At 71.6% G+C, this 56,107-nt stretch carries 54 protein-coding genes (1 of these 54 cut by a window edge); 26 read left to right on the top strand and 28 right to left on the bottom strand.

The features are described from left to right. Positions 1–270, bottom strand: a 270-nt coding sequence (locus AWQ71_RS43205) for a hypothetical protein (RefSeq protein WP_218001701.1), incomplete at its 3' end; no start/stop codon positions are given. Between the two features lie 31 nt (positions 271–301). Beyond that, a complete protein-coding gene (locus AWQ71_RS07875; protein WP_157570243.1) occupies positions 302–715 on the bottom strand; it encodes a hypothetical protein in 414 nt (137 codons plus the stop codon). A 201-nt stretch (positions 716–916) separates the two neighbouring features. On the opposite strand from AWQ71_RS07875, the gene AWQ71_RS41445 reads away from it, so the two are divergent. Further along, entirely contained in the window at positions 917–1,231 is a 315-nt protein-coding gene (locus tag AWQ71_RS41445; RefSeq protein WP_067129100.1) for an HNH endonuclease signature motif containing protein, read from the top strand. Positions 1,232–1,564: 333 nt separating this feature from the next. Here the strand turns inward: AWQ71_RS41445 and AWQ71_RS07885 are convergent, their stop codons facing one another. The 6 genes from AWQ71_RS07885 to AWQ71_RS07910 all read right to left on the bottom strand — a co-directional run bounded on the left by AWQ71_RS07885 (position 1,565) and on the right by AWQ71_RS07910 (position 9,899). Beyond that, a complete protein-coding gene (locus tag AWQ71_RS07885; RefSeq protein ID WP_067129103.1) occupies positions 1,565–2,773 on the bottom strand; it encodes a hypothetical protein in 1,209 nt (402 codons plus the stop codon). A gap of 1 nt (position 2,774) precedes the next feature. Next, complete coding sequence (locus tag AWQ71_RS07890; RefSeq protein WP_067129105.1) at positions 2,775–3,155, bottom strand: RidA family protein; 381 nt, start codon at positions 3,153–3,155, stop codon at positions 2,775–2,777. A 22-nt stretch (positions 3,156–3,177) separates the two neighbouring features. Continuing rightward, the gene (locus tag AWQ71_RS07895) at positions 3,178–4,476 is read right to left on the bottom strand and encodes an alanine racemase (RefSeq protein ID WP_067130275.1); all 1,299 of its coding nucleotides are present in this window, start codon (positions 4,474–4,476) and stop codon (positions 3,178–3,180) included. Between the two features lie 186 nt (positions 4,477–4,662). Then, a complete protein-coding gene (locus AWQ71_RS07900) occupies positions 4,663–6,258 on the bottom strand; it encodes an N-acyl-D-amino-acid deacylase family protein (protein WP_067129108.1) in 1,596 nt (531 codons plus the stop codon). Between the two features lie 48 nt (positions 6,259–6,306). Further along, positions 6,307–9,213, bottom strand: a complete 2,907-nt coding sequence (locus tag AWQ71_RS07905; protein WP_067129111.1) for a DUF4153 domain-containing protein — start codon at positions 9,211–9,213, stop codon at positions 6,307–6,309. Further along, entirely contained in the window at positions 9,210–9,899 is a 690-nt protein-coding gene (locus AWQ71_RS07910; RefSeq protein WP_067129114.1) for a response regulator transcription factor, read from the bottom strand. Before AWQ71_RS07910 ends, AWQ71_RS07905 begins: the two co-directional genes overlap by 4 nt. A 232-nt stretch (positions 9,900–10,131) precedes the next feature. Between AWQ71_RS07910 and AWQ71_RS07915 the strand changes: the two genes are divergently transcribed. The 3 genes from AWQ71_RS07915 (at position 10,132) to AWQ71_RS07925 (ending at position 11,900) form a co-directional block, all read left to right on the top strand. Then, positions 10,132–10,983: an arylamine N-acetyltransferase family protein gene (locus AWQ71_RS07915; protein WP_067129117.1), complete on the top strand. Its 852-nt coding sequence runs from the start codon at positions 10,132–10,134 to the stop codon at positions 10,981–10,983. A gap of 56 nt (positions 10,984–11,039) precedes the next feature. Next, positions 11,040–11,639, top strand: coding sequence for a hemerythrin domain-containing protein (locus AWQ71_RS07920; RefSeq protein WP_067129119.1), 600 nt, complete (start codon positions 11,040–11,042; stop codon positions 11,637–11,639). Positions 11,640–11,708: 69 nt separating this feature from the next. Further along, positions 11,709–11,900 carry a tail-anchor membrane protein gene (locus tag AWQ71_RS07925; protein WP_067130278.1) on the top strand — a complete coding sequence of 64 codons (192 nt, stop codon included), beginning with the start codon at positions 11,709–11,711 and terminating at the stop codon, positions 11,898–11,900. A 96-nt stretch (positions 11,901–11,996) separates the two neighbouring features. Here the strand turns inward: AWQ71_RS07925 and AWQ71_RS07930 are convergent, their stop codons facing one another. Further along, the gene (locus AWQ71_RS07930; RefSeq protein ID WP_067129122.1) at positions 11,997–12,323 is read right to left on the bottom strand and encodes a DUF3817 domain-containing protein; all 327 of its coding nucleotides are present in this window, start codon (positions 12,321–12,323) and stop codon (positions 11,997–11,999) included. A gap of 23 nt (positions 12,324–12,346) precedes the next feature. Further along, complete coding sequence (locus tag AWQ71_RS07935; RefSeq protein ID WP_067129125.1) at positions 12,347–13,168, bottom strand: SURF1 family protein; 822 nt, start codon at positions 13,166–13,168, stop codon at positions 12,347–12,349. Between the two features lie 271 nt (positions 13,169–13,439). On the opposite strand from AWQ71_RS07935, the gene AWQ71_RS42570 reads away from it, so the two are divergent. Both AWQ71_RS42570 and AWQ71_RS07940 read left to right on the top strand, forming a co-directional pair. After that, on the top strand, positions 13,440–13,613 hold the full coding sequence (locus AWQ71_RS42570; RefSeq protein ID WP_169806527.1) for a hypothetical protein: 174 nt from the start codon (positions 13,440–13,442) through the stop codon (positions 13,611–13,613). 179 nt (positions 13,614–13,792) lie between these two features. Next, positions 13,793–15,232 (top strand): flavin-containing monooxygenase, encoded by a 1,440-nt coding sequence (locus tag AWQ71_RS07940; RefSeq protein WP_067129127.1) that lies wholly within the window; start codon positions 13,793–13,795, stop codon positions 15,230–15,232. Positions 15,233–15,238: 6 nt separating this feature from the next. On the opposite strand, the gene AWQ71_RS07945 is transcribed toward AWQ71_RS07940, so the two are convergent. Both AWQ71_RS07945 and AWQ71_RS07950 read right to left on the bottom strand, forming a co-directional pair. Further along, entirely contained in the window at positions 15,239–17,122 is a 1,884-nt protein-coding gene (locus AWQ71_RS07945; RefSeq protein WP_067129130.1) for a gamma-glutamyltransferase family protein, read from the bottom strand. 142 nt (positions 17,123–17,264) lie between these two features. Continuing rightward, entirely contained in the window at positions 17,265–17,846 is a 582-nt protein-coding gene (locus tag AWQ71_RS07950) for an NADPH-dependent FMN reductase (RefSeq protein WP_067129132.1), read from the bottom strand. 210 nt (positions 17,847–18,056) lie between these two features. Between AWQ71_RS07950 and AWQ71_RS07955 the strand changes: the two genes are divergently transcribed. From AWQ71_RS07955 to AWQ71_RS07970, 4 genes are all read left to right on the top strand, one after another. After that, positions 18,057–18,395 carry a winged helix-turn-helix transcriptional regulator gene (locus AWQ71_RS07955; protein WP_067129136.1) on the top strand — a complete coding sequence of 113 codons (339 nt, stop codon included), beginning with the start codon at positions 18,057–18,059 and terminating at the stop codon, positions 18,393–18,395. 93 nt (positions 18,396–18,488) lie between these two features. Continuing rightward, positions 18,489–19,616 carry a sensor histidine kinase gene (locus AWQ71_RS07960; RefSeq protein WP_067130281.1) on the top strand — a complete coding sequence of 376 codons (1,128 nt, stop codon included), beginning with the start codon at positions 18,489–18,491 and terminating at the stop codon, positions 19,614–19,616. Further along, positions 19,613–20,275 (top strand): response regulator, encoded by a 663-nt coding sequence (locus tag AWQ71_RS07965; protein WP_067129138.1) that lies wholly within the window; start codon positions 19,613–19,615, stop codon positions 20,273–20,275. The genes AWQ71_RS07960 and AWQ71_RS07965 overlap by 4 nt, the downstream gene beginning before the upstream one ends. A 157-nt stretch (positions 20,276–20,432) precedes the next feature. After that, positions 20,433–21,080, top strand: coding sequence for a phosphatase PAP2 family protein (locus AWQ71_RS07970; RefSeq protein ID WP_084258692.1), 648 nt, complete (start codon positions 20,433–20,435; stop codon positions 21,078–21,080). 143 nt (positions 21,081–21,223) lie between these two features. On the opposite strand, the gene AWQ71_RS07975 is transcribed toward AWQ71_RS07970, so the two are convergent. Beyond that, positions 21,224–21,850: a hypothetical protein gene (locus tag AWQ71_RS07975; RefSeq protein WP_067129142.1), complete on the bottom strand. Its 627-nt coding sequence runs from the start codon at positions 21,848–21,850 to the stop codon at positions 21,224–21,226. 373 nt (positions 21,851–22,223) lie between these two features. Between AWQ71_RS07975 and AWQ71_RS07980 the strand changes: the two genes are divergently transcribed. Continuing rightward, positions 22,224–22,424, top strand: a complete 201-nt coding sequence (locus AWQ71_RS07980) for a hypothetical protein (protein ID WP_067129145.1) — start codon at positions 22,224–22,226, stop codon at positions 22,422–22,424. Between the two features lie 2 nt (positions 22,425–22,426). After that, positions 22,427–22,717 carry a hypothetical protein gene (locus AWQ71_RS07985; RefSeq protein ID WP_067129148.1) on the top strand — a complete coding sequence of 97 codons (291 nt, stop codon included), beginning with the start codon at positions 22,427–22,429 and terminating at the stop codon, positions 22,715–22,717. Positions 22,718–22,768: 51 nt separating this feature from the next. Here the strand turns inward: AWQ71_RS07985 and ald are convergent, their stop codons facing one another. Continuing rightward, complete coding sequence (ald, locus tag AWQ71_RS07990) at positions 22,769–23,884, bottom strand: alanine dehydrogenase (RefSeq protein ID WP_067129151.1); 1,116 nt, start codon at positions 23,882–23,884, stop codon at positions 22,769–22,771. A 29-nt stretch (positions 23,885–23,913) separates the two neighbouring features. Further along, the gene (locus AWQ71_RS07995) at positions 23,914–25,296 is read right to left on the bottom strand and encodes an aspartate aminotransferase family protein (RefSeq protein WP_067129154.1); all 1,383 of its coding nucleotides are present in this window, start codon (positions 25,294–25,296) and stop codon (positions 23,914–23,916) included. Positions 25,297–25,542: 246 nt separating this feature from the next. Between AWQ71_RS07995 and AWQ71_RS08000 the strand changes: the two genes are divergently transcribed. From AWQ71_RS08000 to AWQ71_RS08025, 6 genes are all read left to right on the top strand, one after another. Beyond that, the gene (locus AWQ71_RS08000) at positions 25,543–26,883 is read left to right on the top strand and encodes a M20/M25/M40 family metallo-hydrolase (RefSeq protein ID WP_067129157.1); all 1,341 of its coding nucleotides are present in this window, start codon (positions 25,543–25,545) and stop codon (positions 26,881–26,883) included. A gap of 139 nt (positions 26,884–27,022) precedes the next feature. Beyond that, positions 27,023–27,676: an ATP-binding cassette domain-containing protein gene (locus AWQ71_RS08005; RefSeq protein WP_067129159.1), complete on the top strand. Its 654-nt coding sequence runs from the start codon at positions 27,023–27,025 to the stop codon at positions 27,674–27,676. A gap of 11 nt (positions 27,677–27,687) precedes the next feature. Beyond that, a complete protein-coding gene (locus tag AWQ71_RS08010; RefSeq protein WP_245658173.1) occupies positions 27,688–30,024 on the top strand; it encodes a YhgE/Pip domain-containing protein in 2,337 nt (778 codons plus the stop codon). Beyond that, positions 30,021–30,605 carry a TetR/AcrR family transcriptional regulator gene (locus tag AWQ71_RS08015; RefSeq protein WP_218001702.1) on the top strand — a complete coding sequence of 195 codons (585 nt, stop codon included), beginning with the start codon at positions 30,021–30,023 and terminating at the stop codon, positions 30,603–30,605. Before AWQ71_RS08010 ends, AWQ71_RS08015 begins: the two co-directional genes overlap by 4 nt. A gap of 155 nt (positions 30,606–30,760) precedes the next feature. Then, positions 30,761–32,593, top strand: a complete 1,833-nt coding sequence (locus tag AWQ71_RS08020) for a substrate-binding and VWA domain-containing protein (RefSeq protein WP_067129165.1) — start codon at positions 30,761–30,763, stop codon at positions 32,591–32,593. Between the two features lie 15 nt (positions 32,594–32,608). Continuing rightward, the gene (locus tag AWQ71_RS08025; protein ID WP_067129167.1) at positions 32,609–33,358 is read left to right on the top strand and encodes an HlyD family secretion protein; all 750 of its coding nucleotides are present in this window, start codon (positions 32,609–32,611) and stop codon (positions 33,356–33,358) included. Here AWQ71_RS08025 and AWQ71_RS08030 read toward each other — a convergent pair. Next, positions 33,355–34,329 (bottom strand): threonine ammonia-lyase, encoded by a 975-nt coding sequence (locus AWQ71_RS08030; protein ID WP_067130290.1) that lies wholly within the window; start codon positions 34,327–34,329, stop codon positions 33,355–33,357. The genes AWQ71_RS08025 and AWQ71_RS08030 overlap by 4 nt on opposite strands. Before the next feature lie 103 nt (positions 34,330–34,432). On the opposite strand from AWQ71_RS08030, the gene AWQ71_RS08035 reads away from it, so the two are divergent. The 4 genes from AWQ71_RS08035 to AWQ71_RS08050 all read left to right on the top strand — a co-directional run bounded on the left by AWQ71_RS08035 (position 34,433) and on the right by AWQ71_RS08050 (position 36,752). Beyond that, positions 34,433–35,377: a LysR family transcriptional regulator gene (locus AWQ71_RS08035; RefSeq protein ID WP_067129170.1), complete on the top strand. Its 945-nt coding sequence runs from the start codon at positions 34,433–34,435 to the stop codon at positions 35,375–35,377. Then, on the top strand, positions 35,374–35,634 hold the full coding sequence (locus AWQ71_RS08040) for a type II toxin-antitoxin system Phd/YefM family antitoxin (protein ID WP_067129173.1): 261 nt from the start codon (positions 35,374–35,376) through the stop codon (positions 35,632–35,634). Before AWQ71_RS08035 ends, AWQ71_RS08040 begins: the two co-directional genes overlap by 4 nt. Further along, entirely contained in the window at positions 35,619–36,026 is a 408-nt protein-coding gene (locus AWQ71_RS08045) for a PIN domain-containing protein (RefSeq protein ID WP_218001703.1), read from the top strand. Before AWQ71_RS08040 ends, AWQ71_RS08045 begins: the two co-directional genes overlap by 16 nt. A gap of 84 nt (positions 36,027–36,110) precedes the next feature. Then, positions 36,111–36,752 (top strand): LysE family translocator, encoded by a 642-nt coding sequence (locus AWQ71_RS08050; protein ID WP_067130296.1) that lies wholly within the window; start codon positions 36,111–36,113, stop codon positions 36,750–36,752. Positions 36,753–36,774: 22 nt separating this feature from the next. On the opposite strand, the gene AWQ71_RS08055 is transcribed toward AWQ71_RS08050, so the two are convergent. The 5 genes from AWQ71_RS08055 to AWQ71_RS08075 are packed head-to-tail and all read right to left on the bottom strand — an operon-like array spanning position 36,775 to position 43,090. Continuing rightward, entirely contained in the window at positions 36,775–38,367 is a 1,593-nt protein-coding gene (locus AWQ71_RS08055; RefSeq protein WP_067129177.1) for an acyl-CoA synthetase, read from the bottom strand. 21 nt (positions 38,368–38,388) lie between these two features. Then, the gene (locus AWQ71_RS08060; protein WP_067129180.1) at positions 38,389–39,537 is read right to left on the bottom strand and encodes a thiolase family protein; all 1,149 of its coding nucleotides are present in this window, start codon (positions 39,535–39,537) and stop codon (positions 38,389–38,391) included. Continuing rightward, a complete protein-coding gene (locus AWQ71_RS08065; protein ID WP_067130298.1) occupies positions 39,530–40,582 on the bottom strand; it encodes a thiolase family protein in 1,053 nt (350 codons plus the stop codon). The genes AWQ71_RS08060 and AWQ71_RS08065 overlap by 8 nt, the downstream gene beginning before the upstream one ends. Beyond that, the gene (locus AWQ71_RS08070; protein ID WP_439650363.1) at positions 40,582–41,550 is read right to left on the bottom strand and encodes a Zn-ribbon domain-containing OB-fold protein; all 969 of its coding nucleotides are present in this window, start codon (positions 41,548–41,550) and stop codon (positions 40,582–40,584) included. Before AWQ71_RS08070 ends, AWQ71_RS08065 begins: the two co-directional genes overlap by 1 nt. Then, positions 41,540–43,090 carry an acyl-CoA synthetase gene (locus AWQ71_RS08075; protein ID WP_067129183.1) on the bottom strand — a complete coding sequence of 517 codons (1,551 nt, stop codon included), beginning with the start codon at positions 43,088–43,090 and terminating at the stop codon, positions 41,540–41,542. The genes AWQ71_RS08070 and AWQ71_RS08075 overlap by 11 nt, the downstream gene beginning before the upstream one ends. A gap of 294 nt (positions 43,091–43,384) precedes the next feature. Here AWQ71_RS08075 and AWQ71_RS08080 point away from each other — a divergent pair, with 294 nt between their 5' ends. Beyond that, positions 43,385–44,200: a crotonase/enoyl-CoA hydratase family protein gene (locus AWQ71_RS08080; RefSeq protein WP_067130304.1), complete on the top strand. Its 816-nt coding sequence runs from the start codon at positions 43,385–43,387 to the stop codon at positions 44,198–44,200. A 115-nt stretch (positions 44,201–44,315) separates the two neighbouring features. After that, positions 44,316–45,158, top strand: a complete 843-nt coding sequence (locus AWQ71_RS08085; RefSeq protein ID WP_067129186.1) for an SGNH/GDSL hydrolase family protein — start codon at positions 44,316–44,318, stop codon at positions 45,156–45,158. Between the two features lie 23 nt (positions 45,159–45,181). Here the strand turns inward: AWQ71_RS08085 and AWQ71_RS08090 are convergent, their stop codons facing one another. The 6 genes from AWQ71_RS08090 to pgfA form a co-directional block, all read right to left on the bottom strand. Further along, positions 45,182–47,041, bottom strand: a complete 1,860-nt coding sequence (locus AWQ71_RS08090) for a hypothetical protein (protein WP_157570244.1) — start codon at positions 47,039–47,041, stop codon at positions 45,182–45,184. A 176-nt stretch (positions 47,042–47,217) separates the two neighbouring features. Beyond that, positions 47,218–48,330 (bottom strand): NAD(P)H-dependent flavin oxidoreductase, encoded by a 1,113-nt coding sequence (locus AWQ71_RS08095; RefSeq protein ID WP_067129191.1) that lies wholly within the window; start codon positions 48,328–48,330, stop codon positions 47,218–47,220. 206 nt (positions 48,331–48,536) lie between these two features. Then, positions 48,537–49,295 carry a decaprenylphospho-beta-D-erythro-pentofuranosid-2-ulose 2-reductase gene (gene dprE2, locus AWQ71_RS08100; RefSeq protein WP_067130307.1) on the bottom strand — a complete coding sequence of 253 codons (759 nt, stop codon included), beginning with the start codon at positions 49,293–49,295 and terminating at the stop codon, positions 48,537–48,539. 28 nt (positions 49,296–49,323) lie between these two features. Then, positions 49,324–50,664, bottom strand: a complete 1,341-nt coding sequence (dprE1, locus tag AWQ71_RS08105) for an FAD-binding oxidoreductase (RefSeq protein WP_067129194.1) — start codon at positions 50,662–50,664, stop codon at positions 49,324–49,326. Next, the gene (locus AWQ71_RS08110) at positions 50,661–51,641 is read right to left on the bottom strand and encodes a decaprenyl-phosphate phosphoribosyltransferase (protein WP_084258694.1); all 981 of its coding nucleotides are present in this window, start codon (positions 51,639–51,641) and stop codon (positions 50,661–50,663) included. Before AWQ71_RS08110 ends, dprE1 begins: the two co-directional genes overlap by 4 nt. Beyond that, positions 51,641–52,561 carry a cell envelope lipid trafficking protein PgfA gene (pgfA, locus tag AWQ71_RS08115; protein ID WP_067129197.1) on the bottom strand — a complete coding sequence of 307 codons (921 nt, stop codon included), beginning with the start codon at positions 52,559–52,561 and terminating at the stop codon, positions 51,641–51,643. Before pgfA ends, AWQ71_RS08110 begins: the two co-directional genes overlap by 1 nt. A 111-nt stretch (positions 52,562–52,672) precedes the next feature. Here pgfA and AWQ71_RS08120 point away from each other — a divergent pair, with 111 nt between their 5' ends. Beyond that, entirely contained in the window at positions 52,673–54,001 is a 1,329-nt protein-coding gene (locus AWQ71_RS08120; protein ID WP_245658174.1) for an acyltransferase family protein, read from the top strand. 11 nt (positions 54,002–54,012) lie between these two features. On the opposite strand, the gene AWQ71_RS08125 is transcribed toward AWQ71_RS08120, so the two are convergent. Next, a complete protein-coding gene (locus tag AWQ71_RS08125) occupies positions 54,013–55,947 on the bottom strand; it encodes a hypothetical protein (RefSeq protein ID WP_067129200.1) in 1,935 nt (644 codons plus the stop codon). Positions 55,948–56,027: 80 nt separating this feature from the next. Here AWQ71_RS08125 and AWQ71_RS08130 point away from each other — a divergent pair, with 80 nt between their 5' ends. Further along, on the top strand, positions 56,028–56,107 hold the start of the coding sequence (locus AWQ71_RS08130) for a class I SAM-dependent methyltransferase (protein ID WP_067129203.1). 673 nt of this gene lie beyond the right edge of the window; 80 of the gene's 753 nt are visible here — the first part of the coding sequence; the start codon lies at positions 56,028–56,030; its stop codon lies off the right edge, out of view.

Here is a 56,107-nt window from a genome sequence, read left to right on the forward strand (position 1 = left end):
GGATGCGTATGCGAAGCCGCGGGTGGTGGGGGATGAGCGGCCGCTTCGGGTGCGGAACGCGGATGTGTTGATCGCGTTGTTGGAGCAGCAGATCGGTACCGAGTTGCTGGTGTTGATCAACGCCGAGTCCCTTCCCGATGACCCTCCCGCTTCTTCACCGGGCGAGACGTCCGGCTTCTCATCAGCGGGAACGCCCACGGCTTCGCGGCCGAAGGCGTCCGACCCTTCGCGCAGCGAGGTGTCCGACTCCACACCGGCCGGAACGTCCACCTTCTCGGGCGGGCAGGCGTCTGCCTCTTCGTCAGCCGACGCGTCCGGCTCGCCGGAAGGCAGCGCTCACGATGGCGTGCGGCGTGATCGCCCTGCCCGGGACAATGAGCGGCTCGGCCACAGCGATCAAGACGACACGAGCCGCGAGCAGGGCGCCCGCAGCAACGGGCGACCCGACCAGAGCACTGGTCGCGACGCAGGGCATCGCCGGGAAACTCACGACGACGGGCGGCGAGATGAAGGCGCTCGGCGCGACGCGGACGGACGTGGCCAGGAAGCACCTGGCCAGGGCACTCGCGACGGCGGGCAGCATGGTCGGAGCGCTGGGCGCGACGCGGACGGACGCGGTCAGAGAGCGGAGCGCGGTCAGGGAACGGGCGGCCAGGGCACCCGGGCCGATAGGCCGAACGATCGGCCTGCCCGCGATGGCGAACAGCGCAAACAAGCACCGGGACACGCACGCGGCCAGGAACAGGCACAGAGCCAGGGACGGGGACGGGGGCGGGGGCGGGGTGCGGACTGGGCGACGCCCGGCGGGCTCATCTCAGGACGCACGCTGCCCGGGCTGCTGCTGGCCACCGGACAGCTTCTGCCCGTCACCGACATTCACCGTCTCGCCCAGACCTCCGGCCTCACCCGCCTGGTCATGGACGCCGACGGCTGCGTCCTCGACGTCGGACGCACCGCCCGCCGCGCCACCCGACGACAACGCCGCGCCATCCTCACCCGCTACACCCGATGCATGGTCGACCACTGCCCCATGCCCGCCCACCTCTGCCAGATCGACCACATCACCAACTGGTCCGACGGCGGCACCACCGACTTGGACAACCTCGGACCCACCTGCCAGTTCCACAACCGCGACCGCTACCGCAACCCCGCCCACTACCAACTCCACCCCGCCGGCAAGAACCGCTGGGGCTTCACCTACATCAGCCCCCGAACCAGGACCCGCCAATGATGATCAGAGGCTGGCCAATCACCGAGCAGATGCCTGGCAGATCACTGCCCGGGCTGCGAGCCTTGCTGCCCGGCATCGGGGCGGACCCGGTAGCGGCACCCACGGCGACACCAGCCCACGCGTGCCGCCACCGCAGGCTGCCAAGTAGCCCACTCCGTCGCCAGCCGTACCCCGGGCCACCGACCGGTCACGGCGCCAGGAAGCTCACGACCGGGCGACCTGGCCCTACCAGCGGACTGGGTGACCGGGCGCTCTACCCAGCTCACGACCGAGCGGCCGAGCTCTACCCGCGGACTGGGCGACCGGCGAAGGCACCGGGAGGGACGCGTGATGTCAGCCGAGTGCTCCCGGGATGCGACCGAGGACGTCGAAGGGGGCCAGGCCGTAGGCGTAGAAGTCCACCGCCTCGGCGCCGGCCGCCTTGGCCGCGCGGACCTTGGCGGCGAGCCGGTCCTCGGAGTCGGTGTCGGGCGACCCCGGCCGCAGGACGGCGCGCAGTTCCCGGTCTTTGCCCACCGACCGCTGGTAGGCGGCGATGTCGTCGGCCACGCGGGCGGCGTCCCTGGCGTAGGCGAGCACGGCGAAGGACGGCACGATGTCTCCGAGGGCGACCAGGTCCACGCCGAGCTGCCAGGCGTCGTGGGCCGCGAGGCCGGCGGAGGGCAGGCCGTCGGCGTAGCCCTTGCAGGCGCCGGTCGCGTCCATGAAGGTCAGCCGCGCGCCTTCCGCGGTCACGGCCGCGGACACCTCGGCGACCAGCGACGTCACCGTCTCGGAGCGCGCCCTGGCGTACGCGACGACCTCGGGGCCGGCGTAGGCGGTCAGCGCGGCACGGGTCACCTCGCCCTGGGCGGGCGGGTCGCCGTCCAGGACGCCGCCGACGATGCGTGAGCACTCCTCGCGGGCGACCTCGGCGTTCACTCCGAGGTCCGTGGCCCGGCGCATGCAGTGGTCGCAGAAGCACAGCCCGAAGAGGAACGCGTCCATCGGCCCGAGTGCCACGAAGCACCGCTCGTGGTGGTAGCCGTGGCCGAAGGTGCCGAAGTGCAGGGCCTCCGCGACCACGCTGTCCACACCCTGCCGGGCCGCCGCGCGGCCCAGCGCCACCGCGTACGCGCGGACGTCCGGGTGGGCCGGGCAGAGGTCGGCGGGGGATCCCCGGTCGCCGAAGCAGTTCTGGACGGTGACGTCCGGGGAGGCCAGCCCCAGCGTGGTGTTGTGCAGGAAGATCGTCCAGGCGTGCATCTTGAGGCCGCGCTCGGCGCAGGCGCGGCGCAGATCGGCGAGGGGTTCCTCGTCGGCGCCCTCCTGCACGGGGGGAGTCAGGCGCAGCCCGGCGAAGAGGTCGTCGGGCGGGGGGAAGTGGACGCCGTCCCGTCGGAGCGTCACGCGGGAGGCGCCATGCGGGGTGACATCCCGCGCCCGGTGATAGGCGGCGGCGATCGTCACTCCCTGGGCGCCGTATCCGGCCACCCGGTCGAGGACCTCGTCCACTCCCTCGCCGCGCAGGTCCTCGACGAAGACGTAAAGCGAGCTGTCCACGTCAACGGCCCTTGTAGGCCACGAAGTCGATCTCGACCAGGATGTCCATCAGGTCGGAGCCGACGGTCGTACGCACCGGATAGGGCGGGGTGAAGTACGACTTGTAGACCTCGTTGTAGGCGGCGAAGTCCTCTTTCACGTTCTGCAGATGAACGGTGGCCTTGACGACGTCGTCGAAGGTCAGCCCCTCGGCGGCGAGCACCGCGCCGAGGTTCTGCATGGTGCGGTGCGTCTGCGCCGCCACGTCGTCACCCACGACCTCTCCGGTCTCCGGGTCGAGCGGCCCCATGCCAGAGGTGTAGAGGAAGTCGCCGACGACGAGCCCCTGCGAGTACGCGCCGACGGGCGCGGCACCCTCAGCCGTACGGATCTCCCGCTTCATGTCACCCAACTCCTGGACGTCGCTAGAAATACGTTTTGATCACATCAATGACGACATAATCGTCGTCAACTACCGGGATGATCCGCCACTTGTCGAACGCGGTGCAGGGGTGCGACAGGCCGAACGACACCAGGTCTCCCGGCCGGATCCGCTCCTCCCCCGGCGGGAACCGAAGGTAGGTGTGCTGGTCCTGGACCTTGACGACCCGCGCCTGCTCCAGCCACCCGGCCGTCTCGCCGTTCACGGTCCGTACCGCCGGCAGGTCGATGTCGTACGGAACGTCCCTCTTGCCCATCCCGAGCAGCGCGAGACCGGGCTCGGGCACGGACAGCACCTGCGCCCAGGCCTCCAGGGCGGGCAGCAGCCGGCCCTCGATCCGGTTGTACGGCGTGACCTCGCGGTAGAAGCCGTCGTCGTGGGCGACGTAGGCTCCGCTCCGCAGCAGCACCAGCGCGTCGAGCCCGCCCTCCTCCCGGGGCCGCGCCAAAGGGGCCAGCTCCTCGGCGACCAGGTCGAACCACGCGCTCCCTCCCGCGGAGACGACCAGCCGCCCGGCCGTGACCGGGGAGGCGCCCGGCCGCCCGGTGGCACCCGAGGAGACGCCCGGCGAGACATCCGAAGGCGAGACGCCCGAAAGGACGCCCGAAAGAACGTGCGGTGCGACGGCCTCGGCGGCGGCGCGCAGCTCGCGGAGGATCTGCCGCACCTCGTCCGGCCCGGAGCGGGTGCCCTCGTAGCTGGCCACGCCGGCCAGCTCCACACCGGGAGACGTCCGTACGGCGTCGGCGACGGCCAGCAGCTCGGCGAGGCTGCGGCAGCCGGTCCGCCCGCCGGTGTGGCCCAGCTCGACCAGAACCCGGAACGGCACCGCCCCGGCGGACTCGGAGAGGATCCGCACCCCCTCGACGGAATCGGCGTAGCAGAGGAACTCCAGCCCCCGCTCCACTTCGCCGGCCAGCAGGCGCAGCGCGGCCCGGTCGACGATCTCGTTGGCCAGCAGCACGCGCGGCACGCCGAGGCGGCGATAGACGAGCGCCTGTCCGGGCGTCGCGGCGCTGATCCCCCAGGCGCCGGCGTCAAGCTGCGCCCGGAAGATCGCCGGAGCCATCGTGGTCTTGCCGTGCGGCGCGAACGCGATCCCGTGGGCGCGGGTGAAGGCGGCGAGCGTGGCGATGTTGTGGTCGAGCGCCGACCGCTTCACGGCCATCACCGGCCAGGTGAAGGATCCGTCGAACAGGGAGTGCCGCGCCGCGACGAACTCACGCGCGGTGACCGGCTCGCCGGTGTGCAGGAAGCCGCGCGTGCTCCAGTCGATCACCACATCGGCCGCGTCGTCGCGGACAGAACCGGGTACGGGGCCGGAGCCCGCCGGTTGACCGGCGGCGTCGGCCTGATCGGTGATCGGGTCCGGACCGAGGCCGCCGACGTCACCATCCGCGATGCGCACGTCGTCCCCCTTGTCCCGGTATAGACCACCTGGGTGGATCGTACTGGACCGGCGGCTTCATCAGGCGGGTCGCAGCGCGCGGCCAGGTGTGGCGCCGGTCAGCCGTCCCCCCGCCAGCACCGGTACGCCGGAAACCAGCACGTCGTCGACGCCGACCGCCAGGGAGCGCGGGTTCTCGTACGTCGCGGTGTCGGCGACGCGCAGCGGATCGACCACGATCACGTCGGCGACCTGGCCGCGTCGCAGGAGTCCGCGGTCCGGCAGGCGGAAACGACGGGCGGGGTGCGACGCGAGGTGGACGGTGGCCTGCTCCCACGTGAGATCGCCGAGCTCGCGGACATGCCTGCCGAGATAGCGGGCGAACGCTCCGAACCCCCGCGGATGCGGATGACCGCCCACATAGATGCCGTCGGAACCGCCGGTGTGTCCGGGGTCGCGCAGGATCGCGCGGATCGACGCCTCACCCTCGGGGCCCTCGTCCGGCCGGGCCGCCACGCAGCCCGCTTCGAGCCGGGTCTCGATCAGGAGTGTCCGGGCGAACTCGGCCGGCTCCATGCCGTGCCGTCCGGCGGCGTCGGGCAGAGTCAAGCCTTCCGCCCACTCGAAACCGGGCGCGTGGGACAGCGTGATCCGCCCCCACACATCGGCGAACCCGGCCCAGTCCCGCGCCAGCCGTTCCGGCTCGGCGCGCAGGGCGGCCACGGCGCGGTCGGGGTCGGCCGCGGGCACCCAGGGCGGCAGCAACACCATCGCGAGGATGGTGCTGCTCCGCAGGTACGGATAGGTGTCGAAGCTCAGGTCCACGTCCCGTCGCCGCGCCTCGTCGAGCAGCGGGAGAAGGGTGCCCGCCGGGCCGTGGTAGTGCGAGATGTGCACCGGCGCGCCGGCGCGGGTGCCGATCTCGGCCGCTTCCGCCATGCCCGTCGCCGCCGACGCGCCGTAGCCCCTCATGTGGGTCACGTACGGCAGGCCGCCCAGCGGCTCGCACAGGTGCGCCAGCTCGGCCGCGTCCGCGTACCGGCCGGGGGCGTACTCCAGGCCGGACGACAGACCGGCGGCGCCCTCGGACAGCCCCCGCTCGACGCGTTCCCGCATGGCCCGCAGCTCGGCCGCGTCGGGGGCTCGCTCCGCCGCACCCATGACGTCGAACCGGATGGTGCCGTGCGGCAGCAGGTACGCGGTGTTCACGGCGGTCGCGCGATCGTAGCCGTCGAGCAGCTCGGCGACGGTGACCGGCCCGTCCACACCCGGATGGCCCCCGTTGACGGCGGCGAAGTAGCGGCTCGCGTAGTCGAACCCGGCCTTGGTCGTGGTCGGTGCGTACGACAGCCCGTCCTGCCCGAGGACGAACGTGGTCACCCCCTGCCGCAGCGCCGCGAGCTGGATCTCCGGGTCGAGGACGACGGCGTCGCCGTGGGCGTGGCAGTCGACCAGCCCGGGCAGCACGTACCGGCCGGTCGCGTCGATGACGGCGGCGGCGCGGGTCTCGCCCGCCGGGTCGGCTCCCGGCTCTCCGGGCGGGCTCTGGGTGACCGGGGGACGCGACGGGCCCACGACGGCGATCCGCCCGTCCGCGATGCCGACATCGGCCCGGAAGGGAGGCGCTCCCGTCCCGTCGACCACCCAGCCGCCGATGATCAGCACATCAAGATTCACAATGCCCGATTCAATCACTTTCCCGGCGAATCGGCCCTTAGCTGCTCCCTAGGAGGCGGGGCGTCCGGAAGCGAACCCGTCGGCAGGATCCGGGCACTCGGCGTCCGCGCGGACCGGGTGCCGGCGCAGCACGTCGCGCGCCCGTTCTCTGGCGAGGTTCCAGCCGTTCCACGGGTCGGGCCGGTCGAGGCGGTTCGCCGCGACCACGTCCCGCAGCACGCAGCTCCTGACCGGCTCGGGCAGTCGGTCCAGTGCGGGTACGGCCTCCGCACCGAGACCGGCCAGATAGTCGTGGTCCAGCCGGTGCACCCCGCGTACGGAGAGCTGGGTCTCGGCCACCCGCGCCTCGGGGTTCCACCCGGCGAAGGCCAGCAGTGACAAGCCGGTGACGAGCACGAACGTGCGGGAGAACCATGCCGTCCCGTGCCGCGCGAGCCGTACCGCGCCCGCCGCCAGGACGAGCACGAACACCGCGGCCAGCCACCACAGCGTCGCCTCGACGATGGCCCGCAGCCGGGTCACGCCGTACGCGCTGATGTAGAGGTCCAGGCGATGCAGCGCCGACGCCAGGACGACCAGCGTGAACACGCACAGCGGCCCGAGCAGCCCGGCGAGCAGCCACCGGTCGGCGGCGCCCCTGAGGTGGAGGAAGACGACCGCGGCGGCGACGACGCCCAGGACGAAGACACTCACCGTCACCAGCTCGAAGAACCCCGACCGTGCATACTCGGCGTAGGTGAGACCGGCCGTGGAGAGGACCCGCCGGTTCCCGCCGAACAGGACGGTGACCTGTACCGCGACGAACGACGCGAACAGCAGGTTGAGCCCGACCAGCGGCACCACCCAGACCATGCGGCTGACCGGGGCCCGCAGGTTCGGGGGTTCCGGCTCGACGACGGGCCGCAGGCCGACCAGGACCGCCGCCACCACGAGCAGCCCGAACACCACGAACAGGACGGTCCGGTACGGCAGGTCCGCCGCCCAGTCGGGGGCCCGCAGCAATTCCCGCGCGAAGGTGGAGAACACCGCGTCGGCCGAGCTGAACAGCAGCCCGAACACCCCGAGGAGCACGACCGTGAGGCCGGCGCTCGCCAGCCCGGAGAGCAGCCATCGGCCCTTGAACAGCCGTTTCATCGGCGCGGAGAGGAACCACGGCAGCGGCGGCAGCGTGAGGAGCACCGACAGCCCGCCCCGGATCACCCCCAGCCAGCCCGTCCCGGCGCCGGACACCGCGAGCGAGGCGGCGCCGAAGCCCGCGAGCAGCGACGGCGTCACCAGCCAGTCGGCGTCCCGGAACATCGCCACGGACACCAGCGCGTAGGCGAGCAGGCCGAACCCCACCGTCCATGGGGTCAACCGCCGCCGCACCACGGGGAGCAGCGCGAGCAGCGTGGCCACCCCGAGGCTCACCGCCCCCGCCACGACCCCCGCCCCCAGCGGCGCGTACGGCATGGCCACGGCCGCGATCAGACCGCCCGCCGCCGCCGCGGGGAGCATCCATCGCGGCGCCTCCGGCAGCTCGGGCCTGGGGAACAGCGACGGCGGCACGTACGCGGGCGGCTGGGGAGGCGGCGAGCCTGCGGGATCAGGCACCTCCTCCGAGCCCACATCCTCGGACGTGGTCGCGCCGGGTGATGTCGTGCCCAGGATGGTCTCCAGATCCGCCGCGTGGTCCCGGGTGCCTGCCGCCTCATGCCCAGTCGGCCCGGCGTCGGCCGCGTCGGATCCCGGCACCCGAGCCCCCGGAACCGCGGCCCGGACCGCCTCGGATCCAGCGGCGTCCGATCCCGTCATGTCCGGTCCCGGCGACTCAGCTTCCGGCGACTCAGCTTCCGGCGACTCAGCCCCCGGAGATTCAGCTCCCGGCGGCTCGACCTCGGCCGTCCCGAGCACGGGCGACTCGGTGATGGGCGCCCTGGACATCGGCGACGTCTCCAACGCCGCCTGCAGCGAGCACTCCATCGGAGAAGCCAGACCGGACAGTCCGACGATCATGCGGCATCCGGGGCCGTCCCCGATCCGGATCCGGCCGCCGTGCAGTTCGACGATCTCCTTGGCTATCGCGAGGCCGAGCCCGGCGCCTCCCGCGTCGGCGGCCCGGCCCGCGTCCAGACGCGAGAACCGTTCGAAGACCCGGGCGCGTTCCGAGGCGGGGATCCCGGGCCCCTCGTCTACGACCGCGATCTCGACGTCCGCGCCGGACGGGTGCGCTGACAGCCGGACCGTCCCGCCGGGCGGGCTGTGCCGTACGGCGTTGTCGAGCAGGTTGGCGAGCACCTGGGCGAGGAGGCCGGGGTCGGCGACCAGCCGGGTGCCGGACGGGACATCGCTCTCCACGGTGACGTCGTCGCGGGCGAGCGCCGCCTCGCCGACCGCCTGGCGGCACAGCGACACCAGGTCGAGCGTCTCCGGCTCGATCAGCCGAGCGCCGGAGTCGAGGCGCGACAGGTCGAGAAGCTGGGCGACCAGGCGGCCGAGCCGCTGCGTCTGGGCGAGCGCGGTGCCCAGGGTGTCGACGTCGGGGGCCGAGACGCCGTCAACGACGTTCTCCAGCACGGCCTGCAGCCCGGTGATGGGGGTGCGCAGCTCATGGCTGACGTTGGCGACGAGCTCGCGCCGCTGCCGGTCGACCTCGCCCAGATCGGCGGCCATCGCGTTGAAGGCCCGGGCCAGCTCGCCGACCTCGTCCCTGGACGTGGCCGAGACGCGCATGCCGTACCGGCCTTTGGCGATCGTCTGGGCGGCCGCGGCCATTTCACGGAGCGGCTTGGTCATCCCCCGGGCGAGGAGCTGGACCATGATCAACGCGAGGACGACCGCGATGGCGATCCTGACGTTCCGCGACAGTCCGGAGTTGATGCCGACCTCGTTGACCACGAACGCGGCGACCACCGCGAGCACGATCACGATGCCGAGCTTGACCTTGATCCGGCCGAGGAAGTCGAGTGGCCTCATGGCCGGACCAGCGCGTATCCGACGCCGTGGACCGTACGGACGACCTGGGGGCCGAGCTTGCGGCGCAGGGCGCGGACGTGGCTGTCCACGGTCCGGGTGGCCGCGGCCTCGGAGAACCCCCAGATGTCCGACAGGAGCCGCTCCCGCTCGAAGACCTGGCCGGGACGCTCGGCGAGCCTTCTGAGCAGGTCGAACTCGGTCCGGGTGAGCTGTGCCTCGGCCCCGCGCACGAACACCCGCCGCTCGGCCGTGTTGATCTCCACCTCGCCGACCCGGATGACCGCGTCCTCGTGGGCGAGAACGGCCGCCCGCGCCACCCGGCGGAGTAGCGCGTGGATCCGCGCGACGAGCTCGCGCATGCTGAACGGCTTGGTGAGGTAGTCGTCCGCGCCCACGCCGAGTCCCACCAGGACGTCGGTCTCCTCGCCCAGCGCGGTCAGCATGAGGACGGGGACCGGCCGGGCCGCCTGGATGCGGCGGCACACCTCCAGACCGTCCAGACCGGGCAGCAGGCGGTCCAGCACCACCACATCGGGCTCCGCCCGGCCGTACGCCGCCAGCGCGGCCTCACCGTCGTGTACGACGCGCACGTCGAAGCCCTCGGCGGTGAGCCGGTTCCGTACGGCTGTCGCGATCGTCTCGTCGTCCTCCACCACGAGGACGCGCCGATGCTGTGAGGGACCCATGGCGGCAGCCTAGGACCGCCGTGTGCAGAGAGATCAGAGTCGAATGTGCAGATCCGGTGCACAGATGAGATGGGCCGGGGTTCCCCGGCGCCGGACCGATGACCGCGTCTCGCTTTCCGCGGCGTACTCCAGCCACCCCGCGTGGTACTTCTGATCTCCTCTGGTGTGATCCCGTTCGGTGGCCGCCGTGGTCTGCGGAACGGCCCGCGGTGCCCCCATATACCGTGAGCCGGTGATTGAGCGATATCTCCGGCGGCTGGGGCTGAACGACACGCCGCCCAGCGTGGAGGGCCTCTTCCGGCTGCAGCGCGCTCACGTCGAGCGCGTGCCGTACGAGAACCTGGAGATCTGGCTGGGCCGCCCGACGACGGTGGATCCGATGGAGTCGGCCCTGCGGATCATCTCGAGGAGGGGCGGCTACTGCTTCCACCTCAACGGCGCCCTCTCCCTGCTGCTCGAACGGCTGGGGTACCAGGCCACCCGGCACTACGGCGGGGTGCAGAACACGCCCGACAAGGCGCCGGGCGCCAACGGCAACCATCTCGTCCTCGTGGTCTCCGGCCTGCCGTCGGAGGACAACCCGGACGGCCGGTGGTTCGTGGACGCCGGGCTCGGCGACGGGATCCACGAGCCGATCCCTCTGGTGGAGGGCACCTACGGGCAGGGCCCCTTCCAGTACGGTCTGCGCCCGTCGGAGAGCGACCCGGGCGGCTGGCGGTTCGAGCACGACCATCGGTGCAGCTTCACCGGCATGGACTTCCGGGCCGAGCCGACCGGGATGGACGCCTTCGCCGCGTCACACGAGCATCTGTCGACGTCTCCGGAGTCGGGGTTCGTCCGGGCGGCCGCGATCGCCCGGCGCGACGCCACCGGGGTCGACTCCCTGACCGGGCTCGTCCTCAAGCGGATCGGCTCGGAGACCGGCTCCCCCACGACGCTCGACCGGCCGGAGGACTATTTCGCGGCGCTGGCCGACGTCTTCGGAATGACCCTCGACGACGTGTCCGCCGCCGAGCGGGACAAACTCTGGCAGCGCCTGTACACCGCGCACGAGCGCCGGCTGCACCGCGACGACCCCTCCTGAGAGGTTTCGGCTGGTAGGGAAGGGTAGGCCCAGACAGGACCCGGAAGGAGGAGCACATGGACCGCCAGACGACGCCGGAAACGATGCGTGAACACGACGTCATCGACCTGCTACTGCGGCAGCACAGCCTCATCAGGGACCTGTTCGACGAGGTCGACAGGAGCCAGGGAGACGCCCGCACGGAGTCCTTCGCGCGACTGCTTCGCCTGCTGGCCGTACACGAGACGGCGGAGGAGGAGATCGTGCACCCGTTCGCCCGGCGCAAGCTGGTCGACGGCGAATCGATCATCGACAGCCGACTGAAGGAGGAGCGCGAGGCCAAGGAGATGCTGTCCCGCATGGACGGCATGGACACCTCTACTTCCGAGTTCTCCCGGCAGTTGCAGATCCTGCGGGCCGCGGTGTTCGCGCACGCGGCCGCCGAGGAACGCTACGAGTTCGCCGAGCTGAGGGCCACGACGAGCCAGGCCGAGCGCCGGGCGCTGGCCGTCGGGGTCAAGGCGGCGGAGGCGCTCGCGCCCACCCACCCGCACGCCGGGGTCGAGTCCGCCGCGGCGAACCTGCTGCTCGGGCCGCCGGTAGCGATCATGGACAGGGCGCGGGACGTGATCCGCAAGGCGATGAGCAAGAAGACCACAGGCGAGAGCACCAAGTAGGCCACCAGGAACTCGGCCGTGTCCGCGGACGTTGTCACTGGCGACGCTCTGGACGGAAAGGCCCGGACAATGTCTCCACTCGGGAAGTACTACATCGGCGCGGCGGCGGTTTCCGTGCTCTCGCTCTGGTTGCTGCCGAGCCTGATCGCCTGGCTCGTCGTGATCGGCGTTCTTGGCGGGCCGGTCGTCGCCTACTTCATGCTCGACGAGTCCCAGCGGGCTCGGCTGCGCCGGATCAGACGCCGCCAGATCGGGCGTTGACCCACGCCCGCCGAGCCGGCGGCCGCACCTGGTGAGAACACAGCGGCGCCCGTGACCCATCGAAGGTCACGGGCGCCGTCGCCGTTTCGGACGAGGTCAGGCGGCGGACGCCGCCGCCTCCATCTCGCGGCTCACCCGCAGGGTGGCCTTCTTCTCCACGACGAACGACAGGAACGGGATGGTGCCCGAGATCAGCACCAGCAGCAGGTATCCGACCGGCCAGCGCGCCTTGAGCCCCAGGTTGAGCGCGGTCAGCAGGTAGACCATGTACAGGAAGCCGTGGACCGGCCCGACGACCGCGACGAAAGTGCCGTTGTCGAACACGTACTTCGCCACCATGGCGGCGCAGAGCAGGAGGAGCATCACACCGACGATGTAGGCCATGACGCGGTACGGCTTGAGCGCTGATTGCACGACGATCATTACCTCTGCTGGGAAAACTGTCCTCACACGATATCCGCGACCGGCGCCGGTCCGTCCGCCGGTCCGGCCGCCCCGGACCCGTCGGGCGACCGCTCCCCCGTCCGCGCCTCGCGTACGGCGTCGCGGACGAGGTGGTACCACATGAACACGGCGAAGATCGCGAAGATCCACCACTGCGCGGCGTAGGCCAGGTTGCGCCAGGTGAGTCCGCCGCCGACGGTGGGAGGAGGCACCGCGACCGGCTTGGCGGTGGAGGACGGGGCCGGGTCGGTCGCCACGACGAACCCGCTGCGCAGCCTGCCGTCCGGCCACAGGTTGATCAGCTCGCTGGTGGAGACGGTGGCGACCTGGCCCGTGGGCAGGTTTCCGCTCCGCTGTACGGCGTCGGTCTGCTCGGCCGGGCGGAGCCGTCCGGTGACCGTCACCGTCCCCTCGGGCACGGCGGTCGCCGGATCCGTCGCCGTGGGGATCCAGCCCCGCACGATCGGGACGGCCGTCCCGTCGGCCAGCCGCAACGGTGTGAGGAGCCAGAAGCCGCGCCCGCTCGCGACCCGCCCGCCCGGCGCCGAGACATCGGGCTCCCGGTCGGCGACCAGGAGTTGCCCCTTGGCGTCGTAGGTTCCCTGGGCGGTCACCAGGCGCCCGGCCACGTCCGACCCGGTGTGGCCGTCCAGCCGGGCGAGTTCGGCGACGGCGACGGGCGCGGGGTCGGAGGCCGACACGGGCCTCCCGGACGCCTCGAATTCGCCGAGCTGCCAGCGTCCCAGAAAGAAGAAGGAGACCAGCACTCCGATCAGCAGCAGGTGAAGGCCCACCAGCCGGAGCGAGAACAGGGTGCGGAGCATGGTTAACACGCTATCCGGCGCCCACGGCGGTCCGGCACGCGTGGTCCGGCAGGCACAACCGAGCAGCGCAACCGAGCAGCCCAACCGAGCCGCACGGGCAGGAAGCGCGGACCGAAAGCGGGCAGAAACACGGACCGAAAGCGGGCAGAAAACACGGCCGGGAGGGCGGTCGGGAGGGGTGCGTTCACTGCGTTCGATCAGCGTCCACGCCGATCGCGAAAAGCGACAAAAGGGTGCCCTGGACGCGAAGGATCTCGGTAAGGTGCCTCTCATGTCCGAACCGCAGATTGACCCGGCCCAGAACACGCAGGCGTTCCGCGCCTTCGCCCGGGAGCAGGAAGTCGAAGCCGCCAAAGAGCAGCCCTCCCGGCTGCCGATCTGGATCGTCGTGGGGGTCGTCGCCGTCGCCGCGATCGCCGTCGGGGCGTACCTGCTGCTTTCCTGATCCCGCGTCGCCGGCCGTTTCCGCCCGGTGGACATCCGCGTACCCGCCGCCGACGACCGCGCCCGTCGGCGGCTTTCGCATGCCCGCGGCCGTACGCTCCCTGGACCGGATGCTCCCTTCGCGTTAAATTGGACAATTGTTCCAATAGGAGCGCTTTGCCGGCACGCCGAGGGGGCCGCATGGGGATCGCGATCATCGGGGCGGGCTTCGCGGGGCTGTGCATGGCGATCAAGCTCAAGGAAGCGGGCTACCACGACTTCGTGATCCTGGAGAAGGCCGCCGACCTCGGCGGGACCTGGCGGGACAACACCTATCCGGGATGCGCCTGCGACGTGCCGTCGCCGATGTACTCGTTCTCGTTCGAGCTGAACCCCGGCTGGTCCCGGATGTTCTCTCCGCAGGAGGAGATCTGGGCATACCTGCGCGACTGCGCCGAGAAGTACGGCCTGACACCGCATCTGCGGCTCGGCGTCGAGGTCACCGGGCTGGAGTACGACGACGACCGCAACGTGTGGCAGGTCTCCACGAGCACGGGTGAGCCGTTCACGGCCAACGCGGTCGTCTCCGGGATCGGGGCGCTGCACGTACCGTCGTTTCCCGGCATCCCCGGAAAGTTCGCCGGTCCCGCCTTCCACTCGGCCCAGTGGGACCACTCCGTCGATCTGGCCGGGAAACGGGTGGCGGTGATCGGGACCGGCGCGTCGGCGATCCAGTTCATCCCCCGGGTCGCCGAGGTGGCGGCCGAGCTGCGGCTGTTCCAGCGCACGCCGCCATGGATCCACCCCAAACCGAACATCGTGTTCTCCGAGCGCGCGAAGCGGGTCCTCCGGCTGCCCGGAGCCGCGCGTACGGCCCGGAACGCGATCTACTGGCTGCTGGAATCGCGCGCGCTCGGCTTCACGATCGACCCCCGGCTGATGCGGGCCCACCGGCGCCTGGCCGAACGGCATCTCGCCCGCCAGGTGGCCGACCCCGCGCTCCGCGCCAAGCTGACCCCCGACTACACGATCGGCTGCAAGCGCATCCTGCTGTCCGACGACTTCTATCCCACGCTGACCAGGGACAACGTCGAACTCGTCACGGACGCCGTCACCGAGATCCGGGACCGCTCGATCGTCGACGCGACCGGCCGCGAGCACGAGGTCGATGTGATCGTCTACGGCACCGGCTTCAAGGTCGCCGACGCGCTGAACGAGCAGCGGATCATCGGAAGGAACGGCAGGAAGATCCAGGAAGCCTGGCAGAACGGCGTCGAGGCCTACCTCGGCATCACCGCCTCCGGCTTCCCGAACCTGTTCTTCCTGCTCGGCCCCAACACCGGACTCGGCCACAACTCGGTCGTCTTCATGATCGAGTCCCAGGTCCGGTACGTCATGGACTGCCTCCGGCTGCTGTCCAGGACCGGGGCCAAGGCGATCGACGTACGGCCCGAGGTCCAGCGGGCGTACAACGACCGCCTCCAGCGGCGGCTGGACCGGCTGGTCTGGTCCGACGGCGGGTGCACGAGCTGGTACCTGGACGAGCACGGCAGGAACCGCGCCGTCTGGCCCGGATTCAGCTTCGAGTACTGGACCCGCACCCGCCGGATGCGTCCCGGCGCCTACGAGCTGCTCCGCTGAGCCCTTCTAGGGATTCGGTGAGAGCACCAGGGCGCTGCCGCCACCGCGGCGCACCGGCTCCGCGACCGCCTGGACCCGGCCGCCGCCCAGGAACTCCAGCCCGGTGGCGGCCCCGATCTCGGGTGTCGTGGTGAACGCGTGGCCCCGCGCGGTCAGCTCCGGACCGTAGCGCTCGACGAAGGCGGGCTCGGCCTGGGTCGCGGCAATGTTGCGCTGCGAGGCCCGGGGCGCGGCGACCGCCTCCGGCAGGGACATCCCGAGGTCGAACCGGTTGACGAGGATCTGAAGCACGGTCGTGATGATCGTGGCGCCGCCCGGCGAGCCGACCGCGAGCAGCGGTTTGCCGTCTTTGAACACGATTGTGGGGGCCATCGACGAGCGGGGCCGCTTGCCGGGAGCGGGCAGGTTGGGGTCACCGGGAGCCGGGCCGAACGTGAAGTCGGTCAGCTGGTTGTTCAGCAGGAACCCGCGCCCGGGCACCACGATGCCGTTGCCGCCGGTCTGCTCGATGGTGATGTTGTACGCGACGACGTCGCCCCACCGGTCGGTCACGACGAGGTGCGTGGTCTCCGGCCCCTCGGGCTTCTCCCCCTGAACGCCCGTGTCCTCAACGACCTTGTCCTGAACACCCTTCTCCTGTGCCCCCTTGTCCGCGGCTCCGTCGTCCTGCGCCGGGGACGCCGCCGGGCAGGGGCCGTACGTCCCGTCGGGCGAGCCGGGCGGGGCCGGGTCCGGCAGCGCGGCCGGGCCGATGAGGCAGGCCCGCTCCTTGGCGAACCCCTCCGACAGCAGCTCGTCCAGCGGCACGTTCACGTACGCGGGGTCGCCGACGAACGCGTTCCGGTCGGCGAACGCCAGCCGCGACGCCTCCAGGTACGCGTGCAGCGGGGCGGTGGCGGTCTCCCCCGTCGCGGCCAGGATGCCGAGCGCCTCGCCGACCGTGGAGCCGCCCGAGGACGGGGGCGCCATGCCGTACACGTCGAGCCCGTTGACCGTGACGTGTGTGGGCGGGCGCTCGACCGCACGATAGGCGCGCAGGTCGGAGAGCTCCATCAGGCCGGGCCGCACCACGCGGGTCGAGCCCGGCGTGACCGGCGGGCGCTTCACCGTGGCGACGATCTCCGCGCCGAGCACCCCGCCGTACAGCCAGGAGGGGCCGCGCCGGCCCAGCTCACGGTACGTCGCGGCGAGGTCGGGGTTGCGCAGGACGGACCCGACGGCGGGTGGGCGCCCTCCGGGCAGGTAGATCCGGGCGGTGGAGGGGAAGTCCTTGAACCGGTCGGCGTTGTCGGCCGTCTGGTCGTGAAACGTCTGGTCGATGACGAACCCGCGCGCGGCGACCTCGATCGCGGGCTGCAGGGCGCGGCTGAGCGGGAGCGTGCCGAACCGGCGCAGCGCGAGATCCCACTGCGCGACGCTGCCGGGCACGCCGGCCGAGAGCCCGCTGGTCACCGCCTCGGCGAACGGGATGCCTTCGAACGCGGTGGCCGTCATGGCCCGGGGCGCGGTCTCCCTGCCGTCGATCGTGGACACGGTTTTGCGCCGGGCGTCGTAGTAGACGAGGAAGCCGCCGCCGGCGAGGCCCGCCGAGTAGGGCTCGGTCACGCCGAGCGTGGCCGCCGCCGCGACGGCGGCGTCCATGGCGTTGCCGCCCTGTTTGAGGATCTTCAACGCGGCCTTGCTGGCGTCCAGATCGACGGTGGCGACCGCGCCGCCGTACCCCTCGGCGACCGGGACTTTCCCGGTCGCCCAGCCTGGTGCCGCGTACGTGCGGACCGCTTCCGGCGTCGCCTGGGCGGGCGGGGCGACGAGGCCGGTGAGGGAAGTGACAGAGGTGGCGAGGGCGAGGGTGAGCGGCGCGAGGGCGCCGCGGCGTGCCGTGATGCGCATGGGTGACCTCCGTAGATCACTCCAGCATGACCGAGAGGGTCAGAATGCGCCATGGCGGGTCCGCGTCGGGCCGGGGCCCCGGCCCGGACCGGGGGGAACGACCGCCCTCCCGGCCCGTGGTCCTCTGCGATCCGCTACGGGATCACCGGCCCTCGGGGCCGCGCAGGTGCCCGAGGGCCGGGGCGGCCCTGGCGATCTCGGCGAGCATCGCGTCGGCGGCCTGGTTCATGACGTCATTGGGCCGCACACGCCCGTCCTCGTCCACGAACTCGCGGACGAACGGGATGGTCACCGCCTCGACGACCGGCAGCATCTTCAGCCCGGAGACGACCTGCTTGAGCATCTGCACGGCCCGGGTGCCGGCGGACACGCCGCCGTAGCTCACGAACCCGGCCGGCTTGTACTGCCACTCACCGTGCAGGTAGTCGAGGGCGTTCTTGAGCACGGCGTTGAAGCTGTGGTTGTACTCAGGGGTCACGAACACGTACGCGTCGGCGCGCTCGACCGTCGTGCTCCACTCCTTGGTGTGCTGGTGGACGTACTGGCGGAGCCGGGGGTGGTGCGGCTCGTTCATGAACGGCAGGTCCACCTCGGCGAGGTCCACGATCTCGACCTCAAAGGCGCCATAGGCGACGGCGCGGTCGCGGAACCACTCCGCCACCGGGAGGCCGACCCGTCCGGGACGGGTGCTCGCCACGATGATCTGCAGAATCGGCTTGGACATAATGCTCCTTAAGGGAACATAACGGACGTTTGACTACTCAACATAGCGTAGCAACTAAGAATTCCTTATCATGGGGAGCGTCGCACGGGCGAGAGTGGAACAGACTCGACAGCGTGGGAGCGCCGAGCGATCATCAGACCGGAACGCGAACCGCGGAACTCCAGAGGGGAACCGGGGAACTTCCGGGAGATCGGGACAGTTGGGGAGGACATGACCGAGGCGCACTTGACCTGTTCCAGGTTCCACGTCGCCGTCGAGCTCATCGGGGCCCGCTGGTCAGGCGCGATCATCCAGGCCGTCTTCGCCGGGCGGCACAGGTACGCCGAGATCAAGGAGTTCATCGACGGGGTGAGCGACACCATGCTCGCCCAGCGGCTACGCCGCCTCGAAGGCGAGGGGATCATCGAACGGCGGGTCATCCCCAGCTCCCCCGTCCGCGTGGAGTACCACCTCACCGACAAGGGCCTGGAGCTCGAACCCGTCATCAAGGCCCTGGTCGACTGGTCCGGCAAATGGATCCGACCCTCCGGAGCCGCCGGCGAGGCGTAGATACTCCCGTCGGCGTAGTGGCCGGTCCCGCACCGGGAGGATGAACTCGTCAGCAGTACTGGCTACCGTGCACGTGTGCTCGCCCGCTTCCGAATGTCGCGAATCGCACGGTTGGCCCTGCCGCCCGCCGTGGCCGTCGCCCAGGTCGTCGGCACGTACCACGTGCAGCAGTTCCAGCTCGTCAGCGAGAGGCTGGGCCGGGAACCACTGGACTGGCGGGGGTGCCTGCTCCTGCTGGTCGGGCCGATCGCCCTCGCGGTCCGCCGCAGGTGGCCGGTTGTCGCGCTGTGGGTCACGCTGGCCGCGACCTGGGACTACCTGCTGCTGGACTTCGCGTACGGCTACGTGTTCATCAGCCCGATCATCTTGATCTTCTGGGCGGTCATCTCCGGACACCGCCGGGCCGCCTGGCTCTCCTCCGGGGTCACCTACCTCTTCTTCGTCGCGTACGCCACCTGGCTGATCCCGGTGCCGCAGGGCTGGTTCCACCACACCGCGGTCGCGGCGTTCCTGCTGCTCACCCTCACCGTCGCCGAGTTCACCCGGGCCCGGCGCGAGCGGCTGATCGAGGCGAAACGCGTCGCCGCCGAGGAGACCAGGCGCCAGGCCAGCGAGGAACGGCTCAGCATGGCCCAGGAACTGCACGACGTCCTCGCGCACAACATCTCGCTGATCCACGTCCAGGCGTCCACCGCGCTGCACCTGATCGACGACCACCCCGAGCAGGCGCGCACCGCCCTCGCCACGATCAAGCAGGCGTCCAAGGACGTGCTGACCGAGATGCGCGGCGTGCTGAGCCTCCTGCGGGACGGCGCGCCGCGCTCCCCCACCGCCGGGATGGACCGGCTGGACGAGCTGGTCGAGAACAGCGGCCTGCCGGTGACGGTCACGATCGACGGCGACGTCCGGCCGCTGCCCGCGGGGGTGAACCGCGCCGGGTACCGGATCGTCCAGGAGTCCCTCACCAACATCACCCGGCACGCGCCCGGCTCCCGGGTCGCCCTCCGGGTCACGTACGGCCCGGACGAGCTGGCCGTCATCGTCGAGGACGACGGCACGGGCGCGGCGACAGCCGTACACGGACTGGGCGGCGGCAACGGCATCCCCGGCATGCGCGAGCGGGTCGCCACCCTCGGCGGGTCGCTGACGGCCGGTCCGCGCCCCGAGGGTGGTTTCCGCGTGACCGCCACCCTCCCCCTACCCGCCGAGGAGACCAAGTGATCAGGATCGTACTCGCCGACGACCAGGCCCTGGTCCGGGCCGGGTTCCGTGCGCTGCTCAACGCCCAGGACGGCATGACCGTGGTGGGCGAGGCCGGCGACGGCGCGCAGGCCGTGGACCTCGCGCGCGAGCTGCGTCCCGACGTGGTGCTGATGGACATCCGGATGCCCGGCGTGGACGGCCTGACCGCGACGAAGACGATCGGGGCGGACCCCGCCCTGGACGCCACCCGGATCATCATGCTGACGACGTTCGAGCTCGACGAGTACGTCTTCGAAGCCCTGCGGAACGGCGCGAGCGGCTTCCTGGTCAAGGACACCGAGCCCGCCGAGCTGATCCAGGCCGTGCGGGTGGTCGCCTCCGGAGACGCACTGCTGTCGCCGGGCGTGACCCGCCGCCTCATCTCCGAGTACGCCGCCCGGTCGAAGTCGCCGGGCACGGCGCGCGAGCTGGGCGTGCTCACCGAACGGGAGCGCGAGGTCCTCGCCCTGGTCGGCACCGGCATGACGAACGACGAGATCGCGGCCCGGCTGTACATGTCCCCGGCGACCGCGAAGACCCACGTGAGCCGCACGATGATGAAGCTCCACGCCCGCGACCGCGCCCAGCTCGTCGTGATCGCGTACGAGTCGGGCCTGGTCCGGCCCGGCTGGCTCTGACATCCGGCGACACCGTCGCGGCAGATCCGGAACGACCGGAACTCGCGCGGATTGACAAGGTCAACCCCGATCCGCGACCTCGGATGAACGCATGCACTCGCGAATGGCCGTACTGTCCTGTGATCAGTTAACGATCGGTTACGGCACGGAGAACAGTATGGATCCGAAGTTGGACGACATCCCCGACGTCAGCGTGGAGCTGTACCGGGACGTCGTGGATTTCGCCGGACAAACCCCCCATTGGTTCCAGACGTTCGTCGAGGTCGGCACGGACGCGGTGCTCTTCGTCTTCGCCGCGCTCTTCCTGGGCGCGTGGTGGCGGGCCAGGAAGCGGGACGACCGCACGATGGCCCTGGCGTTGCTCGCGCCCGTGGCGATGGTGGCGGCCTACGTGGGCAGCGAGGTGATCAAGACGTTCATCCAGGAGGACCGTCCCTGCCGGCTCGTGTCCGGCGTCGTCACCATCGCGCAGTGCCCTCCGCTGGGGGACTGGTCGCTGCCGAGCAACCACTCGACGCTCGTCGCCGGAGCCGCGGCCGCCCTGGTCGTCGCCTGGCGCCGCACCCTGCCGTACGTGGCGATCCTGGCCGTGCTGGGCGCGTTCTCCCGGGTCTTCGTCGGCGTCCACTTCCCGCACGACGTCCTCGCGGGCATGCTCCTGGGCGCGATCGCCGCTCCCCTGATCATGCTGGTCCTGGCGGTGCCGGTGACGTCGCTGGCCGGATGGGCCAGGCGCACGGCCGCCCTGCGCGTCCTGCTCACCGACACGCGGACGAGTCGGTCAGCCCCGGCTCACAGGCGATGAGCGCCGCCTCCCCCGCTGCTCCCTCACTTTCGGTTGACATCCCGCCACCGATCCGTGACCCTTGTATCGAGCCGGTCCCAACGGGACACGGAAGACGTGGAGCCGGGAACCCCCGCACAGCCGGGAGCCCGGCTCGGCGCTTTTCAGCGGCCTTTTCGCTTCTCGTACGCGACATCGACGAGCGTCGTGTGCGTCTCGTACCAGCTCGACCAGTTGCTCTTTTCCTCCACGAAGGCACGCCGCCAAGCCGCTGCGCACGCGTCGGCCACCCACAGCAGTGGATCCGCGGACGGCGGCGCCTGATGTACGGCAACGTCCGTAAGGTGACCGGCAGACCGCAGGTGCGCGATCGTCCGCATATCGGCCGCACGGAGGGCGGCATCCTCCCGCTGTTCGATGGTGATCTGCTCGGCTCCCGCCTTGACCAACCACGGCAGCAGGTCGTCGAGAACGAGTCGGCGGACGTGCTCGCGCTCCTTGGGATCCCGATATCCGGTACAACTTCCCAGCCAGAAGGTGACTCCGCGCAGCATCCCAAGGGTCGCCACGATCCGCGCCTTGCGCTGCTTGTCCTTGATCCTGGACACGTGCAACCTGCCGAACCCATGCTTGGGGTCGATGTCCTCAGGTTGAACCAGCGATCGAAGGAAGGCCCTCAGCAGGTTCGCCTCAGCGTTTTCCACCACGGCCGCCGCGACAACATAGATGCCCTGTCTGCTTTGCGCCGGTTCCACATCGGCCTCGTCGAGGAAGGCGGCAAGGCGACTCATCGTGCTCCTTTGGGAATGGGGAGCACCAGCCTAGAGCTGCGCGAAGTCACACATGGTCAGATTATGTAACTCTGTGCGACAAGACGTTCGACTACGGGAGTACGGCGGGAGCGGGGGGAGAAACGCCACCGGAACGGTAGGCGGGAACGCTCCGCTCCGGGGATGCACCCGCTGCGTCACCTCTGCACGCCGGACGACGTGGGCGACCGCGACGCTGTTCCTCGCCTCGGACGCGTCGCCCTGGCTCGCCAGGGGGCGACCGGCGTCGCGGGCGGTCGGGGTGATGTCCTGACGAAGCCACCCAAATGTTACTGGTCGTCAGGGGTCGGCGACGTTAGGTTGCGCGAGTAGGCCAAAGCCCAGGGAGGACCATGTGAGGTCAATCGCACGCTTTTGCGGCAACTGCGACTGCGGCTGCCCCGAGCTCTTCGTCGACTCCTCCGCGCCCCCGGAGCGCCAGGTCGTGATCACCGACGACTTCGGACAGCGGGTGGAGATGAGCCTCGACCAGTTCGGCTCGATCGTCGAGGCCGCGAGGAACGGCAGCCTGGACGATCTGGCGCTCGTCACCTGAGCGTGGGCCCGGCCGCCCTCTTCGCGAGCGGGCTCGCGGCGGGGCTCGCGGCGGGCACCGCCTCGTGCGCGGCGGTCCAGGGGGGTTTGCTCGTCGGCCTGGTCAGGCCGACCGGTACGCGCTCCGGGCCGTCCGCGCGCGCCGGGCCCTCCACCGGAACGACGACCGAGGCCGGGGCCAACACGGCGGCGGTGGGAGCGTTCCTCACCGGACGACTGCCGCCGCGCGGGACGGGCGACCTGCGCTACGCGTGCGGCATGGGGATGTACGGCGGGTTCATCCGCTTCATCTGATCCATGCGCGGTGTCCCCCGAGACACCGCGCGACGGGCGATCAGGCGTGGATCAGGTGGCGAGTACTTCCGCGACCCGGGTGAGCGGCAGGCCGTGCGCCACCGCCACCGGTTCGCTGGTGATCCGGCCGGCGTGAGCGTTGAGTCCGAACTGGAGGGCGGGGTCGCCGCGCAGCGCCTCGCGCCAGCCGAGATCGGCGAGCTTGACGGCGTAGGGCAGCGTGGCGTTGGTCAGGGCGTACGTCGAGGTGTTCGCCACCGAGCCGGGCATGTTGGCCACGCAGTAGAAGACGGACTGGTGGACCGGGAATGTCGGCTCGGCGTGTGTGGTGGGACGGGAGTCCTCGAAGCAGCCGCCCTGGTCGATGGCGATGTCCACGAGCACCGATCCCGGCTTCATCCGGGAGACGAGGTCGTTGGACACGAGCGTCGGCGCCTTGGCTCCCGGGATGAGGACGGCGCCGATGACGAGGTCGGCGTCCAGCACCGCCCGCTGGATCGCGTACGCGCTGGACACGACGGTCTTGAGATGGCCCTGGTAGATGGCGTCGATGAAGCGGAGCCGGTCGATGCTGATGTCGAGCACGGTCACGTCGGCGCCCATGCCCACGGCGATCTGGGCGGCGTTGAGACCGGAGACGCCGCCGCCGATGACGACGACCTTCGCCGGCGAGACACCGGGGACGCCGCCGGGCAGGACGCCCCGCCCGCCGTTGAACCGCATCAGGTAGTACGCGCCGACTTGCGGGGCGAGCCGCCCCGCCACCTCCGACATCGGCGCGAGCAGCGGCAGGCCGTTCCCGACCTGCACCGTCTCGTACGCGATGGCCGTCGTCTTGGCGGAGAGCAACGCGTCGGTGCAGGGGCGGGAGGCGGCGAGGTGGAGGTAGGTGAAGAGCACCTGGTCCTCGCGGAGGCGGTGGTACTCCTCCGCGACCGGTTCCTTGACCTTGAGGATCATCTCCGACTCGCCCCAGACGACGTCGGCGGTGTCGATGATCTTTGCTCCGGCGGCGAGGTATTCCTCGTCGGTGATGTGCGAGCCGAGGCCGGCACCACGCTGTACGAGAACGTCGTGGCCGTGGCGGATGAGTTCGTGAACTCCCGCGGGGGTGGCGGCGACGCGGTACTCGTGGTTCTTGACCTCGGCAGGCACTCCGATTTTCATGCGCTGGTTCCCTTCATAGGGTCACGGTTTCATAGCCGGGCCCAAGCCTCCGTGAGCACCGAGCGGAGGATCCCCTCGATCTCGTCGAACTCCTTCGGGCCACAGATCAGGGGCGGCGCGAGCTGCACCACCGGGTCGCCGCGGTCGTCGGCACGGCAGTAGAGGCCCGCGTCGTAAAGGGCCTTGGAGAGGAAGCCGCGCAGCAGCCGCTCGGACTCGTCCTCGTTGAACGTCTCCTTGGTCGACTTGTCCTTGACGAGCTCGATTCCGTAGAAGTAGCCCGAGCCGCGGACGTCGCCGACGATCGGCAGGTCGAGCAGCTTCTCCAGCGTGGCGCGGAAGACCGGCTCGTTGGCGGTGACGTGGCCGAGCAGGTCCTCGCGCTCGAAGATGTCGAGGTTGGCCAGGGCGACCGCCGAGGCGACCGGGTGGCCGCCGAAGGTGTATCCGTGCGCGAACGTCTCGGTGCCGTTCTTGAACGGCTCGAACAGCCGCTCGGAGGCGATCATCGCGCCGATCGGGGCGTAGCCGCTGGTCAGGCCCTTGGCGCAGGTGATGATGTCGGGCACGTAGTCGAACTTCTGGCCGCCGAACATCGTGCCGAGTCGACCGAAGGCGCAGATGACCTCGTCGGAGACGAGGAGCACGTCGTACTGGTCGCAGATCTCGCGCAGGCGGCGGAAGTATCCGGGCGGCGGCGGGAAGCAGCCGCCGGCGTTCTGGACCGGCTCGACGAAGACGGCGGCGACGGTGTCGGGGCCCTCCATCTCGATGGCCCGGCCGACCTCTTCGGCGGCCCAGCGGCCGAACGCCTCGGGGTCCTTGTCCGAGCCGGGGAAACCGGTGATCTCGTCGGCGCGGTAGATGTTGGTGTTCGGCACCTTGATGGCGCCGGGCACGAGGGGCTCGAAAACCTGCTTGAGCGCGGGGATGCCGGTGATGGACAGCGCGCCCTGCGGGGTGCCGTGGTAGGCGATGGCGCGGCTGACGACCTTGGTCTTCAGCGGCTTGCCCTGAATCTTGAAGTACTGCTTGGCCAGCTTCCACGCGGACTCGACGGCCTCGCCGCCGCCGGTGGTGAAGAAGACGCGGTTGAGGTCGCCCGGGGTCAGCTCGGCGATCCGGTGCGCCAGCTCGGCGGCCTTCGGGTGGGCGTAGGACCACAGCGGGAAGAACGCCAGGTCGCGCGCCTGCTTCGCCGCCGCCTCCGCGAGCTCCTCGCGGCCGTGTCCGACCTGGACGACGAAGAGTCCGGCCAAGCCGTCAAGGTAGCGCCGGCCGTGGATGTCGTAGACATACGCGCCCTCACCCTTGACGATCATCGGCACTTCGGCGTCCTGGTACGCGCTGTGCCGGGTGAAGTGCATCCACAGGTTGTCCTGTGCGGCCTTGAGAACGTCGGGGTCCGTCATCGCAACCTTCCCTAGGGTGATCTGGTGCTCGCTTCAGTCTGCATGTAGAAGCGACAAAAGCCAAGTGATTACGTGGCCGCAATGTGCATGAACCTCGAAATCCGTGACATCGCCATGTAAGCACAACGAAATCCGTGATGCCATTACCGGACAAGCCCGACCTTGCTCACCTCTGACCCACATCGGCGGTGTGGTGCAATGAAGCGCACTAGACACAGCCGACAAAGGGGTCGGAGAGGGGACCGCATGACACCTGAAGAGATCGAGAGCGCCGTCGAGGCCGGCATGCCGCGGGCCGTGGAGGATCTCACGCGACTCGCCGCCATCCCGTCCGTGGCGTTCCCCGGCCACCCCGACGAGCCGGTGCTCGCCGCCGCGGCGCTGACCGAGGAGCTGCTGCGCGAGGCGGGCCTGCCGCACGTGCGTCAGATCCCGGTCGAGGGCAGCTTCCCCGCCGTGTACGCGGAGGCGCCCGCCCCGCCCGGCGCGCCCACTGTGCTGCTGTACGCGCACTACGACGTGCAGCCGGCGGGCGACCTCGCCCTGTGGCGTACCCCGCCGTTCGAGCCGACGCTGATCGACGGCGCGCTGTACGGCAGGGGCACCGCCGACGACAAGAGCGGTGTGATCGCGCACGTGGCGGCACTGCGCGCGTTCGGGGGTGACTTCCCGGTCGGCGTCAAGGTCATCGTCGAGGGCCAGGAGGAGTACGCCGGGGAGCGCCTGGAGGACTTCGTCGAGGCCAACCCCGAGCTGGTCCGGGCCGACGCGATCGTGGTCGCCGACTGCGGCAACCCGCGCGTGGGCGACCCGGCCCTGACGACGACGCTGCGCGGGATGGCCGCCTTCACCGTGGAAGTGCGCACCCTGCGCGAGGCCGTGCACAGCGGCGCGTTCGGCGGCGCCGCCCCGGACGCCCTCACCGCCCTCATGCGGATGCTGTCCGCGCTGCACGACGAGCGGGGCGACGTACGCGTCCCCGGCCTGCCGCAGGGCACGTTCGAGGGCGACTCGGACGAGACCGAGGAGGAGTTCCGCGCCACGGCGGGCGTGCTCGACGGCGTCTCGCTGGTCGGTTCCGGCTCGCTGGCCGACCGCCTCTGCGCGTCGTACGCGATCACGGTCACCGGGTTGGACGTGCCGACCGTGTCGGGCGCCGTCAACGCGGTGCAGCCGACGGCGCGGGCCCGGGTCACGGTCCGGATCCCGCCCAGCGGCGACCCGAAGGCCGCGCTCGACGACGTGACCGGCTTCCTCCAGAAGGTCGCGCCGTGGGGCGCCGAGGTGACGTTCGACGACCTCGTCACCGGCTCCGGCTTCCTGGCCGGCGGCGGCGGCCGGGCGCGGGCCGCCGTCAGCACGGCGATGGAGCGGGCCTTCGGCCGTCCGCCGCGGGACGTTGGCCAGGGCGGCTCGATCCCGCTGGTCGCCAAGCTGGCCGGGCTGTTCCCCGAGGCCGAGATCCTGCTGTACGGCGCCGAGGACGGCGAGGCGTCGATCCACGCCCCGAACGAGCGGCTGGTCGTCGACGAGCTGCGCAAGGTCATCGCCACCGAGGCGCTCTTCCTGGCGAGCTACGGCGCCTGACGGCGCTTCCCGCACGCAATACGGCCGTGCGGTCTCCATCCCCGGGGGCCGCACGGCCGTTTTTCGTGTGGGCGTATGATGAGTCCCGATTTGTACTGACTGGTCAGTTCAATAGATCGATTCGCGAGGAGGCAGGACCGTGGTGTTCCCGGGTGTCGAGGTCGTGGCGAAGGACCTCACGCTGAAGGGCGAGCACGGGCCGGTCTACTCCGGCGTGTCCCTCACGGCGGAACCGGGCAGCCTGACCGCCGTCGTGGGGGCGGCGGGCAGCGGGCGGACCGCGCTCCTGCTGACCCTCGCCGGGCGGATGAAACCCTCCTCCGGCTCGCTGTCCGTCGGCGGGCAGAGCGCGATCCGGCGCATCCAGCGGATCGCCGCGCTCGGCCTGATCTCCGACGTGAACGACCTCGACGGCGCGCTGTCCGTACGCGAGCACCTGCACGAGCGGCTCGGGCCGTGGGGCCCGCCGTGGCGCAGGCGGCTCACCCGCTCCGCCGAGGAGGCGCTCGCGGAGGCCGGGCTCGACCTGTCCGCCCTGCCCGGCGGCGAGCGCGCCCTGGTCCGGGCGCTGACCCGCGACCAGGCGGTCCGTCTCGGGATCGCGCTCGCCCTGCTCGACCGGCCGGGCCTGCTCCTGGTCGACGACCTCGACCTCGGGCTCCCCGAGGAACGCGGCGACGAGCTCTGGCGGACCCTGCGCGACCTCTCCAGCGCCGGCCTCACCGTCGTCGCCTCCTGCACCGGCCCGGCCCTCGCCGGGCGCCACGCCGACACCGTCACAGAACTTTCGTGAGGATCTCCCCCGTGAAGCCGCTCCCCCTGCACCTCGGCCGACTCGAGCTGCGCCGGTTCACCCGGTCCCGGCTGACCCGGGCCGCGCTGGTGGGCGTCGTCATGCTGCCCCTGCTGTACGCCGGGCTCTACCTGTGGTCGTTCTGGGACCCGCAGGGCAACCTGAAGAACATCCCCGTCGCCCTCGTGGTCGAGGACCAGCCGGCGACCACGGACGGCAAGACCGTCGACGCCGGGCGCGACCTGGCCCGCGAGCTCGAAGAGCGCGAGGTCTTCTCCTGGCACCGCACGGACACCGCCGGCGCCGATCAGGGCATGCGCGACGGCACGTACTACCTGTCGCTGACGATCCCGCGCGACTTCAGCGCCAACCTCACCTCGCCGTCCGGCGACGGGCAGCCGCGCCCGGCCCTGCTCGGCGTCCGCGTCGACACCGGGCGCAGCTACATCATGCGGACCATCTCCGACGCCGTGTTCGACGAGGTGAAGGCGGCCGCCGACCGCACCGCGGTCAAGGGGTACCTCGACCAGATCTTCCTGTCCTTCGCCGACCTGCACGACGCGACCGCGAAGGCGGCCGACGGCGCCGACCGGCTCCACGACGGCTCCACGACCGCCCAGAAGGGCGCGATCAAGCTGGACAAGGGACTCGGCAGCGCGCAGACCGCCGTGCGCAAGCTCTCCACCGGCGCGACCACGCTCCAGGACGGCTCGGGCACGCTGGCCCGGGGCCTGGGCGAGGCGTACAAGGGATCGACCAAACTGGCGGGCGGCCTGGCCACGGCCGGCAAGGGCGTGGGCGAGCTGCGCGGCGGCCTGGCCGCCCTCGACAAGGGCGCGGCGAAGCTCGCCGAGGGCAACCGGCAGGCGTACGAGAACGTGCACGCGCTGGCCCCGAAGATCAACCAGGCGGCGGACAAGTACGTCCCGATCCTGAAGGAGAACGGCCCGGCCATCCGGTCGGCGGCGCTGTCTGTCGCGAAGGGCGCCGACACGATCGCGAACGCGCTCGGCGACCTGCCCGACTCCGTGCGGAACCAGGCCGGGCAGGCGCAGCGCGACCTGAGGGCGGTCGAGCGGTGGCTGAACACCCACCCCGACGCCGACCCGGAGCTGCGTTCCCTCGTCGGCCAGGCGTCCGGCTCGGCGGGCGAGCTGGCGAGCACGGCCGGCCGCCTGCGGGACAAGGTCGCCGCCCAGTCCGGCGCGGTGGACGACCTCGCCGCGAAGGCCCGCGCCCTCGCGTCCGACGCCCGCGCGCTCGCCGACGCCGCGCCCGCCCTCGGCGGCAGGCTGGAGAAGGCCAAGGACGACTTCAACACGCTGGACTCCGGGCTCAAGCAGCTCGCCAAGGGCGCCTCCGACCTGCACGACGGCACCGGAAAGGCGTTGAAGGGGGCCACCTCGCTCGCCGGCGGCGTCGGCGAGCTGCGCGGCGGCGCGGGCACCCTGTCGGACGGCCTGCGCCGGCTCGACAGCGGCGCCAAGCAGCTGACCGCCGGTCTCGGCACGCTCGCCTCCGGGGCGGGCAAGCTCGGCGACGGCATCGGCGAGCTGCGCGGCGGCGCCGGCCAGCTCGGCTCGGGCCTGGGCGAGCTGGCCGACGGCTCCGGCGAGCTTGCCGCCAAGCTCGGCGACGGCGCGGCGCAGATCCCCTCCTACGGCGCCGGCGAGCGCGACAGCCGTACCGAGGTGATGAGCGAGCCGGTGCGGGTGTCCACCGAGGTGGACAACGAGGTGCCCAACTACGGCACCGGCTTCGCGCCGTTCTTCCTGCCGCTCGCGCTGTGGGTTGGGGCGATGGTGACGTACATGGTGCTGCGGCCGGTCAACCCACGGATGCTCGCCGGCTCCGCCCCGGCCTGGCGCACGGCCCTCGCGGGCTGGCTGCCCGGCGTGGCGATGGGCGCGCTGCAGGTCGGGGTGCTGCTCGCCGTACTGCGGTTCGGCCTGGGCATGGAGGCCCGGCACTGGGCCGGCGCGGCCGCGTTCCTGCTGCTCACGGTGGCGGCTTTCCTCGCGATCGTGCAGGCGGTGAACGCGCTCGTCGGGCCGCCCGGACGGGTGCTGGTGCTGGCGCTGCTGATGCTGCAGCTCACCTCGGCCGCCGGGACGTACCCGATCGAGACCTCGCCCGGGTTCTTCCAGACCATCTCCCCCTGGCTGCCGATGAGCTGGGTGGTCGCGGGGATGCGGCGGCTGATCAGTGGCGGCGACACGATCATCGTGTGGCAGGCTTGCGGAGTGCTTTCCCTCTTCGTCGTCGCCGGCCTCGCGCTGACCATGCTCGCGGTGCGCAAGGGCCGTACCTGGACCATGCGCAGGCTCAAGCCGGAGCTGGCGCTGTGACCCGCGAGGACACCCGGAACCGGCTCTTCCGGTCGGCGGTCGAACTGATCGCCGAGCAGGGGTTCTCCGGCACGACGGTCGACGCCATCGCCGAACGGGCGGGTGTGGCCAAGGGCACCGTGTTCTACAACTTCGGCAGCAAGGACGCCCTGTTCGCCGCCCTCCTCGACCACGGGATCGGGCGGCTCAGCACGTCCCTGGCGGAGGCGGCCGAGGCGGCGGGCGGGCCGGCCGCCCCGCTGGCCCGGCTCGACGCGGTCGTGCTGGCGCAGCTCCGCTTCCTCGACGAGTACGGGCCGTTCGCCCGCGTGCTGTTCGGCGAGATGTGGCGCACGGCCTGGCAGGACGCGGTCGTGCGGCTCCGCGAGGACGCGCTCGGCGTCTACGAGCGCATCCTCGCGGACGCGGTCGCCGCCGGGGAGCTGCGTGCGGACTTCGACACCGGGACCGCGGCCACCGCGCTGTTCGGCATGGTGCTGACGGTCTCGATCGAGCGGCGGGTGCTGCGTCCCGAGCGCCCGCTGGAGGAGGTCCACGCCACGCTGGTCGAGCTGATCCACGGCCGGGTGACCCGCGGCTGACGTCACGCGTGCCGCGTTGTCGGTGACCAAATCGGTCGAAGCGGGTTAGCCCCCCGAGACGATCTGCAACTAACGTAGTTCGCCGTTCGTCAGCATAGGCGGCGACCTCAACCGCCGGATCGAGGTCGTGGCCCGCCTTCCCCCACGGAGGACGCGTGTACCAGCCCCAGCAGCCGAGGCGACGTCGCAGCTTCGCTCCGTTCATCGTCGCGATCATCCTCGCGGGCGCCCTGATCGTCGGACTGAAACTCTTCTTCGGCGGGGACGTGAGCTTCGGCGGGGGCGGCGGTGACGGGGGCGGCGACGGCACCGGTCAGAAGCTCGCCTGCGGCGACGGCGGCACGTCCGTGACGGTCGCCGCCTCCAGTGAGAAGGCCGAGCTGCTCCGGGAGATGGCGAACCGCTACAACGGCCGCGAGGTCGGCGGCCGCTGCGTGGACGTGGTGGTCACGTCCAAGCCGTCCGGCGGCGCGATGCAGGCCCTCGCCCGGGGCTGGAACACCGAGCAGGACGGCCCGAAGCCGGACGTGTGGACCCCGGCCGGCACCGGCTGGATCACCCTGCTGCAACAGCGCGCCGAGGGGGCGGACAAGGGGCAGCTCGTCTCCGGGGACAACCCGTCGCTCGCCACGACCCCGCTCGTCATCGCCATGCCCAAGCCGATGGCGCAGGCGCTCGGCTGGCCGGGCAAGCAGCTCGGCTGGTCGGACATCCTCGACCTCGCCAACGACCCCAAGGGCTGGGCGAAGTACGGCCACCCCGAGTGGGGGCCGTTCCGGCTCGGCAAGACCAACCCCGAGTTCTCGACCGCCGGCCTGAACGCCACCGTCGGCGCGTACTTCGCGGCCACCGGCCTCTCCGGCGACCTGTCGGAGAAGAACGTCTCCGACCCCGCCACCCGGCGGTTCGTCCAGGGCGTCGAGCGGTCGATCGTCCACTACGGCGACACCACGCTGACCTTCCTCGCGAACCTCCAGCACGCCGACGACCAGGGCGCGGCGATGTCGTACATCTCGGCCGTGACCGTCGAGGAGAAGTCGGTCTGGGACTACAACCAGGGCAATCCGAGCGGCGACCCGAAGACCCTCGGCGACCACCCGAAGCCGAAGGTGCCGCTGGTGGCGATCTATCCCAAGGAGGGCACGCTCTTCTCGGACAACCCGTACGCGGTGCTGTCCTGGGCGGGCGACGAGAAGCGCGCCGCCGCGCTCGACTTCCTGAAGTTCCTGCACGAGGACGAGCAGCAGAAGAAGTTCGCGTCGTACGCCTTCCGCTCGGCCGACGGCAAGCCGGGTGAGCTGATCTCCGCCGCGAACGGGCTGGACCCGAAGCAGCCCGCGACCACGCTCAGCGTCCCGATCCCGAACGTGCTGGACAAGACGCTCAAGAGCTGGGCCCAGCTGCGCAAGCCGGCCAACGTGCTGATCGTCATGGACACCTCCGGCTCGATGGGCGCCGAGGTGTCCGGGACCGGCAAGACCAAGCTCGACCTCGCCCGCGAGGCCGCGATCAACGCGCTGCCCCAGTTCGGCCCGAACGACCGGGTCGGCCTGTGGATGTTCTCCCTCAACCAGGGCGGCGGCAAGGACTACCTCGAACTCGCCCCCATCGCCAAGAACAACAAGAAGACCCTGGAGATCAAGCTGAACGGCCTCATCCCGAACGGCGGGACCGGCCTGTACGACACCACGCTCGCGTCGTACCAGCACGTGATGTCGCACCGGCAGGGCGACGCGATCAACGCGGTCGTCTTCCTGACGGACGGCAAGAACGAGGACAACAACTCGATCTCGCTGAACACGCTGATCTCCAAGCTGCGCACGGAGGCCGGGCAGGACACGGTCCGCGTGTTCACGATCGCCTACGGCTCGGACGCCGACCTGGAGACGCTCAAGAAGATCTCCCAGACCACGGACGCCGCGGCCTACGACTCCCGCAAGGCCGGGAGCATCGACGACGTCTTCACCGCTGTGATCTCCAACTTCTGAGTCAGGAGCCCTCCCGTGTCCCGTTTCACCGACGAGCTCCGCGACCCCTGGGGGCTCCTCATCGGCGCCACCGCGGGCGGGGCCGCCTGGGCCGTCAACGTGCCCCCCGCCGCCGCGGCGGGCGTCGGGGTCGCGGTGTGGCTGGCCAAGTCGTTCGCCTCCGCGTGGGTGTCCACGGGCGGCGAACGCCGCCGGGACGAGCCGGAGCCGCCGCCGGTCACCAAGGGCAGCCCGGAGGAGGGGTGGCTGCGGCGGGCCGAGCGGGCCGCCCGCTCGTTCGCGGACCTGACCGCCTCGATGCGCGGCCAGATCCTGCTCGACCGGATCGCCGCGATGGCGCCGCAGGTCGACGACACCGTCGCGACGCTCCGGCGGCTCGCCGGGCAGGCCTCGGTCACCGGCGCCGCGCTGGCCCGCTTCGACCCGCGCCGGCTCAGGCAGGAGCGCGCGCGGCTCGACCAGGCCCGCCGGGCGGCCACGCCGGACGTCGCGGGCGAACTGGACCGGTCGATCGCCGCGCTGAACGCGCAGCAGGAGGTGTTGGACCGGCTGACGGCCGCGCGCGGCCGGGTCCTGGCCCGCCTGGAGTCCGGCGCGATCAGCCTGGAGGGCCTGGTGGCGCGGGTGATCGAGATGTCGGCGATGACCGCCACCTCGGCGGTGGACGGCGGCACGGCGGCGCTCGACGAGCTGACCTCCGAGCTGGAACTCACCCGGCAGAGCCTGCGCGAGGTCGAGGAGGCCACCCGCGGCGACCTCGGTTAGCGGGGCCGGTTCGGTTCCGGGTCTCGGTCAGCTGGCAGCAGGCGGGCGAGCTCGGCGGGACCCGCGTTGGCCCCCGTACAGACCACGGCGACCTTCCGCCCGGCGAACTCGTCGCGGCGGGCGAGCAGCCCGGCCAGCGCGGCGGCGCCCGCCCCCTCCGACAGGGTGTGCGCGTGGGTGAGCAGCAGGCGCTGCGCCGCGTGGATCTCGTCGTCGCCGACCAGCGTGAAGTCCGAGAGGTCCGCGCGCATGATGTCCTGGGTCAGGGCGAAGGCCGACCCGGTGGCCAGCCCGTCGACCGTCGTCTTCACCGGCCGCTGCACGGCCTCGCCGAGACGCCACGAGTCGTGGGCCGCGGGCGCCTGCGCCGACTGGACCGCGATGACCCGGCAGCCGGGCGCGACGGCCCGCGCGACCACGCAGGCGGCCGCCGCGCCGGTGCCCGCTCCGACCGGGACGAAGATCGCGTCAAGGTCGGGCCGCCCGGCGAGGATCTCCAGGTAGAGCGTGCCGACCCCGGCGATGATGTCCGGCTCGTCCGCCGGGCTGATCAGCCGCGCCCCCTGCCGCACGGCGCTCTCCCGCGCGTGCCCGGCCGCCTCCACCATGGTCGCGCCGGCGATCTCGACGGTCGCGCCGAGGGCCTCCACCGCCGCGACCTTGGCCGGGTTGGGGTTCTCCGGCATCACGATGGAACAGGGGACGCCGAACAGCCGCGCGGCGTACGCCACGGACTGGGCGTGGTTGCCGGTGGAGTACGTCAGCACGCCCGTCGATCGATCGTCCATCCGGGCCAGCAGCGTGATGCCGCCGCGGACCTTGAACGCGCCGGTCGGCTGGACGTTCTCGTGCTTGACGTGCACCTCGGCCCCGGCGACCGCGTTCAGCACGGGATAGGACCACATCGGCGTCTCGGGCAGGTGGGGGGCGAGCAGCGTCCGGGCGCGCAGGACATCGCGAAGATCTGTCATGCGCTCCAGGGTCGCGGGCCCGGCATTCATCAGTCCAACAGAGATTTTCGCGGTTTCATATAAATGGTGTTGATATTTCCATCGGGTCCGCGAGGGGGCGACGATGCTCGATCCCGTACGGCTCCGGGTGCTGGTCGCGGTGGCGGCGCGAGGCTCCGTCACCGCGGCGGCGCGTGAGCTGCACTATTCGCAGCCCTCGGTGAGCCACCACCTCGCCCGGCTGGAGGCCGAGACCGGGGCGAAACTGGTCCAGCGGGTGGGGCGCGGCATCCGGCTGACCGAGGCCGGCCGGCTGCTGGCCGAACGCGCGGCGGAGATCCTCGGCCGGATGGAGTCGGCCGCGGCGGAGCTCACCGCCCATGTCGGGCTGCGCGCAGGCCGGGTGCGATTGGCCGCCTTCCCCTCCGCTCTCGGCACCTTCGTCCCGGCGGCGGCCGTACGTCTCGCGGACGACCATCCGGGGCTGGACCTGCGGCTGGCCGAGGCGGAGCCGCCGGAGGCGCTGCGCATGCTCCGCGCGGGCGACGTGGACGTCGCCGTGATCTTCCGCTACGAGGAGACCGGCCCCGAGGACGACGACATCCGGCTCACGCGTCTCTTCGATGACCCGACCTGCCTCGTCACCCCGGCCAGCACGACGAACACGGGCGTGGGGAGCATCGGCGCGCATGCGGCGTCGCGGTGGATCGCCGGGTGCGACCGCTGCCGGTCCCACCTGCTCGACCTCTGCTCGCGCGCGGGGTTCGAGCCGCGCGTCTCGTTCACGACCGACGACTACGTCGCGGTTCAGGCGATGGTGGCGGCCGGGCTCGGCGTCGCCGTCCTCCCCGCGCTGGCACTGTCCGCGCATCGCTCCGCCGGGATCCGGGTGGCCGAACTGCCCGGGTCGGCTCGGCGCGTCTTCGCCGCGACATACGGCGAGCCACCCGACCCACCGGCCACCGCCGCCCTCCTGACCGCTTTGACGCGAAGCGAGCCCCCGGGCAGCCACGGGGATGACTCTCTTCATGGCCACACGCTCGCGATATCAGATAATCTGATTGCATGAAGGTGATGAGCGCCACAGAGGCGTCCCGGAGCTTCGCGGCCGTTCTGGATGAGGTGGAGAGCGGAGAGACCATCGTGGTCACGCGAGGAGGCAGGCGCGTCGCGGTGATCGGACCGGCCCCAACCGCACCGGGACGCATGGTGAAGGCGTTTCTCGCCCGCAGCGCGGGCAAGCTGGACGCCAGCTTCGCGATCGATGTCGCGGCGGCTCGCGAAGCGGTTGACGACGAGATGAGGAGCCTGTGGCCGGACGCCTGATGTTGGACACCGGCGTGCTCATCGCGGCGGAGCGGGGCCGCGGCCGCCTGGACGAGGTGATCGGCGACGCCGACGACGTCGCCATCGCCGCGATCACCGTGGCGGAACTGCTCATGGGTGTCGAGATGGCTGAAATGGCCCACCGCCAGAGTCGGCAGTCCTTCGTCGACGAGGTCCTCGCGCTGATCCCCGTCGAGGAGTACACGACAGACGTCGCGCGAATCCACGCGCGGCTCATGGCGCATGTCCGGCGACAGGGCAAGCCGCGCGGGGCCTATGGTCTGCAGATCGCCGCCACCGCCGCCGCCACGGCGAGAACACTGATCACGATGGACTCCTCGGCGGCCTTCGACGATCTGCCCGGGGTTCGGGCGAGGGTCGTTCCCGTCTGAGCCGCGACGGGTGCCGGGGCGGCGTCTCAAGGGGCGGGAAAACGGGATGTCGCCGGGGTGGGGTGCGTGGTTATGCTCCGCTCCATGCCCGAGATCACCACTCTCGTTCTCTTCGCGGCGGCCACGATGGCGCTGCTCGTCGTGCCCGGCCCGGCCGTGGTCTACATCGTGACCCGCAGCGTCGCCCAGGGCAGGTCCGCCGGTCTGGTCTCGGTGCTCGGCGTCCACGTGGGCTCCGTGGTCCACGTCGTCGCCGCCGCGCTCGGCATCAGCGCCGTGCTCGCCGCCTCCGCCACCGCGTTCACGATCGTGAAGTACGTCGGCGCGGCCTACCTCGTCTACCTCGGTGTACGGAAGCTGATGGCCCGGGCCCCGGAGGGCGAGGAGCCCGCGATCGAGCGGGCGTCACGGACCCGGCTCTTCGCCGAGGGGTTCGTGGTCAACGTGCTCAACCCCAAGACGGCGATCTTCTTCCTGGCGTTCCTGCCGCAGTTCACCGACCCCGCACGGGGCCCGATCGCGCCGCAGATCGTGTTGCTCGGCGTGATCTGGATCGTGCTCGGGATGGCCAGCGACGGCACGTACGCGCTGCTCGCCTCGGCGCTCGCCGGGCGGCTGCGGCGCTCCGCCCGGGCCCGGCGGCGGATCGACGTGGGCAGCGGCGTCGTGTATTTGGGGCTCGGCGCGGTGGCCGCCCTGGCGGGCGAGGGCGCCAGGAAGCTCTGAGCCGCGCCGAGCCTCGCCCGGTTCAGGTCGTGGCGGCGGCGCGTGCCGCCGTCTCCTTGGCCCACCGGTAGTCGGCCTTGCCCGCGGGCGAGCGGACCATCTCGTCCACGAACGCGTACGTCCGGGGCACTTTGTAGCCCGACAGCCGCTCCCGGCAGTAGGCGTCGAGTTCCTCCCGGGTCGGGGCGGTCCCCTCGTACGGCTGGACGACGGCGGCCACCCGGGAGCCCCACCGCTCGTCGGGGATGCCGGTGACCACGGCGTCGAACACCGCCGGGTGGCCCTTGAGCACCGCCTCGACCTCCTCGGGGAAGACCTTCTCCCCTCCCGTGTTGATGCACTGGGAGCCGCGGCCGAAGACGCGGATGGTGCCGTCCTCCTCCACCAGGGCGAGGTCGCCGGTCAGCAGCCAGCGGGTGCCGTTCTCGTCGGTGACGAAGGTGCGGGCCGACTTCTCCGGGTCCTTGTAGTAGGCGGTGGCGATCCGTCCGGCCTTGGCCACCGTGCCCATCTCGCCGGATCCCGGCGTGACCGGGCGCAGCGCGTGATCGAGCACGGCGATCGTCGAGTTGGTGTTGGGCTGGTACTTCATGCCGGACTCGGGCGAGGAGTCGGACAGCGCGGACGCGGTGTACCCCGACTCGGTGGAGCCGAAGTTGTCCACGATCATCACGTGCGGCAGCACCTCCTGGAGGCGGTCGCGGACCGCCCCGGTCAGGATGGCGCCGGTGGAGCTGATCACGGCGAGTGCGGACAGGTCGTAGGAGCCCGCCGCGATCTCCTCGGCGAGCGGGCGGGCCATCGCGTCGCCGGTGAGGTTGACGGTGAGGACGCCGTTGCGCTCGATCGCGCGCAGGGCGTCGGCGGCGTCGAACTTCCGGGTGTAGACGATGGTCCCGCCGAACCACCAGGCGATGTACGTCGCCATCTGGGCCGCGCCGTGCATCAGCGGGGCCGCCGCCATCATGACCAGCGGGCCGGCGTTCCTGGCCTGCTCGATCAGCGCCTCCGGCGTCTTCACCGGCTCGCCGTACGGGTTGCCGGCACCGAAGGCCATGAAGAGGTCCTCGACCCGCCACATCACCCCCTTGGGCATGCCGGTCGTGCCGCCGGTGTAGATGATGTAGAGATCGTCGCCGGAGCGCGGCGGGAAGTCCCGGGTGGGCGGGCTCCCCTCCAGCGCCGTGTCGTACGGCACCGCGCCCGGCACGCGGGAGTCGCCGCCGACCGCGATGAGGTGGCGCAGTTCGGGGGCGTCCGTGGCGACGGCCGCGACCCGGTCGTCGAACTCCACGTCGAACAGGAGCGCCGCGATGTCGGAGTCGCGGTAGAGGTAGAGCAGTTCGGACTCGACGTACCGGTAGTTGACGTTCACCGGCACCGCGCGGATCTTCAGCGCGGCCAGCAGGCCGACGACGTACTCCACCCCGTTGCAGAGGTGGAGCCCGACGTGCCGGCCGGGCCCGATCCCGTGCGCGGCCAGGTGGTGGGCCAGCCGGTTGGCCCGCTGGTCCAGGTCGGCGTAGGTGACGCGCTCGTCGCCACAGGCGACCGCCGTGCGGTCCCCCACCGCGTCGGCGAGTCCCTCGAACAGATCGGCGTGGTTGAACTCCATCCCGGGGACCTTCTCTACGACTTAGGGTTTCCGGTTGCTGACGATCCACATGGCGAAGAACTGGGCGCCTCCGCCGTACGCGTGGCCGAGGGCGGTGGCGGCGCCCTCGACCTGGTGCTCTCCGGCCATGCCGCGCACCTGCAGCGCGGCCTCGGCGAACCGGATCAGCCCGGACGCGCCGATGGGGTTGGAGCTCAGCACTCCGCCGGAGGGGTTCCACGGGATGTCGCCGTCGAGCGCGGTGCATCCGGCCTCGGTGAGCTTCCATCCCTCGTTCTCGGGGGCGAAGCCGAGGTTCTCCAGCCACATCGGCTCATACCAGGAGAACGGGACGTAGACCTCGGCCACGTCGATGTCCCTGCGCGGGTCGGTGACGCCCGCCTGGCGGTAGACGTCGGCGGCGCAGTCCTTGCCCGCCTGCGGGCTGACGGTCTCCCGCCCGGCGCGCGTGAGCGGCTCGGAGCGCATGGCCGCGCCGTGGATCCAGGCGGGCGTCCCGGTGACCGCCTTCTCCGACGCCAGCACGATCGCGCACGCGCCGTCGGAGGAGGGGCAGGTCTCCAGGTACCGGATCGGCTCCCAGAGCATCGGGGTGGACTCCACCATGGCGCGGTCGATCCCGGGGATGCGCAGGTGCGCGTACGGGTTCTTCAGCGCGTTGCGCCGGTCCTTGACGGCGACGAGGGCGCCGATGTGGTCGGGCGCGCCCGACCTGCGCATGTACTCGCGAATGTGCGGGGCGAAGTAGCCGCCCGCGCCGACGACCAGCGAGGCGCCGAACGGCAGGTGCGTGGACAGCGCCCAGGTGGCGTTGGACTCCGACTGCTTCTCGAACGCCACCACGAGCACGCGGTCGTGGACGCCGCCCTGGATCAGGGACGCGCCGACCAGCGCGGTGGAGCCGCCGACCGAGCCCGCCGTGTGGACCCGCGTCATGGGCTTGCCCGCGGCGCCGAGCGCGTCGGCGAGGTACGCCTCGGGCATCATGACGCCCTCGAACATGTCCGGGGCCTTGCCGACGACGACCGCGTCGATGTCCGCGAAGGTCAGCCCGGCGTCGTCGAGCGCGCGCAAGGCGGCCTCGCGGACCAGCCCGGCCATCGAGACGTCCGTGCGCTTGGTCGTGTAGCGCGTCTGTCCCACACCGATGACGGCGCAGCGTTCACCCACGACGGGCTCCTTCCTCGGACGGGGGCGCCGACTCCAGCACGGCGACGAGGTTCTGCTGGAGGCAGGGCCCCGAGGTCGCGTGCGCGACGGCCCGGCGGGCCCGGCCGTCGAGGATCCGCCGCGCGGCCTCGCCGAGGCGGATCAGCCCGGCCGCCATGACGGGGTTGGCGGCGAGCGGCCCGCCCGAGGGGTTGATCACGGTGTCCTCGGGCAGGTCGAGCGCCGCGCGCAGCATGGGCTCCTCGTGGCTGAACTGCACGTGCAGCTCGGCGACGTCCACCGGCCCCTTGCCGACGCCCGCCGCGCGGGCCGCGTCCGCCGCCGACGGCGACCTGGACAGGTCGCGCATCCCGAGGTAGTGCGGCTCGATCCGGTGCGCGATGCCGCCGATGTACGCCGGGGTCTCGGCCAGTTCCCTGGCCAGGTCGCCGGCGGCCAGCACGACCGCCGCGGCCCCGTCGGTGATCGGCGCGATGTCGTACGGCCGGAGCGGTTCGACCTCGTACTCCGTTCCGGAGGGGTCGGGCAGGTCGAGGGCGTGGGGGTTGGCCCGGCCGTCGGCGCGGCTGCGCCGGACGATCTCGTCCAGTTCGGCCCGGTCGCCGCCGAGCGCGGCGGCCTGCAGCGCGGCGTAGGAGACCTGGTCGAGGCCGAGCGGCGCGAGATAGTACGGGTCGAGCTGGAGCGTCATGACCTCCCGCAGGTCGCCGGTCGACGACTTGCCGAAGCCGTAGACGAGGGCGGAGTCGATGTCGCCGTGCTGGAGCCGGACCCACGCCTCGTACAGCGCGAACGCGGCGTCCATCTCGACGTGGCTCTCGCTGATCGGCGGCCAGGCGCCGAGCGCGTCGAGGGCGGAGACGAAGGAGAACGGCGCGCCGGCGAGGTAGTCGCACGAGCCCGAGCAGGTGAACCCGAACCGCGACAGCCCGGTCGCCCGGCGCACCTCCTCGATCACCGGGTGCAGCGTCTCGGCCTCGGTCAGGCCGGTGTCGTGTCCGCTGTGCGCGGTCTGGGCGAACGCCACGACGGCGACGTCGCGCATCACACCCCACCTCCCGGCACGCCGGCGGAGAGGTCGACGTCGGGCTCGCCGGTGGGGGCGAACCACCTGATGTTGGCCATGGACATCGTGCGTTCCTCCGGAGGCACCCAGACGGCGCGCACCCGCATCCCCTGCCGCACCTCGTGCGCGGGGACGCCGCCGACCAGAGCGATCATCGGGATGTCGGCGCCGTCGAGCATGATGTACGCGGAGACGAACGGCACCTCGGGGGCGCGCGGGTCGGGCAGGTTGTTGATGGCGAAGGTCGTGACGGTGCCGGTGTCGGCGACCTCCCGCTCCTCCTGGATCAGGACCCCGCAGGACGGGCAGGAGGTGCGGTAGGGGACGTACACCTGGTCGCAGGTGGCGCACCGGCCGCCGAGGATGACGCCATCCTTGATCTTCGTGAAGAAGCGGGTGAGCGCCGCGCCGGGGCGCACCCGGTACTCCGCCCGCACCGGCGCGTTGATCATGGTGACCTCGGGGACGAAGCACTCGATGTCGGTGATGTTCCCGGAGGGCCGCTCCCGCCAGCGGGGCCGGACCCGCAGCCCGGGCCGCATCGCCTTGGCGGCGCCCGCGTCCACCGCGTGGACGAGCGAGGTGTCCGCGCCGTCCAGCCTGATCGTGGCCCAGGCGAACGGCCGGTCAAGGGGGTGGCCCGCGCGCGGGGCGCGCACCCACGCCCACGCCTGTACGGTGCCGGCCGGCCCGACCTCGACGTACTCGCCGGTCACGGCCTCGCCGGTGTCCGGGTCGTACTCCAGGGGAGGCACCAGCACCCGGGCTCCCGCCGTGCGGACGCCCACGATGCGCCGGTCGCGCAGCTCGGTGAGGAAGCGGCCGATGACCGGGCCGGTGCTGCGGGTGTAGCCGCCGGGGAACTCCAGCACGTGCCGGGCCTCCAGCGGGTCGGGCCCGGCGGCCGTGGTGCCGGCGGATAAAGCGGACGGCGGGTCAGATGGCACGATCCCTGCCTTCCCAGTAGGGGGCGCGGAGCTTGCGCTTGAGCAGCTTGCCGTTCGGCTCGCGCGGCATCTCGTCGATGAAGTCGATGCTCCTGGGCCACTTCATCTTCGACAGCCGGCCCTTGAGCGAGTCGAGGATCTCGGCGGCCAGCTCGGGTCCGGGGGTGGCGCCGGGCGCGGGCTCGACGATGGCCTTGATCTGCTCGCCCCACTCGTCGTCCGGGATGCCGAAGACGGCGGCGTCGGCGACCTTGGGGTGGACCAGCAGCTCGTTCTCGATCTCCGCGGGGTAGATGTTCGCCCCACCCGAGATGATCATGTCCGCCTTGCGGTCGCAGAGGAACAGGAAGCCGTCCTCGTCGAGGTAGCCGATGTCCCCGACCGTGAAGTGGTCGCGCAGCCGGGCCGCCTCGGTCTTGGCCGCGTCGCCCTTGTACTCGAAGCCGGAGCCGGCCATCTTCATGTAGACGGTGCCCGGGGTGCCGGCGGACACCTCACGCAGGTCGTCGTCCACGATGAGGATCTCGCTGATCGGCCAGGCGTTGCCCACGGTGCCCGGGTGCTTCTTCCAGTCCCCGGGGGTCGCGATCGTGCCGCCTCCCTCGGTGGCCGCGTAGTACTCGTAGATCACGTCGCCCCACCACTCCAGCATCTGGAGCTTGACCGGGACCGGGCAGGGCGCGGCCGCGTGGATCATCCACCGCAGCGAGGACAGGTCGTACGCGCGGCGGGTCTCCTCGGGCAGCGACAGCAGCCGCTTGAAGTGCGTCGGGACCATGTGGGAGTTGGTGACCCGGTACTTCTCGCACAGGCGCAGGGTCTCCTCGGCATCCCATTTGTCCATGTAGACGAGGGTGTGTCCCATGTGCAGGGCGGTGCCGCCGAACTGCGTGACGGCGGTGTGATAGCTCGGCGAGGTGACCAGGTGGACGTTGGGCCGTCCGCTCGTGATGCCGAAGAACCCGAGCAGGAACGACAGGAGCTCGGCCGAGTCGTCCGGGTCCGCACCGCTGAGCGGCCGCCGCACACCCTTGGGGCGGCCGGTCGTGCCCGAGGTGTAGTGCATGGTCGCGCCGGCGGTGCGGTTCTCGGGGAGGCTGTCCGGGCGGCCGTCGATCAGTTCGGCGAACGGGCGGAACCCCTCGACCCGGCCGAAGGCGAAGCACCGCTCCGGCGCGATGCCGGCCTCCTCGGCGCCCTTCGTCCCCTCGGCCGCGTACCGCTCGTCGACGAAGAAGGCCTTGGCCTCGCTGTCCGCGACGATGTAGCCGATCTCGGGTCCGGTCAGGTGCCAGTTGACGGGGGTGTAGTACCACCCGGCCTGTAACGCGGCGAGGTAGAGCGTCAGGCCGTCCACCCCGTTGGGCACCAGTCCGCAGATGCCGTCCCCCGGCTGGAGGCCGAGCTCACGGAGGCCGTGGACCAGACGGTTCGCCCGGGCGAGCAGGTCTCCCGCCCGGTGTTCCGTGCCGTCCGGATCCACCGCGGCGATCCAGTCCGGGTCGGCCTGCGCGATCCTCCAGAAACCAAGCGAGCCCATTCCATGCTCCCTGTCCGGTGCGTTTCGGCGCGCCCCTTCCGTGAGCCGAGGACTCCGTCGCGGCGCGGTCTCTCCCCCTGTTTCTGCCCCCAGAACACGCCAGGCTGTGGGTCGGCCCCTGGCCCGGCCGGCGATACCAAACGAGAATCGGTTCTAGTACGTTGCGGGCAGACTAACCCCGGGCACCGCCGCCGATCAAGCGCTTGATTTGTCAATCTGGCGGCGGCGGGCGGGGCCGATCTAGGATCAGGTTCTCTCTTGCGTGACCAAGCGCTTGACTAAGCGGAGGTGTCCGTGGATCTCCTGCCGATCAGCACGCCGCACTGCCGGGTCGAGAGGGACGGCCCCGTCGTGATCGTCACGATGGACCGCCCCGAGGCCAAGAACGCGCTCTCGACCGACATGCTGGTCGGCCTGGCCGACGCGTGGGCCTACATCTCGGCCGAGCCGGAGGTCCGGGCAGGCATCCTGACCGGCGCGGACGGCACGTTCTGCGCCGGAGCGGACCTCAAGGCCATGGGGTCGCCCTCGGGCGACGAGCGGACCCGCCGCCGGGCCGCGGAGATCGGGGACTACCACTGGAAGGGCCTGCTCCGCGACACCGCGTCCCTGCCCACCAAGCCGATCATCTCCGCGGTCGAGGGGTACGCCGTGGCCGGCGGCACCGAACTGCTGGTCGGCACCGACCTGCGGGTCGTCGCCGAGAGCGCCACCCTCGGCCTGTTCGAGGCCAGGCGGGCGCTCTTCCCGATGGGCGGCTGCGCCATCCGGCTCCCGCGCCAGATCCCGTACGCGTTCGCGATGGACATCCTGCTCACCGGCCGGGCGATCAGCGCGTCCGAGGCGCTGGCGATGGGCCTGGTCAACCGGGTCGTCCCGGACGGCACGGCCCTGGAGCACGCCCGCGAGCTGGCCGCCGAGGTGGCCGCGTGCGGGCCGCTCGCCGTCCAGGCGATCCTGCGGACGTACCGCGAGACGCTCGGGATGGGCGAGGCCGAGGCGCTGGAGGTCTCCGACGCCATCGGATGGCCAGTCATCGGCTCGCAGGACGCGAAGGAGGGCGCGCTCGCCTTCCGGGAGAAGCGCCCGCCGGTTTACCGCGGAGCGTGACCGGGGCGCCGCGGGCGTTGTGAATTGGGACTGTTCGCGACACCGGGGGCACGTTACGATCCCTCCCGCCATTACCAAGCAGTAGCTTGGTTCATCCCCCGAGGAGGACGTCACGATGCCCCCGCGTATCGCGATCACAACCGCCGTCGGCGCCGCCCTGCTGGCGCTCGCCCCGGCCGCCCCCGCCCAGGCCGACGACGCGACCTACTACCTCGCCCTCGGCGACTCCCTCGCCGTCGGCGCGCAGCCGCTCGGACCGGACAACGCGACCGTCCCGACCGACGAGGGCTACGCCGACCAGCTCTACGCCAAGCTCAGGGCGGAGGAGCCCACGCTGCAGCTGGTCAAGCTCGGCTGCATCGGCGAAACCACCAAGTCCTTCGTCCAGGGCGGCGTCTGCTCGTACGACGGCGCGAAGTCGCAGCTCGCCGCGGCCAAGAAGTTCCTGCGTGAGCACGGCTCCAAGGTCAGGTACGTGACCGTCAGCATCGGCGCGCAGGACATCTACGGCTGCATCACGCCCGACGGCGGCGCGAACACGGGCTGCATGCTCAAGGGCACCGCCTCGGCCGCCCTCTACATGCCGCAGGTCGTCGGCGCCCTGAAGCTGGCCGCGCACCACTCGACCCGGCTGATCGGCATGGACTGGTACAACCCCGGCGTGGCCGCCTGGCTGCTCGGCGACGACGGCAAGAGCCAGGCCAAGCAGTCCGTGCTGCTCAACGACACGCTCAACAGCACCCTGAAGGTCAACTACGGCGCCTGGGGCTTCAAGGTCGCCAAGGTCAACGCCGACTGGCAGTCCAAGAACTGGACCGAGGACACGCCGTTCGGCTGGCCGCGCAACGTCTGGGAGCTGGTGGCGCGGAGCTGGATCGCCAACGTGCCCGGCGTCTGGCTGCCGAAGGGCCACGGGTACGGCAACATCGCCGACACGTTCTACGCCGTGGCCCGCTGATATCCGGCCGCCGGGCTCTCAGGTCACGGGGTGGTGTTCGGGCCGGGGATCCCGAGCACCACCCCGGTCACGCACAGGTCCAGCGACGGGTCCGCCAGGGTGAGCGTCATCGCGGCGCCCGTCCCCGTGGCGGGGAAGTAGACCCGCGCCTGCCCCGCGCGCAGGGAGAGCTCGGCCCGCGCCGCCCCGAGCCGGGCCGTCGCCGCGGTGGCCCGCTCGGCGACGTAGGTGAACCCGGCCACGGCGTACGCCCCGTCGGACCGCACGGGGAGCGTCACCGTGCCGCCCTCCTGCGGGAAGCACCGGCTGCCCCGCTCGGGCGCGGCGTAGCCGCCGACGATCCGCGGCGGCACCAGGCTCCGGCCGTCCTCGGCGAGCACCACCGGCTCGGCGGCGGGGCGCGGGTGGCGCATCCGCTCCCGGAGCGGTTCCGGGGCGAGCGGGCTGAGCAGATGCGAGCTGAGGTTGCTCTCGCCGAACCCGTAGATCAGCACGTCCGCCGGGAGCCACTGCGGATAGACGTCGGCCGTCGCCGGGGCCGCGGCAAGGGTCGCCCGGACCGCCTCGACGTAGCCGCGCGCCCGCGCCCGCTGCGCCGCGAACTGCGCCGTGTACGCGTCCGCCGAGACGTACGACGCGACGAGGAACGCGCCCACCAGCACGACCGAGACCGCCGGGACGGCGAGGCCGCGCGGCGGCAGCGCGCGGTACGGCCGCACCTCCTCCCCCACCGGCAGGATCGTCAGGCCGGCACAGAGGGCGAGGACGACGGCGGCGTCGGCCACGTAGCGCGGCTCCAGGGCCTGCGCCTCGAACGTGCCGCGCCCGAGCAGCACCGGGACGAGGTCGACGACCACCAGGTAGGCGAGCAGAATCGCCCACGCCCGCACCGCCCGCGCCCGCAGGACCAGCGTCGCCGCCGCGTACAGCCCGAGCACCGCCCACGCCAGCGCGACGCCCCACCAGGAGGGCGCGACGATCCCGCCGAACCAGGCGTCCGGGCCGCCGAGGGCGGTGGTGGGGAAGGTCTCGCCCAGGAGCCGCGCGGCGAACAGCGCGGTCTCACCGGCTCCGGGCAGGCCCACCGGCTGGTGGCCGGTGTCGGCCCGGACGACGTACAGCACGGCCGCGGGAACGAGGACCGCGGCGAGCGCGCCCCAGACGGGCAGGTTCCGGCGCAGCGCGGTCCAGCAGCCGCGCGGCCACGGACCGGCCGTGAAGTACGCGCTCGAGAGCAGGAACAGCAGCAGCGGGATGCCGACCGCCGCCTTGAGGAAGTACGCGGCCAGCCCGAACAGGTACCACCCGGCGACCGCGACGACATGCCGGGCCCGCCGGGTGCGCACATAGTGCGCCTGCGCGGCGAGCGCCATGCAGATCGCGAGCTGCAGCGGCACCTGTTCGAGCCCGGCGGCCCACCACAGCAGGCCGGGCAGCGTCAGCGGCGTGAAGAGGTACAGCCCGAGCGGCACCAGGATCAGCGCCCGCGCCCCGAACAGCACCCGCAGCAGCCGGTACATCGCGAACGAGGCGGCGGCCTGGAGCACCAGCAGCGCGCCGCTCGCCAGCTCCCAGCCGTACGCGCCGATCCGGGTGACGACCCACGCGAGCGCGAACCCGGCGGGCAGCAGCTTCGGACCCCACGGCGCGGTGAGGTAGTCCCACCCGAGGCCGCGCTCGGCGGCCCTGGCCACGAAGGCGAAGTCGTCACCCCAGAAGTAGCCGCGGCCGAACAGCGACCACTTCCAGAGCAGCTGCGCCGCGACGAGCGCGAGCGCGGCGGACGGCAGCGCCCACCGGCGCAGGAACGCCACGCTCACCCAGCGGGGGAGCTCGATCTCGAAGCTCCTCGGCGAAGCGCCCGTTCCAGCTCTCGATTCCACCGGCTCCGCTCCCCCGTGAGGTCGGCATCTCCCCGCAGCGGCCGAAAATCCTGCTGAGGGTCACGTTCTACCGCAGATCACCACAAGGGGATGAGCACGCCGCGATAACGGTTGCTCGCGGAGCCGGTGGGCCCGATTTCCGGGACGCTCTCGACGTCGGCGCGGGGTGTGGCCGCTCAGTCGCCGGAGACGCGGCCGAGGCGCTCCATGGTCTCCACGTAGCCCTCGACCAGGTCGAAGACGACCTGCTTGGCCGACTTGACCTGGTTCATCGTGCCGATGATCTGACCCGCCGGGAACGTGGCCAGCTCGCCCGCGTCCGACCGGCCGATCCGGCGCAGCGCGTCGGAGATCAGCATGAACTGGAGCGGCATCGGCAGCGTGCCGGGCGACTCCGCCGACTCCCAGGCGTCGGTCCACTCGTTCTTGAGCAGCCGGGCGGGCTTGCCGGTCCAGCTCCGGGAGCGCACCGTGTCGCGGGAGGTGGCGGCGAGGATCCGCTGCCGGGCCAGCTCGGGCGTGTCGGCCTCCTCGACGGTGAGCCAGATCGAGCCGGTCCACACGCCCTCGGCGCCGAGCGCCATGCCCGCCGCCATCTGGCGCCCGTCGCCGATGCCGCCCGCGGCCAGGACCGGCACGTCCACCGCGTCCACCACCTGGGGGATGAGCACCATCGTGGAGATCTCGCCGGTGTGGCCGCCGGCCTCGGTGCCCTGGGCGACGACGACGTCCACGCCCACCTCGACCTGCTTGACCGCGTGGCGCGGCGTGGAGGCGAGCGCGGCCACCTTGACGCCGTGGGCGTGTGCCTGCTCCACCACGTCGGCGGGCGGCGGGCCGAGGGCGTTGGCGAGCAGCGCGATCGGGTGCCGCAGCGCCACCTCGACCTGCGGCCGCGCGGTCGCGTCGGTCCAGCCGAGCAGCACCTTGCCCGGGTCGTCCCCGGTGAGCGGCGGCACGTTGTGCCGGGCCAGCAGGTCCTCGACGAACTGGCGGTGCCCGGCCGGGATCATGCCCTGGAGCCGGGCGAGCAGGTCGGCGGGAGAGTCGACGCCGAGGTCCGCCCCCTCGTAGGAGGCCGGCATGACCACGTCCACGCCGTACGGCCGGCCGCCGACGTGCTCGTCGATCCACTTGAGCTCCAGTTCGAGCTCTTCCGGGGTGTAGTAGAGGGCGCCGAGCACTCCCATGCCGCCGGCGCGGCTGACCGCGGCGACGACATCACGGCAGTGGCTGAACGCGAAGATCGGGAACTCGATCCCGAACATGTCGGTGACACGTGTCCGCATGGCCCGACTGTATGCCGGGCCCCAGCGCACTGCAACGTGTTCTAGTGAGAACCTTTCTGCGGCTTTTCTGAACGCCGACCTACTGATCAGTAACCAGAGCCGGACAGCCAAATAGAACGCGTTATACAGACCATTTCCGCTATATCGCCCGGCGGCTCCACCGAGCCGCCTCGGAGCCTCCCGCGGGACGCCCCTTTCACGCGCCGTCAGCGGGGCATCCGCCGCCAGATCGCCTGCGGCAGCAGCCGCATCACCGCGAAGGCGGGCCGCAGCCGCGCCGGGACCCACACCACCCGCGCCCGCGACCTGAGCGCCTCGATCACCGCGTCGGCGACCTCGTCCACACCCACCGCCATCGGCGCGGGCGTCATCCCCTCGGTCATCCGTCCGATCACGAACCCCGGGCGGACGATCAGCACCCGCGCCCCCGAGCCGTGCAGGGCGTCCCCCAGCCCCTGCGCGAAGCCGTCCAGGCCGGCCTTGGCCGAGCCGTACACGAAGTTGGCCCGGCGGACCCGCACCCCGGCGACCGAGGAGAGCACGACCAGCGTGCCGTGGCCCTGCTCGCGCAACCGCCGCGCCGCGGCGAGCCCGGCCGAGACGTGGCCGCCGAAGTTGACCGCGACGTCGCGGGCGGCCGCCTCCGGATCCCGGTCGTAGACCGCCTGGCCGCCGAGCACGCCGAAGGCCGGGATCACCACGTCGAGATCGCCCAGCTTGGCCGCGGCCGTGTCGATCACGTCCTGGTGCGTCTCGGGCCGGGACGCGTCGAAGTCGACCACGTGCACCTCGGCGCCGAGCCGCCGCAGCCGCTCCAGCTCCTCATCCGGGACCGTGCCGCCGCGCGCCGCCAGCATGACCCGGCGCGCGCCGTCCCGGACCAGCCGGGCCACGATCGCCAGGCCGATCTCGCTCCTGCCGCCCAGCAGCAGCACCGTGTCCACCGAACCGAGCGCGTTCCTCACGCCCACCCCTCCTCACCCGACGGCCGGTTCACAGCCGCAGCCTCCTGGCCAGATCCGACCGGAACACGCCGTCCGGGTCGGCGGCGTCCCTGATCGCGCGCCACTCCTCCAACCGGGGATAGCTCGCGGCGACCGACGCGGCCGACGTCCGGGAGTCCTTGGCCAGGTAGAGCCGCCCGCCCGCCTCCACGACCCAGTCGTCGAAGACCCGCAGCAGCCCGGCCAGCCCCGGCACGCCCGCCGGGATGTCCAGCGCCAGCGTCCAGCCCGGCATCGGGAAGGACAGCATGCCAGGAGTGCCCGCGCCGAACCGCTTCAGCACCGTGAGGAACGACACCACCCGGCGGGTCGACAGCGTCCCGACCACCCGCCGCAGGGTGTCCTCCGCCCCGAACGGCACCACGAACTGGTACTGCACCAGGCCGCCCGAGCCGTACATCCGGTTCCAGCCGGCGACGGCGTCCAGCGGGTGGAAGAAGGGGGTGACACCCTGGATCAGGCCGCGCTTGGCCGTGGGGGCCTTGCCGTACCAGACGGCGTTGAACGCGCCGACGGTGGCCCGGTTGAGCAGGCCGTCCGGCACCCAGGGCGGCGCGGCCAGGCGCTGCCGGGGGCCGAACGCGAGCGGGTCGCCGCGCACCACGCCGCGGACGTCCTCGCGCGTCGCGTGGTCGCCGCGGGTGAGCACGCTCCGGCCGGTGCGCCCGCCGCGGGCCATCAGGTCGATCCAGGCCACGGTGTAGCGGTAGCGGTCGTCGGTCGCGGTCATCACGTCGAGCGTCTGGTCCAGGTCGCGGGTCCGCTCGACGTCCACCCGCATCCGGGACGTCTCGATGGGGACGCACGCGAAGGTCGCCTCGACGATCACGCCGGTCAGGCCCATGCCGCCCACGGTCGCCCAGAACAGGTCGTCGGCCGGGCCGAGGACGCGGACGCTCCCGTCGGCCGTGACCAGGGTCAGCGCGCGCACGTGCGCGGCGAACGATGAGTCGACGTGGTGGTTCTTGCCGTGGACGTCGGCCGCGATCGCCCCGCCCACCGTGACGTACCGCGTGCCGGGGGTGACGGGCACGAACCAGCCGCGCGGCACCAGGGCGGTCATCAGGTCGTGCAGGCTGGTCCCCGCCGACGCGGTCACCTCGCCCGCCTCCGGGTCGAGCGTCCAGGACGGCCGCAGGGCGGTGCAGTCCAGGACCGTGCCGCCGGCGTTCTGCGCCGCATCGCCGTACGCGCGGCCGAGGCCCCGGGCGAGGAACCCGCGCCCGGCCGTGTTCTCCTTCACCAGCGCCGCGACCTCGTCGGCGGAGCGGGGGCGGGCGAGCGTGGCGGGGGTGGGGGCGGTGCGTCCCCACCCGGTCAGAAGCGTCATGTCAGGTAGATCCCGATGGCGAGCAGGAGGAGCAGCAGGCCGAGGAAGACCTGGAGCGGCCGGTCCTTGAGGGCCAGTTCCTCAGGTTCCTCCCCTATGCCGCGATCCACAAGTAGCGCGTGTCTCAGGACGACGAGGACGAACGGGACGATGCTCAGCGCGTGCAGGCCGAGGGCCGCCCCCTGGTGCTCCTGGAGCGCCCACAGGCAGTACGTCACGATCATCGCGCCCGAGGTCATCGACCGGACTCCGGACAGATAGGACGTGGTGTACACGCTGAGCGTCGAGCGGGTTTCCCGCGCCTTGCCGGCGTTCCGGCTCTTCGCGGGGTGTGTAACTTTCACCCCCTTCCGCTCCTGCGCGCGCAGCTCGGCCTCCCGCTTGCCCGCGACCAGCAGGAGCGACCCCAGCGTGATCACGACCAGGAACCAGCTCGTGACCGGCACCGCCACCGCCACCGCGCCCGCGTACGCCCGGATCACGTGGCAGCCGGCGACCGCGACGAGATCGACCACCGGCTGGTGCTTGAGCCAGATCGTGTAGCTGAAGGTCAGCACGAGATAGCCCGCGACGACCGCGCCGAGCCGCCATCCCCCGGCCATGCCGACGGCCAGGCCCGCGACCAGCAGCACCGCGCCGGCCGCCCGCGCCACCGGGACCGGCACGATCCCCGCGGCGATCGGCCGGAACCGCTTGCGCGGATGGTTGCGGTCCGCCTCCACGTCGGCGGCGTCGTTGAAGAGGTAGGTCGCGCTGGCCGCCAGGCAGAACGCGGCGAACGCGATGAGCGAGCCGCGCGCGCCGGGCCCGGTCGTCAGCACCCCGGCGGCGGCCGGAGCCGCGAACGTCAGCACGTTCTTCAGCCACTGCCGGGGGCGGCAGGCCCGCACCAGCCCGACGGCGAGGGACCTGCGCGCGCGAAAGCCCGCCGGCGGCGATGCCACCGGCGGGCGGACGGGCGCGCCTCCGCGCCCCATCAGGCCTCGCGGGACGACGGGCCGCGGAGCAGCACGATCCCGCCGATGATCAGGGCCATGCCCAGGAGCAACGAGACCACCGGGAGTGTGATCGTGATGAGGGTGATCTGGCTCAGGTTGTCGCGGACCGTGCCGGCCAGGTTCTTGACCGTCTCCGGCGTCATGACCGCGGTCGCGACGAACGCCGGCATGCGCTCGACGCCGTCGCTGGTCTTGAGCACCTCGTGGCGCTGCTGCTCCTGCTTCACCGGCGCGCCGGTCTTCGGCTCCACCCAGAACGTGTTCACGCCGTCGTACACGCGGTCGGCCGCGACGTCACCGGTCTCCGTCATGCCGAGCACCGAGGCCGGGACGTTGAGGCTCTGGACGACCGTCGGCGGCACCTGCTGCACGAACTTGTAGACCGGGATGTCGTCGATCGTGTCCTCGCCCGCGAAGGTCGCGTCGTACGCCTTGCGCGTCGAGGAGTTGAAGACCTTGTACGTCTTCTTCTCCGTGCCGAAGGGGAACAGGTAGATCTGGCCTTCGAGCTGCACCGGCTCGGTGTCCACGTTCGCGCCGCAGCAGTTCACGCCGGCGCCGTCGTACTTGTTGAAGGCGCTGCGGAACTGCGTCATGGAGATGCCCGGCCGCCCGTTGGTGACGTCGCTGGCCGAGGTGAACTGGTCCCAGACGACGTGGTCGTCCTTCGCCTCCTTGACGTCGCCCCGGGTGGTCACCGTGATGTCGAGCGTGCCGGTGAGCACCTTCAGGTCCTGGGTGCTGAAGTACTGGGCGTTCTCCGCCCTGAGATAGGTGATCGAGTACTGGTCGGCCGGGGCCTGGATCAGCTTGTCCGCCACCACGAATTTGACCAGTGGTGCGAGAACGATGAAGAACGCGCCGGCTGCCAACAGAACCACACCAACTAAGCGGCGCATTGCTCCTCCTGGGGGGTGGGGGCATCGTCTGCCGTTTTCGTTCTGAAAACCGGTTCTATTTCGCGATATGTTAGTGCGGAGAGTGATCCACGTCACGAGGGATGCGGAAAAGTGACCGAAACAGGTTCTAGTAACGGCCCGCTCTCCTTCCCTCCGACCTCCCTTCCGGACAGTCCGTCGTCCGGATCTCCCGAGCCCGCCCCAGCGGAGGCCGAGCCGGTCGGGCTGCCCTCCGTCACCGGGCACCAGACGTCACTCGACGGGATCCGCGCGCTCGCCGCCCTCGGCGTCCTGCTGTTCCACGTCGCGATCGAGACCGGCGCCGCGCTGCGCAACGGCTTCACCGGCGGGCTGCTGGCCCGGGGCGAGGTGGGCGTGCCGATCTTCTTCACGCTGTCCGGGCTGCTGCTGTACCGGCCGTGGGCCCAGTCCGCGCTCTCCGGCGGCCGCGAGCCGGACACGCAGACCTACCTGTGGAAGCGGCTCTTCCGCATCATGCCGGCGTACTGGCTGGTCGTCGTGGTCGCCCTGCTGCTGTGGGCCGAGGAGCACCGTACGGACGCGTGGACGTGGACCGAGATGCTGCTGCTCCTGCACAACTACGACATCGACCACTGGTGGTTCGGCCTCGGCCCCCGCGGGCTCGGCCAGATGTGGAGCCTCTCGGTCGAGGTCGCGTTCTACCTCACCCTGCCGATCATGGCCGCGCTGCTCCGCGCGTACGCGACCAGGGGAGGCGTCACGGACGTCGGCCGCCGGGCCAGGCGGATGCTGGTCGGCCTCGCCGCCGTCGGGGCGCTCTCGTACGTCTACACGATCTTCGAGTTCCACCCCGAGTACCGGCCCTGGATGAACCTGTGGCTGCCGCGCTCGTGGACGTTCTTCGTCCCCGGCATGATGCTCGCGGTGCTCGCCGCCTGGGCGCGGCTGGAGGACGGCCTGCCGCGCCGCTTCTGCCACGCCATCGCCTCGTCCACCGGAACCCTCTGGCTGGTCGCGGTCCTGGCGTACGTCATCGCCTCGACGCCCGTCACCGGGGCGCGGTTCGTCGGCATCGACGGGCTGTGGACCGGCCTGTTCGAGCAGGTCCTCTACACCACGGTGGCGTTCTGCCTGGTCGCGCCGGCCGCGCTGCAGCCCGACCGGCCGAACATCGTGCGCTCCCTGCTCGGCAACCGGGTGATGAGCTACCTCGGCCGGATCTCCTACGGCGTGTTCCTCTGGCAGTTCATCGTCCTCTACCTGTGGTACGAGTTCACCGGCCAGCAGACCTGGACCGGCGACCTGCTGCTCAACTTCGTCCCGGTGGCCGCGATCACCATCCTGGTCGCGCACCTGACCTACCGGTACGTCGAGGAGCCCGCCCGCCGCCTGATCCGCTATGTGAACACGCCGCGCCCGGCGGCCGCGAAGGAGCGGGCCCTCGAACCCGCTCCCTGACCTGGTCGTCGTCAGCGGGGCTGGGCGGGGACGGCGGCACCGAAGGCCACCGCCTTGAGGCAGAACCCGGTGGTCCCCGGGTCGTCGAGGGCGATGCGCAGCCCGGCTCCGGCCCCCGGGTGGGGGAAGTAGACGAGCCGGCTCTCCGCCGTAGCGGGCAGGTCGAGCCGCCGGGTCACCTCGCCCAGGGACACCTCGACCGTGACGGGACGCGTGCTGCGGTACGACAGGGCGCCCACCCCTTCGGGGCCGCCGAACGACTCGACGGGGAAGGCGACGGCGCCGGACCGCAGCTCGTAGCACGCCCGTCCCTTGGCCCTGCCCCCGGCGCTGCGGCCCGTGGTCCCCGTGGCCCTGCCGCCGTCGCCGTTCAGGTCCTCCACCATGTCGAAGTACCCATAAAGGTGATCTATCGCCACGATCTTCCCCGAGTCGTCCACGACGTACGGCCGTTCGGCCGGGGCGGGGTCGCGCATCCGGGCCCGGAGCGCCTCGTCCGCGAGCGGGGCGAGGACGCGCGAGGTCAGCCGCCGGTCGCCGTTCCACGGCAGGACCACCTGATCGGGAACGGGCCGGGGGTAGATCTGGGCGCCCTCGGGGAGCCGGGCCAGCGCGTCCCGCACGTTCTCCACGTACGGCCGGACCCGGTCGGCGGCGGTGACCGTGTTCCCGTACGCGTTGACGGACGCCACCGAGGCCACCAGGAACGCGACGGTGAGCAGGGCCGTGGCCAGCGGCATGACGCCGGGCAGCGGCCTGCGGTAGGCGTCGCCCTCGCCCCGGAGCGGCAGCGAGCTCAGCGCGAGACAGACGGCGAAGACGACGACGGCGTCGGCGACGTAGCGGGTCTCGGTGCCGACCAGCGCCGTGTACCTGCCCCGCGCCAGGATGGTCGGGATCGCGTCGGCGACGACGACGTAGAGGGCGGCGACGGTCCACGCCCGCCAGGCGCGCCTGCGGTAGAGGCAGGTGAACGCCACCACGGCGGCCAGCGCGAGCCAGGAAACCACGACCATGGCGACCGGCGGGTCGGCGAGCCCTCCGGTTCCGGCCAGGCCGCCCCAGTTCAGCGGGCCGCCGACGGCCCCGGTCGGGAAGGTGCGGCCGAGCATCCAGCCGGCGAGGCCGAGGGCCACGTCCGCCTTGGGAACCCCCGCCCCCTCCTCCCCCGCGGTCCCCTGCCGCAGGAGGTAGAGCAGGGTGTAGCCGGCGAGCAGCGCCGCGTACGCGCCCCAGACGCGGGGGCGGGCGCGCAGTTCGCGGACCGCCGCCCGCACCCAGCCCTGCGTACGACCCGTCCCGAAGTACGCGGTGGTGAGGGCGAAGGTCACGAGGGGCAGGAAGGCGCCCTTGGTGGAGAACGCCATCCCGAAGGCCGCCCAGGCCAGGCCCTGCCAGGCGTGCCGCGCGGTCCCGTCGCGCAGGAACCGCGCGTGCGCGGCCAGGGAGAACACCATGGCGACCTGGAGCGGCACGGCGTTGAGCGCGGCCGACCACCAGCTCAGCGCGGGCACGGTGAGCGGCGCGAAGAGGTACAGGGCGAACGGGACGAGGATGCCGACCCGGTCGCCGAAGAGGCGGCGCAGCAGCACCAGCATCCCCACGGACGCCGCCGCCTGCAGCGCCAGCATGACGGCGGCGACCAGGAACCAGTTATAGGGGGCGATCCGGGAGAGCACCCAGACGAGGCCCAGCGCGCCGGGCATGAGGTGCCCCTTGTGCACGCGGGTGAGGTAGTCCCAGGTGAGGTTGTGCTCGTATGCGTCCCCGACGAAGAGGAAGTCGTCCTCGATGAAGTAGCCGCGCGCGAGTACCCCGCCCTTGAGCAGCAGCGAGATCACGATCAGCGCGAGCGCCGCGAGGACGACCGGGCCCAGCCGCAGCGAGGGGATGCGGATCTGGACGACGTCCGGCCGCCCCTCTCGCGCGACGTCCGTCTCGGTCATGGAGGACCCTTCCGCAGAATTCGCCAATGAAACAGGTTCTATATCGCAACACGTTCTATATACCGTGTAAGCTCCGCCGCGTGGAGACCCACATCCCACCCTTTCGCGCCGACCTCGCCCGCTCGGTCCGGCTGCTGAGCGCGTTCCGCAAGGAGCAGAC

Source organism: Microtetraspora malaysiensis, assembly GCF_001528665.1.
Lineage (GTDB): Bacteria > Actinomycetota > Actinomycetes > Streptosporangiales > Streptosporangiaceae > Microtetraspora_A > Microtetraspora_A malaysiensis.

What these genes read in the sequence shown, in the direction of transcription:
- AWQ71_RS41445 (WP_067129100.1), top strand. Translation starts at nt 917, where the DNA reads ATGGACGCCGACGGCTGCGTCCTCGACGTCGGACGCACCGCCCGCCGC.
- AWQ71_RS07890 (WP_067129105.1), bottom strand. Translation starts at nt 3,155, where the DNA reads ATGAAGCGGGAGATCCGTACGGCTGAGGGTGCCGCGCCCGTCGGCGCG.
- AWQ71_RS07905 (WP_067129111.1), bottom strand. Translation starts at nt 9,213, where the DNA reads ATGAGGCCACTCGACTTCCTCGGCCGGATCAAGGTCAAGCTCGGCATC.
- AWQ71_RS07910 (WP_067129114.1), bottom strand. Translation starts at nt 9,899, where the DNA reads ATGGGTCCCTCACAGCATCGGCGCGTCCTCGTGGTGGAGGACGACGAG.
- AWQ71_RS07920 (WP_067129119.1), top strand. Translation starts at nt 11,040, where the DNA reads ATGGACCGCCAGACGACGCCGGAAACGATGCGTGAACACGACGTCATC.
- AWQ71_RS07925 (WP_067130278.1), top strand. Translation starts at nt 11,709, where the DNA reads ATGTCTCCACTCGGGAAGTACTACATCGGCGCGGCGGCGGTTTCCGTG.
- AWQ71_RS07930 (WP_067129122.1), bottom strand. Translation starts at nt 12,323, where the DNA reads ATGATCGTCGTGCAATCAGCGCTCAAGCCGTACCGCGTCATGGCCTAC.
- AWQ71_RS07935 (WP_067129125.1), bottom strand. Translation starts at nt 13,168, where the DNA reads ATGCTCCGCACCCTGTTCTCGCTCCGGCTGGTGGGCCTTCACCTGCTG.
- AWQ71_RS42570 (WP_169806527.1), top strand. Translation starts at nt 13,440, where the DNA reads ATGTCCGAACCGCAGATTGACCCGGCCCAGAACACGCAGGCGTTCCGC.
- AWQ71_RS07940 (WP_067129127.1), top strand. Translation starts at nt 13,793, where the DNA reads ATGGGGATCGCGATCATCGGGGCGGGCTTCGCGGGGCTGTGCATGGCG.
- AWQ71_RS07945 (WP_067129130.1), bottom strand. Translation starts at nt 17,122, where the DNA reads ATGCGCATCACGGCACGCCGCGGCGCCCTCGCGCCGCTCACCCTCGCC.
- AWQ71_RS07950 (WP_067129132.1), bottom strand. Translation starts at nt 17,846, where the DNA reads ATGTCCAAGCCGATTCTGCAGATCATCGTGGCGAGCACCCGTCCCGGA.
- AWQ71_RS07955 (WP_067129136.1), top strand. Translation starts at nt 18,057, where the DNA reads ATGACCGAGGCGCACTTGACCTGTTCCAGGTTCCACGTCGCCGTCGAG.
- AWQ71_RS07960 (WP_067130281.1), top strand. Translation starts at nt 18,489, where the DNA reads ATGTCGCGAATCGCACGGTTGGCCCTGCCGCCCGCCGTGGCCGTCGCC.
- AWQ71_RS07970 (WP_084258692.1), top strand. Translation starts at nt 20,433, where the DNA reads ATGGATCCGAAGTTGGACGACATCCCCGACGTCAGCGTGGAGCTGTAC.
- AWQ71_RS07975 (WP_067129142.1), bottom strand. Translation starts at nt 21,850, where the DNA reads ATGAGTCGCCTTGCCGCCTTCCTCGACGAGGCCGATGTGGAACCGGCG.
- ald (WP_067129151.1), bottom strand. Translation starts at nt 23,884, where the DNA reads ATGAAAATCGGAGTGCCTGCCGAGGTCAAGAACCACGAGTACCGCGTC.
- AWQ71_RS07995 (WP_067129154.1), bottom strand. Translation starts at nt 25,296, where the DNA reads ATGACGGACCCCGACGTTCTCAAGGCCGCACAGGACAACCTGTGGATG.
- AWQ71_RS08000 (WP_067129157.1), top strand. Translation starts at nt 25,543, where the DNA reads ATGACACCTGAAGAGATCGAGAGCGCCGTCGAGGCCGGCATGCCGCGG.
- AWQ71_RS08030 (WP_067130290.1), bottom strand. Translation starts at nt 34,329, where the DNA reads ATGACAGATCTTCGCGATGTCCTGCGCGCCCGGACGCTGCTCGCCCCC.
- AWQ71_RS08035 (WP_067129170.1), top strand. Translation starts at nt 34,433, where the DNA reads ATGCTCGATCCCGTACGGCTCCGGGTGCTGGTCGCGGTGGCGGCGCGA.
- AWQ71_RS08040 (WP_067129173.1), top strand. Translation starts at nt 35,374, where the DNA reads ATGAAGGTGATGAGCGCCACAGAGGCGTCCCGGAGCTTCGCGGCCGTT.
- AWQ71_RS08050 (WP_067130296.1), top strand. Translation starts at nt 36,111, where the DNA reads ATGCCCGAGATCACCACTCTCGTTCTCTTCGCGGCGGCCACGATGGCG.
- AWQ71_RS08055 (WP_067129177.1), bottom strand. Translation starts at nt 38,367, where the DNA reads ATGGAGTTCAACCACGCCGATCTGTTCGAGGGACTCGCCGACGCGGTG.
- AWQ71_RS08065 (WP_067130298.1), bottom strand. Translation starts at nt 40,582, where the DNA reads ATGCGCGACGTCGCCGTCGTGGCGTTCGCCCAGACCGCGCACAGCGGA.
- AWQ71_RS08075 (WP_067129183.1), bottom strand. Translation starts at nt 43,090, where the DNA reads ATGGGCTCGCTTGGTTTCTGGAGGATCGCGCAGGCCGACCCGGACTGG.
- AWQ71_RS08085 (WP_067129186.1), top strand. Translation starts at nt 44,316, where the DNA reads ATGCCCCCGCGTATCGCGATCACAACCGCCGTCGGCGCCGCCCTGCTG.
- AWQ71_RS08095 (WP_067129191.1), bottom strand. Translation starts at nt 48,330, where the DNA reads ATGCGGACACGTGTCACCGACATGTTCGGGATCGAGTTCCCGATCTTC.
- dprE1 (WP_067129194.1), bottom strand. Translation starts at nt 50,664, where the DNA reads ATGACGCTTCTGACCGGGTGGGGACGCACCGCCCCCACCCCCGCCACG.
- AWQ71_RS08110 (WP_084258694.1), bottom strand. Translation starts at nt 51,641, where the DNA reads ATGGGGCGCGGAGGCGCGCCCGTCCGCCCGCCGGTGGCATCGCCGCCG.
- pgfA (WP_067129197.1), bottom strand. Translation starts at nt 52,561, where the DNA reads ATGCGCCGCTTAGTTGGTGTGGTTCTGTTGGCAGCCGGCGCGTTCTTC.
- AWQ71_RS08125 (WP_067129200.1), bottom strand. Translation starts at nt 55,947, where the DNA reads ATGACCGAGACGGACGTCGCGCGAGAGGGGCGGCCGGACGTCGTCCAG.